This is a genomic window from Chryseobacterium sp. AG363 (assembly GCF_003610675.1).
Taxonomy (GTDB): Bacteria; Bacteroidota; Bacteroidia; order Flavobacteriales; family Weeksellaceae; genus Chryseobacterium; species Chryseobacterium cucumeris.
In genome coordinates this window covers 2,575,270-2,632,940 of record NZ_RAQF01000002.1, presented here as the reverse complement: position 1 = coordinate 2,632,940, position 57,671 = coordinate 2,575,270, and the positions used below count along the sequence as shown (strand labels likewise).

Annotated in this window: 53 protein-coding genes and 1 pseudogene (2 of these 54 only partly in view); 36 read left to right on the top strand and 18 right to left on the bottom strand. The window is 35.9% G+C overall.

The window, feature by feature from the left end:
- The 10 genes from DEU39_RS11910 to DEU39_RS11865 all read left to right on the top strand — a co-directional run.
- A protein-coding gene (locus DEU39_RS11910; RefSeq protein WP_120232056.1) for a glycosyltransferase family 4 protein crosses the window boundary here: on the top strand, positions 1–468 show its end. 738 nt of this gene lie to the left of the window's left edge; 468 of the gene's 1,206 nt are visible here — the last part of the coding sequence; the start codon falls outside the window, past its left edge; its stop codon occupies positions 466–468.
- Positions 469–487: 19 nt separating this feature from the next.
- Positions 488–1,090, top strand: a complete 603-nt coding sequence (locus DEU39_RS11905; protein WP_120232055.1) for a sugar transferase — start codon at positions 488–490, stop codon at positions 1,088–1,090.
- Between the two features lie 5 nt (positions 1,091–1,095).
- Positions 1,096–1,689 (top strand): acetyltransferase, encoded by a 594-nt coding sequence (locus DEU39_RS11900; protein WP_120232054.1) that lies wholly within the window; start codon positions 1,096–1,098, stop codon positions 1,687–1,689.
- 18 nt (positions 1,690–1,707) lie between these two features.
- Positions 1,708–2,844: a DegT/DnrJ/EryC1/StrS family aminotransferase gene (locus tag DEU39_RS11895; RefSeq protein WP_120232053.1), complete on the top strand. Its 1,137-nt coding sequence runs from the start codon at positions 1,708–1,710 to the stop codon at positions 2,842–2,844.
- A 15-nt stretch (positions 2,845–2,859) separates the two neighbouring features.
- Positions 2,860–3,429 carry a sugar transferase gene (locus tag DEU39_RS11890; protein ID WP_062674036.1) on the top strand — a complete coding sequence of 190 codons (570 nt, stop codon included), beginning with the start codon at positions 2,860–2,862 and terminating at the stop codon, positions 3,427–3,429.
- A 14-nt stretch (positions 3,430–3,443) separates the two neighbouring features.
- Positions 3,444–3,989: a dTDP-4-dehydrorhamnose 3,5-epimerase gene (gene rfbC, locus DEU39_RS11885; RefSeq protein WP_034699135.1), complete on the top strand. Its 546-nt coding sequence runs from the start codon at positions 3,444–3,446 to the stop codon at positions 3,987–3,989.
- Positions 3,990–4,084: 95 nt separating this feature from the next.
- Complete coding sequence (gene rimO / locus DEU39_RS11880) at positions 4,085–5,386, top strand: 30S ribosomal protein S12 methylthiotransferase RimO (RefSeq protein WP_062674038.1); 1,302 nt, start codon at positions 4,085–4,087, stop codon at positions 5,384–5,386.
- Between the two features lie 395 nt (positions 5,387–5,781).
- Entirely contained in the window at positions 5,782–6,369 is a 588-nt protein-coding gene (locus DEU39_RS11875; RefSeq protein WP_147367586.1) for a hypothetical protein, read from the top strand.
- A 17-nt stretch (positions 6,370–6,386) separates the two neighbouring features.
- The gene (locus tag DEU39_RS11870) at positions 6,387–7,094 is read left to right on the top strand and encodes a hypothetical protein (RefSeq protein WP_062674042.1); all 708 of its coding nucleotides are present in this window, start codon (positions 6,387–6,389) and stop codon (positions 7,092–7,094) included.
- 564 nt (positions 7,095–7,658) lie between these two features.
- On the top strand, positions 7,659–8,030 hold the full coding sequence (locus DEU39_RS11865; RefSeq protein ID WP_062674044.1) for a septal ring lytic transglycosylase RlpA family protein: 372 nt from the start codon (positions 7,659–7,661) through the stop codon (positions 8,028–8,030).
- A gap of 70 nt (positions 8,031–8,100) precedes the next feature.
- On the opposite strand, the gene DEU39_RS11860 is transcribed toward DEU39_RS11865, so the two are convergent.
- The 4 genes from DEU39_RS11860 to DEU39_RS11845 all read right to left on the bottom strand — a co-directional run bounded on the left by DEU39_RS11860 (position 8,101) and on the right by DEU39_RS11845 (position 12,771).
- Positions 8,101–8,865 carry an exodeoxyribonuclease III gene (locus DEU39_RS11860; protein ID WP_120232051.1) on the bottom strand — a complete coding sequence of 255 codons (765 nt, stop codon included), beginning with the start codon at positions 8,863–8,865 and terminating at the stop codon, positions 8,101–8,103.
- A gap of 87 nt (positions 8,866–8,952) precedes the next feature.
- Positions 8,953–9,330 (bottom strand): MliC family protein, encoded by a 378-nt coding sequence (locus DEU39_RS11855; protein ID WP_062674048.1) that lies wholly within the window; start codon positions 9,328–9,330, stop codon positions 8,953–8,955.
- A 123-nt stretch (positions 9,331–9,453) separates the two neighbouring features.
- Positions 9,454–10,998 (bottom strand): bifunctional response regulator/alkaline phosphatase family protein, encoded by a 1,545-nt coding sequence (locus tag DEU39_RS11850; protein ID WP_062674050.1) that lies wholly within the window; start codon positions 10,996–10,998, stop codon positions 9,454–9,456.
- Between the two features lie 132 nt (positions 10,999–11,130).
- Positions 11,131–12,771, bottom strand: coding sequence for a S41 family peptidase (locus DEU39_RS11845; RefSeq protein WP_120232050.1), 1,641 nt, complete (start codon positions 12,769–12,771; stop codon positions 11,131–11,133).
- 236 nt (positions 12,772–13,007) lie between these two features.
- Between DEU39_RS11845 and DEU39_RS11840 the strand changes: the two genes are divergently transcribed.
- The 8 genes from DEU39_RS11840 to DEU39_RS11805 all read left to right on the top strand — a co-directional run bounded on the left by DEU39_RS11840 (position 13,008) and on the right by DEU39_RS11805 (position 20,793).
- On the top strand, positions 13,008–14,234 hold the full coding sequence (locus DEU39_RS11840) for an HD domain-containing protein (RefSeq protein WP_062674054.1): 1,227 nt from the start codon (positions 13,008–13,010) through the stop codon (positions 14,232–14,234).
- Between the two features lie 71 nt (positions 14,235–14,305).
- Entirely contained in the window at positions 14,306–15,337 is a 1,032-nt protein-coding gene (lpxD, locus tag DEU39_RS11835) for a UDP-3-O-(3-hydroxymyristoyl)glucosamine N-acyltransferase (RefSeq protein ID WP_062674056.1), read from the top strand.
- On the top strand, positions 15,330–16,727 hold the full coding sequence (locus DEU39_RS11830) for a bifunctional UDP-3-O-[3-hydroxymyristoyl] N-acetylglucosamine deacetylase/3-hydroxyacyl-ACP dehydratase (protein ID WP_034699159.1): 1,398 nt from the start codon (positions 15,330–15,332) through the stop codon (positions 16,725–16,727). The genes lpxD and DEU39_RS11830 overlap by 8 nt, the downstream gene beginning before the upstream one ends.
- Positions 16,728–17,522, top strand: a complete 795-nt coding sequence (gene lpxA / locus DEU39_RS11825; RefSeq protein ID WP_062674059.1) for an acyl-ACP--UDP-N-acetylglucosamine O-acyltransferase — start codon at positions 16,728–16,730, stop codon at positions 17,520–17,522. It begins immediately after the preceding gene.
- An 84-nt stretch (positions 17,523–17,606) separates the two neighbouring features.
- Positions 17,607–18,173: an elongation factor P gene (gene efp, locus DEU39_RS11820; protein ID WP_002977139.1), complete on the top strand. Its 567-nt coding sequence runs from the start codon at positions 17,607–17,609 to the stop codon at positions 18,171–18,173.
- 67 nt (positions 18,174–18,240) lie between these two features.
- Complete coding sequence (locus tag DEU39_RS11815) at positions 18,241–19,143, top strand: LpxD N-terminal domain-containing protein (RefSeq protein WP_120232049.1); 903 nt, start codon at positions 18,241–18,243, stop codon at positions 19,141–19,143.
- Between the two features lie 90 nt (positions 19,144–19,233).
- Positions 19,234–20,106, top strand: coding sequence for a succinate--CoA ligase subunit alpha (sucD, locus tag DEU39_RS11810; protein WP_002977143.1), 873 nt, complete (start codon positions 19,234–19,236; stop codon positions 20,104–20,106).
- Positions 20,107–20,121: 15 nt separating this feature from the next.
- Positions 20,122–20,793 carry a porin family protein gene (locus tag DEU39_RS11805; protein WP_120232048.1) on the top strand — a complete coding sequence of 224 codons (672 nt, stop codon included), beginning with the start codon at positions 20,122–20,124 and terminating at the stop codon, positions 20,791–20,793.
- Between the two features lie 70 nt (positions 20,794–20,863).
- Here the strand turns inward: DEU39_RS11805 and DEU39_RS11800 are convergent, their stop codons facing one another.
- The 3 genes from DEU39_RS11800 to DEU39_RS11790 form a co-directional block, all read right to left on the bottom strand.
- Positions 20,864–22,174, bottom strand: coding sequence for an ABC transporter permease (locus DEU39_RS11800; protein ID WP_120232047.1), 1,311 nt, complete (start codon positions 22,172–22,174; stop codon positions 20,864–20,866).
- A gap of 4 nt (positions 22,175–22,178) precedes the next feature.
- On the bottom strand, positions 22,179–23,090 hold the full coding sequence (locus tag DEU39_RS11795; protein ID WP_120232046.1) for an ABC transporter ATP-binding protein: 912 nt from the start codon (positions 23,088–23,090) through the stop codon (positions 22,179–22,181).
- A 108-nt stretch (positions 23,091–23,198) separates the two neighbouring features.
- Positions 23,199–23,549 (bottom strand): T9SS type A sorting domain-containing protein, encoded by a 351-nt coding sequence (locus DEU39_RS11790; protein ID WP_034699180.1) that lies wholly within the window; start codon positions 23,547–23,549, stop codon positions 23,199–23,201.
- Between the two features lie 118 nt (positions 23,550–23,667).
- Here DEU39_RS11790 and hemB point away from each other — a divergent pair, with 118 nt between their 5' ends.
- A complete protein-coding gene (hemB, locus tag DEU39_RS11785) occupies positions 23,668–24,657 on the top strand; it encodes a porphobilinogen synthase (protein ID WP_062674069.1) in 990 nt (329 codons plus the stop codon).
- A 77-nt stretch (positions 24,658–24,734) separates the two neighbouring features.
- On the opposite strand, the gene DEU39_RS11780 is transcribed toward hemB, so the two are convergent.
- On the bottom strand, positions 24,735–25,028 hold the full coding sequence (locus tag DEU39_RS11780) for a TM2 domain-containing protein (protein ID WP_120232045.1): 294 nt from the start codon (positions 25,026–25,028) through the stop codon (positions 24,735–24,737).
- A gap of 152 nt (positions 25,029–25,180) precedes the next feature.
- Here DEU39_RS11780 and lptB point away from each other — a divergent pair.
- From lptB to DEU39_RS11765, 3 genes and pseudogenes are all read left to right on the top strand, one after another.
- Positions 25,181–25,906 (top strand): annotated as a pseudogene (lptB, locus tag DEU39_RS11775) (LPS export ABC transporter ATP-binding protein); the annotation flags it as partial.
- 503 nt (positions 25,907–26,409) lie between these two features.
- The gene (locus DEU39_RS11770) at positions 26,410–28,137 is read left to right on the top strand and encodes an ABC transporter ATP-binding protein (protein ID WP_120232240.1); all 1,728 of its coding nucleotides are present in this window, start codon (positions 26,410–26,412) and stop codon (positions 28,135–28,137) included.
- A gap of 62 nt (positions 28,138–28,199) precedes the next feature.
- A complete protein-coding gene (locus DEU39_RS11765; protein WP_062674073.1) occupies positions 28,200–29,153 on the top strand; it encodes a helix-turn-helix transcriptional regulator in 954 nt (317 codons plus the stop codon).
- Between the two features lie 159 nt (positions 29,154–29,312).
- Here the strand turns inward: DEU39_RS11765 and DEU39_RS11760 are convergent, their stop codons facing one another.
- Positions 29,313–29,804 carry a DinB family protein gene (locus tag DEU39_RS11760; protein ID WP_062674075.1) on the bottom strand — a complete coding sequence of 164 codons (492 nt, stop codon included), beginning with the start codon at positions 29,802–29,804 and terminating at the stop codon, positions 29,313–29,315.
- A 169-nt stretch (positions 29,805–29,973) separates the two neighbouring features.
- Between DEU39_RS11760 and DEU39_RS11755 the strand changes: the two genes are divergently transcribed.
- The 6 genes from DEU39_RS11755 (at position 29,974) to DEU39_RS11730 (ending at position 37,284) form a co-directional block, all read left to right on the top strand.
- Positions 29,974–30,558 carry a hypothetical protein gene (locus tag DEU39_RS11755; protein WP_120232044.1) on the top strand — a complete coding sequence of 195 codons (585 nt, stop codon included), beginning with the start codon at positions 29,974–29,976 and terminating at the stop codon, positions 30,556–30,558.
- 346 nt (positions 30,559–30,904) lie between these two features.
- Positions 30,905–33,325 (top strand): TonB-dependent receptor plug domain-containing protein, encoded by a 2,421-nt coding sequence (locus DEU39_RS11750; RefSeq protein WP_120232043.1) that lies wholly within the window; start codon positions 30,905–30,907, stop codon positions 33,323–33,325.
- 180 nt (positions 33,326–33,505) lie between these two features.
- Entirely contained in the window at positions 33,506–34,075 is a 570-nt protein-coding gene (locus DEU39_RS11745) for a cob(I)yrinic acid a,c-diamide adenosyltransferase (RefSeq protein WP_041461407.1), read from the top strand.
- Positions 34,065–34,712 carry a thiamine diphosphokinase gene (locus DEU39_RS11740; protein ID WP_120232239.1) on the top strand — a complete coding sequence of 216 codons (648 nt, stop codon included), beginning with the start codon at positions 34,065–34,067 and terminating at the stop codon, positions 34,710–34,712. Before DEU39_RS11745 ends, DEU39_RS11740 begins: the two co-directional genes overlap by 11 nt.
- A gap of 179 nt (positions 34,713–34,891) precedes the next feature.
- Positions 34,892–35,767 carry a tyrosine-protein phosphatase gene (locus DEU39_RS11735; RefSeq protein ID WP_120232042.1) on the top strand — a complete coding sequence of 292 codons (876 nt, stop codon included), beginning with the start codon at positions 34,892–34,894 and terminating at the stop codon, positions 35,765–35,767.
- A gap of 122 nt (positions 35,768–35,889) precedes the next feature.
- A complete protein-coding gene (locus DEU39_RS11730) occupies positions 35,890–37,284 on the top strand; it encodes an arginine decarboxylase (RefSeq protein WP_062674083.1) in 1,395 nt (464 codons plus the stop codon).
- 82 nt (positions 37,285–37,366) lie between these two features.
- On the opposite strand, the gene DEU39_RS11725 is transcribed toward DEU39_RS11730, so the two are convergent.
- Entirely contained in the window at positions 37,367–38,026 is a 660-nt protein-coding gene (locus DEU39_RS11725) for an HAD family hydrolase (protein WP_120232041.1), read from the bottom strand.
- Positions 38,027–38,238: 212 nt separating this feature from the next.
- Here DEU39_RS11725 and speB point away from each other — a divergent pair, with 212 nt between their 5' ends.
- The 3 genes from speB (at position 38,239) to DEU39_RS11710 (ending at position 40,926) form a co-directional block, all read left to right on the top strand.
- On the top strand, positions 38,239–39,096 hold the full coding sequence (speB, locus tag DEU39_RS11720) for an agmatinase (protein ID WP_062674087.1): 858 nt from the start codon (positions 38,239–38,241) through the stop codon (positions 39,094–39,096).
- Between the two features lie 70 nt (positions 39,097–39,166).
- Positions 39,167–40,009, top strand: coding sequence for a bifunctional helix-turn-helix domain-containing protein/methylated-DNA--[protein]-cysteine S-methyltransferase (locus tag DEU39_RS11715; protein WP_123279305.1), 843 nt, complete (start codon positions 39,167–39,169; stop codon positions 40,007–40,009).
- Between the two features lie 308 nt (positions 40,010–40,317).
- The gene (locus tag DEU39_RS11710) at positions 40,318–40,926 is read left to right on the top strand and encodes an alpha-ketoglutarate-dependent dioxygenase AlkB family protein (RefSeq protein ID WP_062674782.1); all 609 of its coding nucleotides are present in this window, start codon (positions 40,318–40,320) and stop codon (positions 40,924–40,926) included.
- Positions 40,927–41,099: 173 nt separating this feature from the next.
- Here the strand turns inward: DEU39_RS11710 and DEU39_RS11705 are convergent, their stop codons facing one another.
- The 4 genes from DEU39_RS11705 to DEU39_RS11690 form a co-directional block, all read right to left on the bottom strand.
- Positions 41,100–42,959, bottom strand: coding sequence for a CocE/NonD family hydrolase (locus tag DEU39_RS11705; RefSeq protein WP_120232039.1), 1,860 nt, complete (start codon positions 42,957–42,959; stop codon positions 41,100–41,102).
- 237 nt (positions 42,960–43,196) lie between these two features.
- A complete protein-coding gene (locus DEU39_RS11700) occupies positions 43,197–45,965 on the bottom strand; it encodes a TonB-dependent receptor (RefSeq protein ID WP_183037408.1) in 2,769 nt (922 codons plus the stop codon).
- 96 nt (positions 45,966–46,061) lie between these two features.
- On the bottom strand, positions 46,062–46,481 hold the full coding sequence (locus DEU39_RS11695) for an SH3 domain-containing protein (RefSeq protein WP_062674092.1): 420 nt from the start codon (positions 46,479–46,481) through the stop codon (positions 46,062–46,064).
- A gap of 6 nt (positions 46,482–46,487) precedes the next feature.
- Positions 46,488–46,976 carry a BON domain-containing protein gene (locus tag DEU39_RS11690; RefSeq protein WP_062674094.1) on the bottom strand — a complete coding sequence of 163 codons (489 nt, stop codon included), beginning with the start codon at positions 46,974–46,976 and terminating at the stop codon, positions 46,488–46,490.
- 220 nt (positions 46,977–47,196) lie between these two features.
- On the opposite strand from DEU39_RS11690, the gene DEU39_RS11685 reads away from it, so the two are divergent.
- Together DEU39_RS11685 and DEU39_RS11680 are read left to right on the top strand one after the other, a co-directional pair.
- Entirely contained in the window at positions 47,197–48,447 is a 1,251-nt protein-coding gene (locus DEU39_RS11685) for a dicarboxylate/amino acid:cation symporter (RefSeq protein WP_047434424.1), read from the top strand.
- 6 nt (positions 48,448–48,453) lie between these two features.
- Positions 48,454–49,176, top strand: a complete 723-nt coding sequence (locus DEU39_RS11680) for a phytanoyl-CoA dioxygenase family protein (RefSeq protein ID WP_120232037.1) — start codon at positions 48,454–48,456, stop codon at positions 49,174–49,176.
- Positions 49,177–49,222: 46 nt separating this feature from the next.
- Here DEU39_RS11680 and DEU39_RS11675 read toward each other — a convergent pair whose 3' ends face one another.
- Both DEU39_RS11675 and DEU39_RS11670 read right to left on the bottom strand, forming a co-directional pair.
- The gene (locus tag DEU39_RS11675) at positions 49,223–49,993 is read right to left on the bottom strand and encodes a hypothetical protein (protein WP_120232036.1); all 771 of its coding nucleotides are present in this window, start codon (positions 49,991–49,993) and stop codon (positions 49,223–49,225) included.
- 19 nt (positions 49,994–50,012) lie between these two features.
- Positions 50,013–52,814 carry a GH92 family glycosyl hydrolase gene (locus DEU39_RS11670; RefSeq protein ID WP_120232035.1) on the bottom strand — a complete coding sequence of 934 codons (2,802 nt, stop codon included), beginning with the start codon at positions 52,812–52,814 and terminating at the stop codon, positions 50,013–50,015.
- Positions 52,815–52,907: 93 nt separating this feature from the next.
- Here DEU39_RS11670 and DEU39_RS11665 point away from each other — a divergent pair, with 93 nt between their 5' ends.
- On the top strand, positions 52,908–55,250 hold the full coding sequence (locus DEU39_RS11665) for an outer membrane beta-barrel family protein (protein ID WP_120232034.1): 2,343 nt from the start codon (positions 52,908–52,910) through the stop codon (positions 55,248–55,250).
- A 137-nt stretch (positions 55,251–55,387) separates the two neighbouring features.
- Here DEU39_RS11665 and DEU39_RS11660 read toward each other — a convergent pair whose 3' ends face one another.
- Positions 55,388–55,843 (bottom strand): hypothetical protein, encoded by a 456-nt coding sequence (locus tag DEU39_RS11660; protein ID WP_062674104.1) that lies wholly within the window; start codon positions 55,841–55,843, stop codon positions 55,388–55,390.
- Positions 55,844–55,993: 150 nt separating this feature from the next.
- On the opposite strand from DEU39_RS11660, the gene DEU39_RS11655 reads away from it, so the two are divergent.
- Positions 55,994–57,100: an Mrp/NBP35 family ATP-binding protein gene (locus DEU39_RS11655; RefSeq protein WP_062674106.1), complete on the top strand. Its 1,107-nt coding sequence runs from the start codon at positions 55,994–55,996 to the stop codon at positions 57,098–57,100.
- Positions 57,101–57,147: 47 nt separating this feature from the next.
- A complete protein-coding gene (locus DEU39_RS11650) occupies positions 57,148–57,396 on the top strand; it encodes a NifU family protein (protein WP_002977212.1) in 249 nt (82 codons plus the stop codon).
- A 131-nt stretch (positions 57,397–57,527) separates the two neighbouring features.
- On the opposite strand, the gene DEU39_RS11645 is transcribed toward DEU39_RS11650, so the two are convergent.
- Positions 57,528–57,671: the 3' end of a DUF3060 domain-containing protein gene (locus DEU39_RS11645; protein ID WP_120232033.1), read on the bottom strand. Its footprint extends 249 nt past the window's final position; 144 of the gene's 393 nt are visible here — the last part of the coding sequence; the start codon falls outside the window, past its right edge; the stop codon is at positions 57,528–57,530.

The window sequence follows — 57,671 nt, the reverse complement described above, 5'->3', positions numbered from 1 at the left end:
GCTAAAGCTGAAGATGACAGATTGTTTTTTGTGATAGTGGGTTCAGGAACAGAATTTGGCAGAATGAGGAAATGGTTTGATACTTTCCGTCCCAAAAACGCATTACTTTTATCTGCCATTCCAAAAACTGATTATGACCTGCTGGTACAGTCCTGTGATGTTGGACTGATTTTCCTGCATAAAGATTTTACCATCCCGAATTATCCATCACGTTTACTCTCATATCTTGAGTTTAAATTGCCGGTCCTTACTGCTACAGACTCTTGTACAGACATCGGAACAGATGTAGTTAAGAATAATTGTGGAATAGCTGTGGATTCAGCAAATCTTCAGGAGATGATAAAAGCTATAGATAAATTTGTAGAAATGGATACGAAAGATTTTGAAGAAATGAGAGAAAATAGCAGAAGATTTCTGGAAAGAGAATTTCAGGTACAACAATCCTATCACAAAATTATTAACGCTTAAAAATAAAGAGAAAAAAAAGATGTATCGTGTTTTTGTAAAAAGAGTTTTTGATTTTATATTAGCTTTAACCGGTTTGCTTATAATTAGCCCTATATTTATTGTTTTTTTTGTTGCTTTGGCTATCGCAAATGAAGGGAAGCCCTTTTTCTTGCAGAGAAGACCGGGGAAAAACGGTAAAATTTTTACCATTATAAAATTCAAAACGATGAATGACAAAACAGACTCTGATGGTAATCTGCTATCAGATGCAGAAAGACTTACGACAGTAGGATCATTTGTCCGTAAAACATCCATAGATGAAATTCCTCAGCTGATTAATGTTTTGATAGGAGATATGGCATTAATAGGCCCAAGGCCATTATTGGTACAGTATCTGCCCCTATATGATGAACATCAGGCACGAAGACATGAAGTGAGACCCGGAATTACCGGCTGGGCACAGATTAACGGTAGAAATGCTATTTCCTGGGAAGAAAAGTTTAATTTAGATGTCTGGTATGTGGACCATGTATCCTTTATGCTGGATCTGAGAATAATATTTCTTACGATAAAGAAAGTATTTATAAGAGAAGGTATTTCAGCAGATGGACACGTTACCATAGAACCTTTTAAAGGAAAATAAAAATAATGTATTTATTCGGAGCAAGCGGACACGGTAAAGTAATAGCAGATATTGCTGCTGCTAATGATATAAAAATTAAGGCATTCATAGATCAGGATGTTACTAAAAAGGAATGCTACGGATTTCCAGTCTTGAATAATTTACCAGACGATAAGGAAAAACTTATTATTTCAATTGGAAATAATCTTATCCGTAAAAAGATTGCAGAACAGATGAAGAGTGAGATGGGTACTTTAATACATCCAAAATCAATAATTTCTGCTTCTGTGAATATAGAAGAGGGAACAGTAATCATGGGCGGAGTCGTAATCAATGCTGATACTGCCATTGGAAAACACTGTATCATCAATACCAATGCATCTGTAGATCATGATTGTGTGGTTGAAGACTTTGTTCATATTTCACCCAATTCAGCACTTGCCGGAGGAGTAGAAGTAGGAGAAGGTTCTCAGATTGGAATAGGAGCTTCGGTAATCCAGGGAATTAAAATAGGAAAATGGTGTGTAATAGGTGCCGGAGCGGTCATCATTAACGATGTTCCTGATTATTCAGTGGTTGTAGGAAATCCGGGTAGAATTATCAAGAAAAATATTATATAAAAGTTACGAATCAAAAATATGAATACTAAAATCTGGCTGTCCTCGCCACATATGGGAGGGAATGAACAAAAATATATCAACGAAGCGTTTGAAGAAAATTGGGTAGCTCCGTTAGGCCCTAATGTTAACGGATTTGAAAATGATCTGGAGCAGTTTTTAGGTGGAAACGCAAAAGTAGCTGCTCTTTCTGCGGGTACTGCAGCATTACACCTTGCTCTTATCGAGTGTGGAGTTGTACATGGTGATGAGGTAATCTGCCAATCCATGACTTTCTCTGCTTCAGCCAATCCCATCGCGTATTGTGGAGCAACACCTGTTTTTGTGGATAGTGAACCGGTTACATGGAATATGTGCCCGAAAGCACTAAGAGAAGCCATCGAAGACAGAATTCAGAAAGGAACAAAGCCTAAAGCAATCATTGTAGTACACCTGTATGGTATGCCGGCAAAAATGGACGAAATAACAGCCATTGCTCAGGAGTTCCAGATACCTGTGATTGAAGATGCTGCTGAAGCCCTTGGCTCAACTTACAAAGGGCAGGCTTGCGGAACATTCGGCCGTTTTGGAATCTTAAGTTTTAATGGAAATAAAATCATTACCACTTCAGGAGGTGGAGCTTTGGTTTGTCATACTCAGGAAGATAAAGATAAAGCGGTTTTCCTTTCTACACAAGCCAGAGACAATGCACCTCACTATCAGCATTCGCACATTGGTTTCAACTATAGAATGAGCAATATTGTGGCAGGAATAGGAAGAGGACAGATGGAAGTGCTTAAGGACAGAGTGGCTGCCCGCAGAGCAATGCACAATTTCTATGTTGACCTTTTCAGCAATATTGAAGGGGTAACTGTATTTTCAGAGTCGAATGATGATTTTTATTCCAACCACTGGTTATCCGCAGTGATCGTTGATCCGGAAATTACAGGAAAGGACAGAGAAGGTCTGAGACATGCATTTTTAGAAGACAATATAGAATCAAGACCACTTTGGAAACCAATGCATTTACAGCCGGTCTTTGAAACTTCTCCTTACTATGGTGGGAATGTTTCAGAAAAACTTTTTGATAACGGATTATGTCTCCCTTCAGGTTCTAATCTGTCTGATGATGACAGAGAAAGAATAGCAAAGGTTGTTCATTCTTACTTTGGACTTTAATATTATTTAAATTTAATGAATCAGTATAAATATTGGAAAAAAGTTTTTGATTTTGCCTTAGCGGCAATATTGATCCTTTTTCTTATGCCTGTACTGATTATTTTATTTGTGATTGCAAGTTTGGATACATCTTCTAATGGGATTTTTTTTCAGACCCGAATAGGGCAATATGGAAAACCATTTACCATTTTTAAGATTAAAACAATTCATGAACATAAGAGAACATGTTCAAAAGTTGGGCAGGCTCTCAGAAAATTTAAGCTCGATGAATTTCCGCAATTGTTTAATATTGTAAAAGGTGATATGAGTTTTGTAGGTCCCAGACCTGATATTGAAGGATATTATGATAAACTTGTCGGAGAAGACAGGAAAGTTTTGGAACTCAAACCTGGGCTTACCTGTGAAGCAAGTATTAAATATAGAGATGAAGAATATCTTCTGAAAAATCAGGAAGATCCTTTAGCTTATAATGATGAAGTAGTATTTCCAAACAAAGTAAAAATGAATCTGGAGTATTTTGAAAGTATGTCTTTCAAAAACGATATAAAGATCTTGTTTAAAACATTAATAACCACATTGAAATAGAGTTTTTAACTATTATGAAAATTAAAGAAACCCCGCTTAAAGACTGCTACATCATAGAGCCTACCATATTTGAAGATGAAAGAGGCTACTTCTTTGAAAAGTTCAACGAAAAAAAATTTGAGGAACTTACCGGAATGAACGGGCACTTTGTGCAGGATAATATTTCTAAATCTTCCTATGGAGTATTGAGAGGACTGCATCTTCAGAAAGGAGAACATGCCCAGGCAAAATTGGTATCCTGCCTTGAAGGAAGCGTTTGGGATGTGGCTGTAGACCTTAGAGAGGATTCTCCTACATTCGGAAAATGGTTCGGAATAGAGCTTACTGCTGAAAATAAATTACAACTTTATGTACCGAGAGGTTTCGGACACGGTTTTTCTGTATTGAGTACCCATGCTGTATTTTCTTACAAGTGTGATAATTTTTATAACAAAGAGTCAGAAGGAAGTGTGAAATTCAATGATCCTGATCTTGATATCGATTGGAAAGTAGATGAAAAAGATGCCATACTTTCAGATAAAGACCAGAATGCCCCTGGATTTAAAGAAAAAAACTTTTAAAGTATATCCCTGAAAACCACTTTTATAAAGTGGTTTTTATTTTTTAATCCTAACTCTCCAATATTTTGTATCTTTGCAGACTCAAAATCAAAACGATGCGTACAAAATCTGTAGGGAAGAAGAAAATCAATGTAGTCACTCTTGGATGCTCCAAGAATGTATATGATTCTGAAGTATTAATGAGCCAGCTGAAGGCCAATGGCAAAGAAGTGGTTCACGAAGACCGTGGGGACATTGTGGTCATCAATACCTGCGGATTTATTGATAATGCGAAAGAAGAGTCTATCAATACCATCCTTGATTATGTTGATGCTAAAAACAGAGGTGAGGTCGAGAAAGTATTCGTTACAGGATGTTTATCTGAAAGATATAAACCGGATTTGATAAAAGAGATTCCGGATGTAGACCAATATTTCGGAACAAGAGATCTTCCGATACTTTTAAAGCATCTTGGAGCAGATTATAAACACGAACTGGTAGGAGAAAGATTAACAACAACTCCAAAACATTACGCATACCTTAAAATTTCCGAAGGCTGTGACAGACCTTGTTCTTTCTGTGCAATCCCATTGATGAGAGGAGGGCATATTTCGACACCCATCGAAAAACTGGTTTCAGAAGCTCAGAAACTGGCCAAAAAAGGGACAAAAGAGTTAATTCTTATTGCTCAGGATCTTACTTACTATGGTCTTGATCTTTATAAAAAGAGAGCATTGGGTGATCTTTTAAAAGAATTGGTAAAAGTAGAAGGAATAGAATGGATTCGTCTTCATTATGCTTTCCCTAGCGGTTTCCCTGAAGATGTTCTTGATATTATCCGCGAAGAACCTAAAGTATGTAACTATATCGATATTCCTCTTCAGCATATCAATTCAGACTTACTGAAATCTATGAAGAGAGGAACTACCCATGAGAAAACAGATGCCCTTTTAGGAAAATTCAGAGAGAAAGTTCCTGATATGGCGATCAGAACAACGCTTATCGTTGGATATCCTGGAGAAACAGAAGAGATATTTCAGGAGCTTAAAGACTGGGTAAGAGAGCAGAAGTTTGACAGATTAGGATGCTTTACCTATTCTCACGAAGAAAACACTACTGCCCATGTTTTGGAAGATAATATTCCACAGGAAGTAAAAGAAGCAAGAGTAGAAGAAATAATGGAGCTTCAGTCTCAGATTTCATGGGAAAAGAATCAGGAAAAAATAGGTAAAGTATTCAGATGTATTTTTGACCGTAAAGAAGGAAATTATTTTATCGGAAGAACAGAGTATGATTCTCCGGATGTTGATAATACTGTTTTGGTTTCAGCAGAAGATACTTATATTTCTATTGGTGAATTTGCAGATGTTAAAATTACCTCCGCTGAAGAATTTGACTTATACGGAGAATTGGTTTAGCTAAACGCTTATTAATCAGTTAAAAATAGCATTTTTCAAGCTGACTCATTAACGAAAATTAACATAGAATTTTCTCGGTAGTAGGTTTTTATTTAATTGATAATCAATTTGTTAATATTTTGTGTAATTAAGATTTTTTAATTTTCCATTATAATGTATTTAAAATCGAAAATTATGTCTTAAATTTGCGCAAGAAGCAATATTTTTAAATCATGTGATTTCAGCAAGTTAATCATTGAAATAAACCCTAAAATTATTGAAATAGTTATTTGAATATTTTATTTTAATTCAGTGTTCACAAGTTGAGATGTATCTTCTTTTTTGGAAATATTGATGAAAAAAATGTAATTAAAAATCTTTAAAAACTTATGAAAAAATTTTTATTAACAGCAATTATGCTTGTTGGCCTTTCGGCCGTTTCTAAGGCTCAACAGGGGCGAGTGGGGATTAACACAACCACACCTGCCGCAACATTAGACGTAGTAGCAAATACTACAGACAATGCTAGACCTGATGCCTTACTAGTCCCTCGTATGACAGCAGCAGAATTATCCGCTAAGGATGATACTAGTGGAACATATGCTGCGCCTCAAAACGGAGCTATTGTTTACATTACTTCCGGAACAGGTACAGGTGCAAGAAAAGTTAAAATTACTGGCCCTGGATTCTATTATTTTGATAATTCAGTTCCTGAATGGAAGCCTATCATTGGTGCTGTTACAGCTACTGGATATACTAACGTTTCACAATCGACTTCTATTAACAAGAATGAATCAATGTTGGTAACTACGAATGTAACTATTGCAGCTCCTCCAGTAGCAACTTCAGTTGCCGGAGATAAATTCAGAATTGTTGATGCTACAGGTGGTGCTGGATTTAGTGTTACTGGTGTTCACTCTAGTACAACTACTTCGCCGGCAGTATCAGGCTCGGCATTAGAGTATACTTTCATCAGTGGTGCATGGTATTGCACAAGTTTATAATTTAAAATAATAGTGAAATGAACACAAATAAAAAAATTTCTGCTCTTGTATTGTTAGCTGTGGGTATCTTTTCTAATGCACAGATCAAAACAAATAATACAATTAATGCAACCATAGGTGGAGAGTCAGTTTACTTAGATGCTTCAAGTTTCCCTTCATCCAACAACTTAGGAAAAGGTTTATCTGTTCCTAGAACAAACTTAACTACTTTTACATTTGTTACACAGGTAACCAATGCATTAAAGTTTCCTACAGCATATGATGGTATGATCGTATATAACTCTGTTGCGGGTACTACTCCTGCTACAGGTTCTGGTATTGGTAATCAACCTGTCAGTGTAGGTTTTTACTATTTCAGTAATCCTACTCCAACACCTGCATTCTCTTCTGCTTCCGGGCAATGGTTGCCATTAGGTGGTAGTGGTAAAGAAAATATCCTTACTACTGAAACTGTTACAAACAGACAAGTAAATAATGCACAGATTTATGGTATAAAAGGAACTTTTGCTGCAAACGGTACAACTACTGCAGTAACAATTCCTGCTCCTTCCGGAATTACTGCTATGTACGGAATTACTATTTATAAAGCAGGAACTAACACAGTATACTCCAGAGAATTGTATTCATATGATACATCTACCGGAGCTGCTGTTACAGGATCTCCAAGTATGTCTGTAGTGTATCCTAGTGGAACGTATGATTATGTACTAGAATACTTAAAATAAAGAAATTTATTAATTACATAACAAAAAACCAATGAGAAATCATTGGTTTTTTACTTTTAAGAGATGAGAGGTTCTTTTATTTTTGATGATGATAAATGATATGGAGATAATTTTTTAAAATTTCCGGCTATTTTTTTTTAAGTAAGATCAAGCTTTGAAATTTTAACACTATCTATAGATGTTAAAATCTAATTCAGAAATTTGACAGGATAGGGCTTACCATCTTCTGATAGTCATTTTCTTCAAATCCTGGATTTAATAATTTTAAATTTAAAATTATTTTATTGGATTAAAATCTTAACAATAGGTATTTTTTAATAAATTGATTTTCAGAGTGTTTTGTATTTTCAAATTTTAAATTATGTGTAAATTAGTTAATTATGTTAACTTTTTAACCATTTTTTTAACACTTTTTAACACGGTGATCTAAATGCCCTATCCATAAGGAATTACAGTGATTTTTAACATTTTGTTGTATTTTTATTAACTATTTTTAACATATTGAATAGGGTTTTATAAAGATTCCTGATACATTTGCTCCGTCAAAACCAATAAAAGTTCAAAATGATGAAAAGATTCATTCTCGTAATCATAATGATGATTTCAACCCTAGGTGTTTACTCTTTTACAAGTAATGCCTTAGATGCGAAAAAAACAAGTTATGCATCGTACTACCACGATAAATTTAACGGTAGAAAAACTGCCAGCGGAGAAATCTTTGATAACTCAAAATTCACTGCGGCAAACAGAACGCTTCCATTTGGAACAAACGTTAAGGTAACCAACCTTAAAAATGGTAAAGAGGTAATAGTGAGAATTAATGACAGAGGGCCTTACCATTCATCAAGATCTTTAGACATGTCTAAAGCTGCGTTCGATGAGATCGGAGATATCAACCATGGTACTATTCCGGTCGAATATGAAATTGTCGATTAATTTTATGATTTAAATTAAAAAAAAGCCAGCTGAATAAGCTGGCTTTTTGTATGGATAAATATAGCATTGATTATACATCTAATTCCAATAGAGCAGGACAATGGTCAGAATGTACAGCTTCCTTTAAAATAACAGCCCTTGTAAGCTTATCTTTTAAACTGTAGGAAGTGAAGTTATAATCTAACCTCCAGCCTTTATTTCTTTCCCTTGAATTTTGTCGGTAGCTCCACCATGTATAATTATCCGGTTCATTATTAAAGAATCTGAAACTGTCAATCAGTTCACACTCATTGATAAAACTGGTCATCCACTCTCTTTCCATGGGAAGAAATCCTGAAACATTTTTTAAACCGACAGGGTTGTGAATATCGATAGCTTCATGGCAAATATTAAAATCACCGGATATAACAAGGTTAGGAATTTCTTTTTTTAAATTCTTGATATACTCAAGGAAGTCATGGCAGAACTGCATTTTAAAATCCAGTCTTTCAATATTAGATGCAGAAGGAACGTATACGGATATTACAGAAAATCCGTCAAAATCGGCACGGATGATTCTTCCTTCATTATCATAGCTTTCTATACCACAACCATACTCTACATGATTAGGCTTTATTTTTGAAGCAATTCCGACTCCACTGTAACCTTTTCTTACTGCAGAATGCCAATAACTGTGATATCCTAATTTTTCAAGACTTTCGATATCTATCTGATCGTTTCCTGCTTTACTCTCCTGAATACAGATGATATCCGGATCTGCAATTTTCAGCCAGCCCAGAAAATCTTTTGTGAAAGCAGCTCTGATTCCGTTGACATTGTAAGTGATTAATCTCATAAACAAAATAAATTTTTTCAAATGTAGGGAAATAAAAAAGCCGGTCTTTAATTTCAAAGCCGACTTTTTATATTGTTAGTAAGGTTTTTATTTTTTGAAAACAGTTTTACCGTCTTTTGTCAATTCTATTTCCTCACCTTTACCTCTTAGCTCATAATGATCATTCTTATACCATATTCCTGATGCAGGCTTTTGTCCCTGTAGTTCAATTGTTTCATTGTTGAAAACCACCGTAGCTGTATTTTTGGTATTATTGAAAGTCATATCCAACGTTTTTCCATTGCTGTCTTTCGAAGTACTTTTTACAATTTCATCCTGAGTTCCTGAAACAGCTGCTGAATCAGATGGCTTGGATGCAACACTGTCTACAGAAGCGGGAGTGGAATCTGTTGTTTTCTTTTCTTTGTTACATGAAGTTAAAAATAATGCTGAGAATGCTGCTGCAATAAAAATGTGTTTTTTCATAAGATTATATTTATTTAAGGTTGTCTTCTAGTATGCAAAATGAATGCCTTAAAAAAAGAGGCGGAAAAAATCATTCGATTTTTTCCGCCTTTAACCCAAAATTAAATAAACTATGAAAAAAAACTACTTGGGTTCTAATACGCTGATAGGGATAATACACTCTTCAAGTGAAATTCCTCCATGCTGGTAAGTTTCTTTATAGTAATTAACAAAATGATTGTAATTTTTAGGATACGCCAGGAATATATTGTTTTTAGCAAAAATATATTTCGAGCTTAGGTTTCCTTTTGGAAGGAAAAGCTTTTCCGGGTTGGTAATGGCCCATACATCACTGTCATCATACGTTAAGCTTTTACCTGTTTTATATCTGATATTCGTAGAAGTTTCTCTGTCTCCTACCACTTTACTTGGCTTTTTAACATATACAGTACCGTGATCTGTTGTGATCACCAGCTTATATCCGTTTTCTGCAGCTGCCTTAATGATCTTCAATAAAGAAGAGTTTTCAAACCAGTTGAAGGTAAGGGAACGGAAAGTCTTATCATCACGAATCAGCTGGTCTACAATATGATTATCTGTTTTCGCGTGTGACAGGATATCAATAAAGTTATAGACAATGACCAGAAGATCATTATTTTTATGCTGATTGAAATCATCATAAATCTTTCTTTCAAAATCAGCGTTCAGTACTTTAAGGTATTTCATAGATTTTGAACCGAGACCAATTCTCTTCATCTGATCTTCCAGAAAGTCACGTTCAAATTCATTTTTGTTTCCCTCTTCATTATCATTGAACCATTTATCAGGGAAGCGTTTCTCAATCTCAGACGGCATTAATCCTGCAAAGAAAGAGTTTCTCGCATACTGTGTTGCCGTAGGAAGAATACTGTAGTAATAATCTTCTGAAACTTTATTGTAGTATTTTGTAAATAAAGGTTCAATCACTTTCCACTGATCGTAACGAAGATTATCCACCATCAGTAAAAGAACTTTTTCTTTTTCCACTTCCGGTTTTACTTTTTCCTTAAAAAGTGTGTGGCTCATCATCGGTTTATCTGAATCTGTAAGCCAGTTTTCATAATTTTTCTCAATAAACTTGGCAAACTGAATGTTAGCTTCCTCTTTCTGAGACTGCAGCAGATCCGCGAATTCATTGTCTGCTACTTTATCAAATTTGATTTCCCAGCTAAGGATCTTTTTATAATATTCAGCCCATTCCTGATACGTTCTCAGGTAAGAAAGTTCCATGGAAAGATTTCTGAATTCCTGCTGGTATTGTAGAATCGTTTTTTGTTCAACAAGATTATCCTGCTGAAGGTTTTTCTTTAGGGAAAGTAATATCTGATTAGGGTTTACAGGCTTTAATATATAATCGGCAATCTGGGAACCGATAGCCTCTTCCATAATGTGTTCCTCTTCGCTTTTGGTTACCATGACGATTTTTAAGGCGTTATCTTTTTCCTTGATCATTGGAATGGCCTCCAGACCGGAAATACCTGGCATATTTTCATCAATGAGGGTTAAAGCGAATTTCTCTGAATCCATAAGTTCCAAAGCCTCATTCACATTGTTAACAGGAGTTACCTGGTAACCCTTCTTTTCTAAAAATACGATATGAGGTTTAAGTAAATCTATTTCATCATCTATCCATAATATCTTTTCTGACATAATTTATTTTTTACATGGTTATTGTATCAAAATGTTGACCAAATCCTTTTAAAATCTCACAAATTCGAAAGATTAAAAGTTAAATATAAGTTAAATGAAAATAGCGTAGAATAATTCACATTTTCACTTCACTTAATCAGTCGTTTTTATATATTCCAAAGCCTTTTCCAATACTTCGTCTTTTCCGTTTTTTATCCCTTCTACACTTGGTTTTATGAAGATGTCAGGAATAATTCCGATTCTTTGGGTTTCTCTGCCATCCGGGTAATAAGCACCCAAACCTGTAAACCGTGTATCAAGGTTGGCAATTTTAAACATAATCACATCTCCGTTGGCTCCCGAAGTATTACTTCCGATAATTTTCGCTTTCGGGTGCTGTTTGAACATCATGGTTGTAGTTTCTGCCTGGCTTTGCGTATTCTCATCTACTAAAACGATTACATTTCCTTTATAGTATTCAGGATTCTTTCTGCCGGTGACATTTTTTCTGCTGTAAAATTTCCCGGGATAGGTGGTGTCAGGAAAAGTAAATTGATAATAGATTGAGGGGCTGGGAAGAAGAAGGTAACTTAAGGGAATGATCGTTTGTTTTGGATAATTCCTGAGATCAAAGATAATGGATTTTGCGGATTTTAAACTACTGTACATTTCGTCAATATCTTCCTTTTCTATAATTCCCATATTCACATACCCGATTTTCTTTTCATCATCCATAAATTTCCATTTTTTTGAGACAGGTATTTTTTCGTGAATAATATCCTTAATGAGATACGTTCGGGTTTTTATTTCTATGTTTTGTCCATCCCTTTCAATCTTTATGGAAATAGAATCATTCTTGCTGAAGAGAAGTTTATCTTTTATTTTGCTAACCTTTCCCCATGAGTTGGAAGCGGGTGTGTATCTTGTTAAACTGTTGATCACTTGCGGGATGGTTTTTCCTTCAATATCATAAATGACATCTCCCGGATGCAGAGTACTTTTATGTCTGGATCGTGTGTCGTTAACTTTTGTAATCACTAGTTTTCCTTCAGCATAAGTATATTCTACCGGAACTTTTCTTTGACCATACAAACTAAGTTGAATTTCTTTTGACGAAATATAAGCGTGTGAGTCATCCGTTTTAGCCACCAGTTCTGCTAATGCCAGGTGAAAATTCTCGTCATTATCAATCATTAGGAATTTGGGAATCATTTCTGTAAGGACATCATTCCAGTTCTGATCAGTTTCATATTTATAAGGAAAGAAATATTCTACATAATTCCAATATCTGAATAGCTCCAGTAAACCATTTCTTTTGGAAGTAAATTGAGAACCATAGGATTTTTCATTCCTGAAATATATTTTTCTTCCTCCTTTTCCAAAATAATGATTGTCTCCAAGATTTCTGTTTTTTTCAATGTAACGAAGTTTTTGAGATACATCATCGGAGAAAATTTGCGAATTGTCAATCCAGCGTAGGTCAAAGTTTTTGAGAAAATAAACTTTCTGATCTTGTACTGCACATTCATTACATTGTGGAATTTCTCCGAGACTTTCAATCCATTGAGAATAAAGAATATTGAGAGATTCCTTATCATTAATATTTTCAAGCTCATTGATTTTTTGAAAAAGCTGCTTGTCCCAGTTCAGATTTCCTTTTGCAACGTTAGGATGGTAATATTTTAAGAATCCCCAAACCCTGCACAGAGATTCCAGCTTTTGGGTCTCGGTGATTATTTGTGCGGAAAAGTTTAAACTTAAAAATAAAAATAGGAAAAGTGAGAAGCGTCTCATTAAAGGTTGTCGTGTTTTCTCTCAAAGATAATCCTTTAATATAACAGACGCAAAAGGTTTTCAAAAAATCTTGAATTGATAAAAAATAGATGCCAAGGAATTTCTAAAGTTGATATGATGATGTTTTGATGAAAAATATTCGGTAGGTCATCGTCTTATTCCAATATCTTAATAGTAATTTAATAAGAGGCTAAATTTTAAAATGCCTAACTTTGTTTACTAATACTGAAGTTTCAATGCAGAATAAGCTAAAAATCATCAACGATCCTGTTCACGGGTTTATCAAAATTCCACACGAAATTTTATTTGATATCATTGAGCATCCTTATTTTCAGAGATTAAGAAGAATCGGGCAGACCGGACTTTTGAATCTGATATTCCCGGGTGCTACCCATACAAGGTTTCACCATGCTCTTGGAGCAATGCATTTGATGTTTACAGCGTTAGAAACATTGAAGCAGAAAGGAGTGAAAATTTCTGAGGAAGAAGAAAAAGGAGCAATGCTGGCCATTTTGATGCATGATATCGGTCATGGTCCGTTTTCACACGCATTGGAAAGTATGCTGATGGATGACTGGCATCATGAGAATCTTTCTTTGCTACTCATGAATAAGCTTAATGAGAAATTCCAGGGCCAACTATCCATGGCTATTGAAATGTTTCAGGGGAAGTATCACAGAAAGTTTTTTAACCAGCTGATCTCTTCCCAACTGGATGTTGACCGTTTGGACTACCTAAAAAGGGACAGTTTTTTTACAGGAGTTTCAGAAGGAAATATTAATACCCAGAGAATCATCTCTATGATGAATGTCTGTGAAGAAGGCGAACTGGTGATTGATGCAAAAGGGATTTATTCCATTGAAAATTTCCTGACAGCCAGAATGTTCATGTACTGGCAGGTGTACTATCATAAAACTTCAGCTTTGGCAGAGTTTCTTTTAGTTAAAATCCTTGAAAGGGCAAAGTATTTGATTTCCCAAGGTGTAAAACTTCCGGCAACAGACAATCTGAAATATTTTTTATACCGTGAAAAGAGCGGTGCCACAGATGAAGATATAGAAAGATTTACTCAGCTTGATGATAATGATGTAATTCAGGCCATGAAAGAATGGCAGAATTCAGAAGATTTTGTATTGTCATACTGGTGCAAATGTGTAATTCAGAGAAATTTGCCTAAAACAATTATTTCATCACATCCTTTTGGCCAGGAAATAATTGAGGAAAAAATAAAAAAGAGTAATGAACTTTTCGGAATCAATAATGGTAATGAATTGGTTCATGAAATTAAAAGAAAATTATTGCCATATCATGCAGAGAAACAACCGATTTATTTACTGCATAAAAATGGGAGAAGAACAAGGCTGCATGAGTCGGAAGATCAGCTTTTATCGGGATTAATTGTGAATAAGACGACCCGCTATATCCTTATGTTTCCAAGAGATATATCCAAACTGGACTCTTAAAGAATATTAAAATTTACGATCTGAAACTAAAACATGTTTGCAAATTATAGAATTTCTTATCTTTGCAGAATATGGAATTTACAGCTTCGCAAATTGCAAGTTTTATTGACGGAAAAATAATAGGTGACGAGAATGCACTTATTACAGGAGTTTCACCAATTGAAAATGGGGAATCAGGACATCTTTCTTTTATAGCACAAGATAGATTTTCTCATTTTTTGGATAGCTCAAAATGCTCTGTTATCATCGTTTCGGAAAAACTTCTGGAGAAAAATCATTATAACCCTACCTTAATCGTTGTAAAAGATGCCTATCTTTCTTTTCAGATTCTGATGAATTTATATCAGGAAATGCAGGGAAGAAAAGAAGGTATTGAAAACGGTTCGTCTATTCATGATACTGCTGTCATAGGAGATAAAGCGTATATCGGAGCATTTACCTATGTTTCCGAGAAAGCTAAGATCGGGGAAGGATCACAAATCTATCCACATGTATATATAGGAAAAGGTGTAAAAATTGGTAAAAACTGTAAAATAGACAGTGGTGCCAGAATTTATGACTACTGTATTATTGGAGATAACTGCGTGATTCATTCCAATACGGTAATCGGAGGTGACGGTTTTGGTTTCCAGCCAACAGCTGACGGCTTCAAAAAAATACCACAGCTTGGAAATGTGATTATTGAAGACGATGTAGAAATTGGTTCAAACTGTAGTATCGACAGAGCTACAATAGGCTCTACAATAATAGGAAAAGGAACTAAGATTGATAACCTGATTCAGATTGCCCACAACGTGAAAATTGGTCAGAACAACGTAATTGCTGCACAGGCAGGAATTGCAGGTTCCACTACTATCGGAGACTGGAATCAGATTGGTGGCCAGGTAGGTGTCGTAGGACATATCAAAATAGGAAACCAAGTGAAAATTCAGGCTCAGAGTGGCGTGAATTCCAGTGTTAATGACAGAGAAACTTTGTACGGTTCACCAGCAATCAGTTACAATGACTATTTAAGGAGTTATGTTCATTTCAGGAACTTGCCTGGAATAGTAAATAGAATAAATAATCTTGAGAATAACTCAAAAGATAATACTAATGAGTGATATGCAAAAAACACTTCAGCAAGAGGTAACTCTTTCTGGAATTGGCCTTCATACTGGTAAAGAAGTAAAACTTACCATTAAACCTGCTAAAGAAAATACAGGTTTTGTATTTGTAAGAACAGACTTGGAGGGACATCCTCAGGTAGAAGCTGATGTAAATTATGTTGTAGCAACTGAAAGAGGAACTACATTAGAAAAGTTAGGGGTAAAGATTACCACTTGCGAACATCTTTTAGCAGCCCTTGTTGGTTGTGATATTGATAACGCAATTTTAGAAATGGACGCTTCAGAACCTCCTATTTTGGATGGGTCTTCAAAATATTTTGTGGAAGCCATCGAAAGTGTAGGAGTCGCAGAACAAACGGTTGCAAGAGAATATCTTGTTGTAAAAGAAGTTCTTACTTACAGTGATCCGGCTACAGGTTCGGAAATCACGATCATTCCATCAGATACTTATGAAGTAACTACTATGGTTGATTTTGGGACTAAAGTATTAGGTACTCAGAATGCTACTCTTAAAAATATTTCAGAATTTAAAGACGAAATCTCATCAGCAAGAACATTCAGCTTCCTGCATGAATTGGAAATGCTTTTAGATCACGGTTTGATCAAAGGTGGAGATATTTCCAATGCTATTGTATATGTAGATAAAGATCTTACTCCTGATACCACAGAAAAATTAAAGAAAGCCTTTGGAAAAGATAATGTATCTATCAGACCAAACGGTATTCTGGACAATCTTAATTTAAACTATCCTAACGAAGCAGCGAGACACAAATTACTGGATGTAATCGGTGACCTTGCTTTGGCAGGTGTAAAAATAAAAGGTAAAGTTATTGCTAACAAACCGGGACACTTTGTGAATACTCAGTTTGCGAAAAAACTAAACCGCCAGTGGAAATTGCAGAAAAAGAAAAACGTTCCGGATTTTGACCTGACAAAAGAACCGGTATTCGATATCAACGGAATTATGAAGCTTATGCCTCACAGACCTCCGTTCTTATTAATTGACAAAGTTCTTGAACTTTCGGACTCTCATGTAGTAGGGTTGAAAAATGTAACAATGAACGAACCTTTCTTCGTTGGACACTTCCCTAAAGAGCCTGTAATGCCTGGAGTTCTTCAGGTAGAAGCATTGGCACAGACAGGAGGAATTCTTGTATTAGCCAGCGTTCCGGATCCTGAAAACTATTCTACATATTTCATTAAAATTGATAAGGTGAAATTCAAAAGAAAAGTAATTCCGGGAGATACGCTTATATTCAAAATTGAATTGATAGAGCCTATCAGAAGAGGAATTGTTCATATGCAGGGATATGGATATGTGGGAGATACTGTAGCAGTAGAAGCAGAGCTTATGGCTCAAGTTGCAAAAAATAAAGTTGATTAAATGATTCATCAATTAGCAGCCGTAGATAAACGTGCGAAAATCAGCAAAAATGTAATCGTAGAACCTTTCACTACCATTGCAGGGGACGTAGAAATCGGAGAAGGAACATGGATTGGTCCTAATGTAACCATCATGGATGGAGCAAGAATAGGGAAGAATTGTAGGATTTTCCCTGGGACTGTAATCTCTGCAATTCCCCAGGATCTGAAATTTGATGGTGAAGATACCCAGGTAATTATCGGTGACGAAACGACAATCAGAGAGTGTGTTACCGTAAACAGAGGGACAAAGGCTTTAGGATATACTAAAATAGGTGCTCACTGTCTTATTATGGCGACTTCACACATTGCACATGATTGTGTTATCGGAGATCACGTTATCATCGTAAACGGTTGTGGTATTGCAGGACACGTCGAGATTGGTGATTATACAGTAATGGGAGGTTTATCAGCGGTTCACCAATTCGGTAAAATCGGAAAACATGTAATGATTTCCGGAGGTACTTTGGTAAGAAAAGATATTCCACCTTACGTAAAAGTAGCAAGAGAACCTATGTCTTATGCTGGTATTAATTCTGTTGGTTTAAGAAGAAGAGGATTTACGAATGAAAAGATCTTTGAAATTCAGAAGATCTACAGAGCCATCTTCCAAATGAAGATGAACGTTTCCCAGGCTATTTCCCATATTGAAAAAGAAATGCTTCCAACGGCTGAAAGAGATGAAATCTTACAATTTATTCAAAATTCACCAAGAGGTATCGTAAAAGGATACGGAACCGGTAAAGAGAGTAATTAAGAGAAATGCTAAAAAGCAAATTCGCAAATCTGCCTGTTTGCTTGCCGGCCAATACAATTTAAGTAAAAAAGATAATATATATTAATGGCAACAAGTAACGATATCAGAAAAGGGCTATGCATCGAATATAGCAATGATATTTATAAAGTAATCGAGTTCCTTCACGTAAAACCGGGAAAAGGACCTGCTTTCGTAAGAACAAAATTAAAGTCAGTGACGAACGGTAAAGTAATTGATAATACTTTCTCTGCAGGACACAAAATTGATGAAGTAAAAGTAATCACAAGAAAATTCCAGTATCTGTATGATGATGAGAACGGATTCCATTTCATGAACAATGATGATTTCTCTCAGTTATACATCAACAAAGAAATGATTGAGAACTCTCAGTTTATGAAAGCGGGTGAAGAAGTGACTATCATTTTAAAAGAAGCTGATGAAACTCCACTTTCTGCTGAACTTCCGCAATCAGTATACCTTGATGTTATCGAAGCTGATCCGGGAGTAAAAGGAAACACTGCAACCAATGCTCTTAAAAACGCAATCGTTGAAACAGGAGCAAGAGTAATGGTTCCTTTGTTCATTGAACCGGGAGACAGAATTAAAGTAAGCACTGAAGACGGAAGCTACTTAGAAAGAGTAAAAGAATAAATAAAATTTACATAAATTCGGTTTGCATCAGCATTCCGAATTTTGTTTTATAAGAAAATCTATTGTTATGAGATTCCATTCTCCGCAAAAGCTTAAAACGATTGCAGATTTAATAGGCTCAGCATTTGTAGGGCCGGAAGATTTTGAAGTATTGGGAACTAACGAAATTCACATGGTAAAACCAGGTGACATCGTTTTTGTGAATCACCCTAAATATTATGACAAAGCATTAAACTCTGCAGCCACTATTATTTTAATTGATAAAGAAGTAGATTGCCCGGAAGGTAAAGCACTTTTGGTTTCTGATGATCCTTTCAGAGACTTTAATAATATCAATACCCATTTTACCAGAATCTATAATTTCACAGAAGAACTTCACGATGTTGAAATAGGAGAGGGAACAAAAATCCATTCTTCGGCAGTAATCGGGAACAACGTGAAAATCGGGAAAAATACCTTAATCTTTCCTAATGTTGTCATTGGTGACCGTACGGAAATCGGAGATAACGTCATCATCCAGTCTAACACCGTTTTAGGGGGTGATGCATTTTATTACAGAAAATTAAATGGAAACTTTGACCGTTTGATCTCTGTTGGAAATGTTGTTATTGAAAACAATGTGGAGATCGGAAACGGATGTACCATTGACAGAGGAGTTACAGACTCTACCATTATTGGAGAAGGTTCCGTTTTGGATAACCAGATTCAGATCGGACATGATACCGTTATCGGAAAAAAATGTCTGATCGCCTCTCAGGTAGGAATTGCCGGATGCTGTATCATCGGAGATGAGGTGACATTATGGGGACAGGTTGGAATTGCTTCCGGTAACAAAATTGAGTCGGGATCGGTGCTTCTGGGAAAAACCGGTGTCAACAGAGATCTTGAAAAAGGAACCTATATCGGGATGTTTGCAGAAGATTTTAAAACTTATCTTAAAAAAGAAGTAAAACTGAGAAATCTCAAATAAACAATTCCAAAGGTTTTATCCAAAATCAAAGAAATTTGAGTAAATTTGTGAGCATTAATAAAATAATAAATAAATTAAAACAACAATAAAATGTCAATTTTAGTAAACAAAGATTCTAAAGTAATTGTACAAGGATTTACAGGGAACGAAGGAACTTTCCACGCTGGTCAGATGATTGAATACGGAACAAACGTAGTAGGTGGTGTTACTCCAGGAAAAGGAGGTAGCGAGCATTTAGGAAAGCCGGTATTTAACACTGTAGCTGATGCTGTTGAAAAAGCAGGAGCAAACGTAAGTATCATTTTCGTACCACCGGCATTCGCAGCAGACGCTATCATGGAAGCTGCTGAAGCAGGAATCAAAGTAATTGTATGTATTACTGAAGGTATTCCTGTAGCTGATATGGTAAAAGTAAAATCTTACATCGCTGACAGAGACTGCAGATTAATCGGACCAAACTGCCCTGGAATCATTACTTCTGAAGAAGCTAAAATTGGTATTATGCCAGGTTTCGTTTTCAAAAAAGGAAAAGTAGGTATCGTTTCAAAATCAGGAACTCTTACTTACGAAGCTGCTGACCAGGTAGTAAGAGCAGGTTACGGTATCTCTACTGCAATCGGTATCGGTGGTGATCCAATCATCGGAACAACTACAAGAGAAGCTTTAGAACTTTTCATCAACGATCCTGAAACTGAAGCTGTTGTAATGATCGGTGAAATTGGTGGAGGTCTTGAAGCTGAAGCTGCAAGATGGTACAAAGCTAGCGGATCTACTAAACCGGTTGTAGGTTTCATCGCTGGACAGACTGCTCCAAAAGGAAGAACAATGGGACACGCAGGTGCTATCGTAGGTGGTGCTGAAGATACAGCTCAGGCTAAAATGGAAATCATGAGAGAAAACGGTATCAACGTTGTTGATTCTCCTGCTGATATTGGTGCTACTGTAGCTAAGATTCTAGGATAATATAAAACCCAACATATGAAAAAACTTTTATTAGCCTCAGCTTTAACTCTTTCGGCTTTATCCTTTGCACAGGTGCAATGGAAAAATACAAGATTTGGAGTAACAGGAGGTTTAAACTACTCCAGAGTATCTAACGCCCACAACCCTTCAGGCCCAAGATATACTTTCCAAGCTGGAGCTTTGGCATTGATTCCCGTAGGAAAGGCAAACCAATTCTTTATTCAACCTGAAGTACTGTACTATGGTGCAGGAGAAACAGGAAAAGATAAAGATGCTAAAGGAGTAAGCGGTTATGACGCTTTATATGCTAATAACTACCTGAGTGTGCCTCTTTATTTCAAAGGATATTTTTCTGAAGCAGAATCAGAATTCTTTGGATTAATAGGCCCTAGATTTAATTTCTTGCTGAACCAGAACGTAAAAGACGCTCCTGTAAGCAGACCTTATTATGACCCGGATGTTACCGATCCTAACCAGCCGGCAGGTGTAAATGGTAAGGCGAAGAGCTTTAACTGGGGACTTGGACTGGGAGTAGGATATAGCTACAAAAGACAACTTGAAGTAGCATTAAAATACGACTTAGGTCTAAGTGATACCTATCCTGGTCTCGCTAAAGAAACTAAGGGTACTGATAAGAAAAAATCAGAACAGGTAATTGCTCTTACTTTAAGCTATATATTCAAATAGAATATTTCAGAATATAAAAAATCCCGGAAACTCAGTTTCCGGGATTTTTTTATTGATAGGCTTTTACTTCTTACCCTCTTATCCATTTCCAAAGCTCTTTTAATGTAGCTTTATTTCCGTACATCAAAATACCTACACGGTAGATTTTTCCGGCTAGGAAAATCATAAAAATAGTAGTTACCAGCAATAATGTAATAGACAATGCAATCTGCCATGCAGGAACTCCAAAAGGAATTCTGGCAATCATTGCAACTGGTGAAGTAAACGGGATGATGGATAGCCAGAAACCTAAAGGACCTTCCGGATTATTCATCAATGTGAAACTCCCATACATTCCTAATGTTAATGGTAAAATAGCAAATAAAGTAAATTGCTGTGTTTCTGTTTCGTTATCCACTGCTGAACCAATGGCTGCATAAATAGAACTATAGAAGATATATCCTAAAAGGAAAAATACGATGAATACAAAGATGATTAACGGAAAATTCAGCTCCAGTAGACTATGTGAAATCTGAGTAGCAAGCTGCCCCATATCCAGTTTGCTTGTAATCTCTTCATTACCTCCCGGAATATTTTTCTGAAGAGGAGAAAAGCCTGTATTGAGTACCAGTGCACCAATAACAGACATGGTAATCCAGATCAGAAACTGGGTCAGTGCAACCATGGTTACTCCCAGAATTTTACCCATCATCAGTTCAAAAGGTTTTACAGAAGAAATAATGATCTCTACAACACGATTATTTTTCTCTTCAAGAACACTTCTCATTACTCTTACCCCATAAATAATAATGAACATAAAAGTAACATACATCAGTACCATACTTAATCCGGATTTCACCCCAAAAGCAAGATCAGAATCCTCTTTATTATTATCCGTAACGTTGATGGTCTTTAAGGTAAAATTTTTATCAAGATTATTTAATTGTATTTCCTGAATACCCAGTTGCTTTATTTTTTCTTTTCGAACAACATTGCTGATATCAGATACAATTTGTTGTTTGGTATCAAACCCTATTTTACTGTTGATAATGAGTCTGGTTTCTTTTTCAAGCTCATCAAAATTCTCATTTTTCAACGGTGGAAGAATCAGGATGCCGTCCAGAGATTCATTTCCTTTTAAATTGTTAATCTTGGACTTCTCATCAGCCGCAGAAACAAAAACGTAATTTAATTTATCATTAGATCGAAGCTGATTGGTAAACAATCCACTCTTATCAACAACTTCTATAATACTATGTGACTCATTCGCTTTAAACATTAATCCTACAATTGCTCCGAAAGCAATAATCATAACAGGGGCAAGCAGCGTCAATATGATGAAAGACTTTTTCTTAACCTGGGTAAGAAACTCTCTCTTGGTAATTAAAAAAATATTATTCATAAAATTAAGAATGGTTACTTACAGCATTAATAAACACTTCATTCATACTTGGTATTCTTTCGTCAAATGATCTCACTTTACCTACCTGTACAAGATCCAGAAGAACATTATTCTGGCTCTCTTCGTTTTTTAGGTCAAAAGAAACAAGATTATTTTCATTGGATAGGTTGAAGATCTCATATTTATTTCTGAAATTTTCAAAGTGATCATTGCTTACTTCAGAAAGCGTAATTCCAAAAATATTTTTCTTAAATTTTTCTCTTACATCAAAAACTCTTCCGTCAATAATCTTCTTTGAATTGTTGATCAATGCAACATAATCACACATTTCCTCTACACTCTCCATTCTGTGGGTAGAAAGAATGATGGTTGTTCCGTTATTTTTAAGATCAATAATCTGATCTTTGATTAAATTGGCATTCACCGGATCAAAACCTGAAAACGGCTCATCAAGAATTAAAAGATGAGGTCTGTGAAGAACGGTTACCACAAACTGTATTTTTTGTGCCATTCCCTTAGAAAGTTCAGAAAGTTTTTTCTTCCACCATTGATCGATGTTCAGTTTTTCAAACCACTTTTTGGCTTCATTCAACGCATCACTTTTCTTCATTCCCTTCAGTTCCCCAAAATAGAGAATCTGGTCACCCACAGTCATATTTTTGTACAGTCCTCTTTCTTCAGGCATATAGCCAATATCTTTAATATGACCTGGATTAAGCTTTTGGCCATTGATATGGATTTCTCCAGAATCTGCCTTAGTAATTTGGTTAATGATACGGATAAAAGAAGTTTTTCCGGCTCCGTTAGGACCTAAAAGGCCATAAATACTGCCTTTTGGAACATGGATGCTGAAATCATCCAGGGCGACCTTTTTTCCTGCATTATAGGTCTTTTTAATATGTTCAGCTTTTAGCATTAAGTTGTTCTTTTTACTATTAGTATGAAAAAGTCCCGAAAGTTACGGAAATATTAAAACAGAATTAATGTAAAAAGAAAAAATCCTGATGATTATCAGGATTTTAATTTATTGTTTCACGATTTGAGTAACTTTCTGTGTGTTGTCACTTAAAATATACCGGATCATATATTTTCCGGGCTTTAATTTTTCAATATTAATCTCTCCGGAATTCATATTTACGGTATAACTAGCAACCTGCATACCCAAAATAGAATAAAAAGTCACACTTTTGATTCTTAAAGAAGAATCTTTTGCCTTAATGATAAGGAAATCCTTTGCAGGATTTGGATAGGCAAGCAATACACCATCATCTGCTTTTTGAGTGATGGAACCCGGCTCTCTAAGCTGAGCTTTAAAATTGTTGGAAAATCCAACAAAAGTGCCTACAAATAGAAATAAAAGTAAAAGTTTTTTCATCAAATTTATAATTTCTCGAATATATATAACAAATGTAATACATTCTGCAATCTCGTACAATAGTTTTTTACAGAACTTATATTAAATTTGTAGAAACTTATTCAAAAAGTATTCCAAAATGATACATTCAAGAAATAGAAGACTTAGAGTTAATGAATCTATCAGAAGTCTGGTAAGAGAAAATGTGCTTACAACTGATGATTTTGTAATGCCGATCTTCGTAATGGAGGGCGAAAACAAGCAGGAGGCAATCCCGTCTATGCCGGGAATTTTCAGGCGCAGTATAGATTTAACGGTGAAGGAATGTAAGGAATTATTTTCTTTGGGGGTAAAAGCTGTCAATTTGTATATGAAAGTGTCAGAACATCTGAAAGACAATACAGGAAAAGAAGCCTGGAACAAAGACGGATTGATGCAGAATACGATCAAAGCCATTAAAGATGCCGTTCCTGGAATGATTGTAATGCCGGATGTAGCCTTAGATCCTTATTCAATCTACGGACACGACGGGATCATTGAAAACGGAAAAGTTGTAAATGACGCTACCAATGATGCACTCGCAAGAATGTCAGTATCTCACGCAGAAGCAGGAGCCGATCTTGTGGCGCCAAGTGATATGATGGATGGCAGAGTAATGGTCATTCGTGAAGCTTTGGAAGAAAGCGGATTTACAGATGTAGGAATTGTAAGCTATGCTGCGAAATATGCAAGTTCTTTCTATGGCCCTTTCAGAAGTGCTTTAGACAGTGCTCCGAAAGATGATATGGAAATTCCGAAAGATAAAAAAACATATCAGATGGATTTCCACAACTCACGCGAAGCCTTGAATGAAGTATTTAAAGATATAGATGAAGGAGCAGATGTAATTATGATTAAACCGGGACTTCCTTACCTGGATATTGTTTCCAAAGTACGTGAAGCCATTGATCTTCCGATTGCAGTATACAATGTAAGTGGAGAATATGCCATGGTAAAAGCAGCTGCTCAAAACGGCTGGCTGGATAACGACAAAACGATCATTGAAAGTTTGACTTGTTTTAAAAGAGCAGGAGCAGATATGATCTTTACTTATTTTGCAAAAGAAGCAGCTATTCTTTTAAATAAATAATGATTAAATTCATTCAGATAAAAAAGAGACTACTCAATCGGTAGTCTCTTTTTATTTCTAACGAAGTAATAATAATTTTACAACCATCCTTTTTTCCCATACACATACGTATCATCGAATTGTTTATCGCTCATAAAAAGATATAAAATACCTTCGATAAAAGGAATAACAGAGGCAGCACCAAAAGTAACGACATTCAGAACCAACTGAATAATTCCCTCCTTTGTATATCCAAGATAAAATTTATTTAAAGCCAGCCATCCCACAAGAATTCCCAATATAGCTGCAGGGATTTTCTTTTCTGAACGGTAGGGAACATTGCTTTGCTGGTTTTGTACATTTTCTGTTTTTGTATAACCGTAATTTTCCATTTCTTACTATTTATAATTGATTGATGTTTTACGATAAGTAGATTAAAGTAGTGAAAAGTTACAATGGGTTGTAAATGAACAAGTTTGCATTTAACGTAAACAAGTTGATATTAACCTATAAGTGAAGTTTATATTTTTGATATATTTGCCCTATGATTTTACGAGGAGAAAACTTAATCAAGGAATACGGTCCTAAAAAAGTTGTAAAAGGCGTTTCTGTACAGGTTCAACAGGGAGAAATTGTTGGTTTGCTGGGTCCGAATGGAGCAGGGAAAACCACATCGTTTTATATGATTGTAGGGTTGGTTAAGCCCACTTCAGGAAAAATTTTTCTGGATAAGCAGGAGATTACCACCGATGCTATGTACCGAAGAGCCCAGAAGGGAATCGGGTATCTTGCTCAGGAAGCCTCGGTTTTCAGAAAACTATCTGTAGAGGAAAATATCATGGGCGTATTACAGCTGACGAAGCTTTCAAAACGTGAACAGCAGATCAAATGTGATGAACTGATTGAAGAGTTTTCTTTACAGCACGTTCGTAAAAACAGAGGAGACCTTCTTTCCGGGGGAGAAAGACGTAGAACCGAGATTGCACGCTGTCTTGCCACAAGCCCGAATTTCATTCTTCTGGATGAGCCTTTCGCAGGGGTAGACCCGATTGCCGTAGAAGATATTCAGAAAATCGTAAGAAGTCTTGTGGATAAAAATATCGGAATTCTGATTACCGACCACAACGTGCAGCAAACCCTGGCGATTACAAACAAAACCTATATTATGTTTGAAGGAAAGATCCTGAAAGAAGGACTTCCGGAAGATCTTGCCAATGATCCGCAGGTAAGAGAAGCCTATCTGGGTGAAAACTTCGTTTATCAGAGTATTTTAGATAAACCTAAAAAGAAGAAATATGCTTACAATATCTGGGCAGGTAACTTTGATTCCAAAGCACAGCTGCAGGGATTTGTCAATGAAAATTTCAGTCAGTTTGATGATCTTAGATTGTTACATGGCTTTGAAGAAGTCAGCTTTGCTACCTTAGCAAATTCTGAAATTGAACATATTTTTAATGATGTAGTGGATAAAAATGCCAACAACTCATTTGTTTTGCAGAAAAAGGAAATCAATTCCCAATATTCTCTGGAACAGGCAGAAGCAGAGTCTAAAGAAGCCAGCAGAAAAGAGCTGCACTACCTTACAACTTATGTATTTGAAGGATAAAATATAAGCATTCATTTGCTGAACATGATAATAAAACGTACCTTTTTCTTTTGAAAGCGGTACGTTTTTCATTTAAAATGATTTCTATGGCTAAACCTTTTAACAGAACCGTTACCTTATTCGGAATCTATAAACAACTTGTTCCATTCATCAGACCTTATCGTCCCATGATTTACGGAACACTGTTTCTTACTTTTCTGGGAGCTCTTGCAGCACAGGTGAACCCGATTGTTTTGAAATATACCGTAGATGAGGTGACTAAACTTACACATCTTCCACATCCGATGTCGGAGGGGATTCATATTCTCATTATTATTTCCATTATTTTACTGGGAAAAGAACTGTTAAACATCTTTATCAACTTCGGCCAGAAATTTTATGGCGAAAAAATCAGGATTAATGTGAGCTCCGTGCTGGCACAATCAGCCATTGATAAGATTTTAACCTACAGAGTCGCTTATTTTAATGATGAAAACCATGAATCCGGAAAATTACAGATCAGAATAGACCGCGGAATAGAAAGTCTTACCAGATTGGTTCAGAACTTTTTTATTGATATCCTTCCTCTTTTTTCCAATGCCATTATTGCCCTCATCATTATGTATATGCAGAATGTGTATGTGGGACTGGTTTCTACGATTATTGTTCCGATCTATTTCTACATCAGCTCCCTGCAGGCCAAAAAACTGGGCGGAGTGAGACGCCAGCTTAGGAATCAGAGAGAAAAAAAGACCTCCGGACTTTTGAACCTGATCAATTCTATTATGGTTATTAAAAGCTTTGTCCGTGAAAAATTTGAAGGGAAAAAACAATATGACCTTCAGATGGAGCTGATGGAAAGCCAGATGATCACAAGGAGAACCAATTTTATTTATGATGGTTTAAAAACGTTCATTGAACAATTTGGAGTTGTTTTGATTATCCTTTTAACCGTTTATCTTGTACTTGACCAGCAAATGACCATTGGAGCAATTATGCTTCATATTATGCTTTTCAACAATGTTTCGGCACCGATCCGGCAGCTTCACAGGATTTATGATGATATGAACGATGCCATGATCTATGCTGAAGGGTATTTCGATATTTTAAATGCAGGTCATGAAACAGAATCCAACGGAAGCTTTGTAGAAAAAGAAATCAAAGGAACTTTTGAATTGAAAAATGTTGATTTCACCTATCCCAATGGTACGAAAGCTTTACATAATGTTTCCATGAAAATTGAAAACGGAAAGACGACAGCTTTGGTAGGGTTGAGCGGTGCAGGAAAATCAACGGTGATCAATCTTTTGTGTAAATTCTATCTTCCGGATTCCGGGGAGATTCTTTTGGATGGAGTCAACCTTAATGAATATGAAAATACTTTCCTGAGAAGTGATCTGGGGCTGGTACTTCAGAAAAATCATATCTTTCAGGGAAGCATAGAAGATAATATCCGTTACGGCGATATGAATGCCGGTTTTGAAAAAATTCAGGAGGCTGCAAAAAAAGCTTATCTGCACGATCAGATCATGGATCTTCCTGAAAAATACCAGCATGATGCCACCCAGCTTTCAGGAGGACAGCAGCAGAGAATTGCCATTGCCAGACTGTTCCTTAAAAATCCACCGATTATTTTTCTGGATGAACCAACAGCTAGTCTGGATGCCATTGCTACAGAACAGATCAAAAATTCTCTGGATGCTATTAAAGAAGGAAGAACGGTGATCATTATTTCCCATTCTCTTTCACAGATTCTGGATTCCGATACCATTTATGTGATGAAAAAAGGCAGAGTGGTTGAAAATGGAACTCATGATGAATTGTACAATAAAGAAGGAACATACCGTGAGATTTTTGATGCCTCTGCCCGTAGTCTTAATCTCGATAAACTGGTGAATACTTTTAAAGAAAATTAAAATCAAAAAGTCATCCCATTTATAAGTAATACCTCAAAAAAGAATTTTAGCTTTGTTCCATCATGAACGATCACTATCTTAAAAAACTCGATAGGGTAACAGCTATCCTTACCCAGTTACAGTCGAAACCTGTTGTACGCGCTCAGGATCTGGCTGAAAAGTTTGATGTAAGTATCAGAACTATTTACCGTGATGTAAAAACCCTGGAAAATGCCGGTATTCCTATTGTGGGAGAAGCTGGAAACGGCTATTCTTTAATGGAAGGCTATAAGCTTCCTCCGATCATGTTTACCAAAGAAGAAGTGTTAAGTTTCATTACCGCTGAAAAGCTGATGCAGAAATTTTCCCACCAAAGTCTGGGGAATCATTATCAGGCTGCGATGGAAAAAGTACGTTCTGTACTGAAATATTCTGATAAAAATCTGATTAAGAATATTGAAAAGCAAATAGATGTTTTCAGTTTTCATACAGATTCGGGAGATTCACTGAAAAACGTAATTCCTATTATCCTGGAAAGTATTGCGGAGAAAACCCAGCTCAATATCAGATATAAGACGGTAGATGGAAGAGTGAATAACAGAACGATTGAAACAGTCGGGATGTTTTTTGAATTTAATATCTGGTACATCATGGCATACTGTACCCTGAGGAAAGATTTCAGACAGTTTCGTATCGACAGAATTCTGGAAATCTCAAAAACACAGAATCCTTTCCTGCAGGAATACGGACAGGTAAATGATTACCGTAAAAAGTCAAATGGAAATAAAGTTAAAGCCAAACTTCTGGTTGACAAAAAGATCATGAATCATTTGGTAAATTCTAAAAAATACTATGGATTGATAGAAGAAGTAGAAACCGAACGGGGGATGGAACTCACTTTTGAAACAGAATGGATCAGTGATGGATTTCCCCGCTGGCTCATTACTTTTGCAGATTATGCTACCGTTCTGGAGCCGGAAAGTCTTCGCATCCGTTTGAATGAACTGCTTGTAAAAATGGTTGAAAGACATCAATAATAAAACCCCAACAAGACTGTTGAGGTTTAAAGACTTAATTGAGGCAATAAATGAAATGGTTTAAGGAAAAGGCAGAATTGCAAAAAAGTCAATTTGTTGTGTCGCAAAAAAAGATATAAGTTTTGGTTACCCTTTCTGCAATTTTACCTTCTCAGTGCATTAAAATCTCTCCCAGAAGAAAGGGGGTTCAATTCCTAAAGCTCTCAGATAAACGTATCCTTGTCCACGGTGATGAACTTCATTATCTACAAAATAAAGAATGTTCTGATATACCGGAAATTCATATTGTCCGAATAAATTGAAAGTCTCCTGAAAACGTTCTTCAGAAATCTGATTGAAATAATGGTTGATCACTTCCGTTTCTTCATCCCATTTTTTCAAAATTTCTTCCTTGGTTTTCGGATTAAAAGCTTCTTCACTGTAAGCTTCCATATTTCCTTCCACAATTCCTTTTAAAGCAGGCCCGCCAATGCTGATCAGTTCTACTGCCAGTTTTGCAAATGGTCTCATTCCGCCTACAGAAAATTCAAATAGCTCTTTTTCAGGAAAAGATTCAATCACTCTTCTTGTAAGATTTCTGTGTCCTTGCCAATCTTCTAATAGCTGTTCAGATGTCATGAATTGTTTCGTAGCTGTTGCTGTAGTTGTCATAATGTATTTGGTTTGTTTGTTGTTGATACAAAGGTAAGAGAGAGTTATGACAACAGTTTGTCAGTAGGATTTCGTATAATAAAAAAATATTTTTTTTTCTTAAAATATTGATCCCTACTTTTGCGTTAGAAGAAAAGTATATTAATAAAAAACCGCCATTATTAGAATTATGAAGAAGTATATTTTGCCTGTTATTACTGCTTTTTTATTAGTATCATGCAATAAGATAGAGGAAAAAATAGATCAGACCGTTCATAAAACAACTGAAACTGTACAGCAAAAAACACAACAGGTGGTGGAAGAAACCGTAAAGAAGACGGTCAATGAATCTATCAATTCTTTAACCAACTCTGAGGATGTTAAGTTTAATACTGTTTTCCCAAGTACTGGAGCATCTATTGTTTCTGAAGAAAAAGGAAAGAAAATCAAAATTCCCGGAAGGCCTGAAGGATATATTTTTAAATATAAAGCTGATATTGCAGTTTTACTTCCGTTTTTAGAAAGCCAGCCTACTTCTGATGAAAATAAATCTGATAAAACTGCCCGTAAGATCGATGGCCAGAATATCATTGATAAAATAAGTTTTATATCGAAATTTCTTCCTGACAATACTTTTGATACCCGTATTCTGGAAGATATTAAATCTGATAAAAACATTCAGTATTATAAACTGAAAAGATTTCCGAACAGTAGTACTATTATCTACAACCCAAAAAATCAGACCATCATACAATACGTAGAGGTAAATAAATAATTTGGATATGGCCGGTTTCTCCCGGCCATTTTTTATTCCTGGTCATTTCATTCATTGCGGTCATAGTCAAAGCAATCTCAATCCGTCTGAAAACTACATGTCAGAACGAATTAAATCATGTTTATTTTTCTGATATTAAGGGATTGATTTTTTTATGCAAATGTGACATTAATGATTTATTTTTTTTCATGTTATTAATAAATCAATTTACGTTTCGTGTATTAATTTGTTATTTGATGAAATGGCATAGTTTTCGCAAATATTAAATAAGATTATTATTGTATTTTTTATTTTTGTATTTAATGTTAATTTTTTCATTAGTTTTATTGAATAATTAACAATTAACATGAAGGAAAATTTATTTAATAGAAAAATCTATGTCTTAGTATTAAGCGGAGCTGGTGTTATGGGATATGCTCAGGACAGCATAAAACAAAATAAAATAGATGAAGTGGTGGTTACCACGGGTAGAACAAAGCCCAGAACCATCATTACCTCAGCAATTCCTATTGATAATATTTCCGCCGTACAATTAAAATCCACAGGTCAGGTTACTTTTGACAAAGCTTTAACCTATGCTGTTCCCTCTTTTAATTCATCACAACAAACTGTTTCTGATGCGACAGCTCACTTTGATCCGGCAGATTTAAGAGGATTAGGACCTTCCAGAACCTTGGTTTTGGTGAATGGTAAAAGAAAAAATCAAAGTGCTTTAATTTATGTAAACGATACGCCGGGAAAAGGTGAAGTAGGTACAGATCTGAAAAGTATTCCTTCAGCAGCCTTACAAAACGTAGAGGTCCTGAGGGATGGAGCGTCTGCACAATACGGATCTGATGCTATTGCAGGAGTCATTAATATTATTCTTAAGAACAGTGTAGGGAAAAGCACTGTCAATGTTTTTTCAGGTATTACTTCAAAAGGAGACGGTTTTAATATTGGAGCAGATTTTAATACGGGAATCAAAGTAGCAAAAACCGGAAGTCTGAATCTTACATTCGGATTTTCCTCTCAAAATAAAACAAACCGCGCAGGTTCTGTTACAAAAGATGAACTTTTTGGCGTGGATAATGCCTGGACTCAGGCCAATCCCGGTTTAGGAATGATTATAGGGCAGCCGGAGACCAAAGTGGGCAATATGTTTGTGAATTTTGAATTGCCAACAGGTGAAACAGGCAAATTTTATGCTTTTGGGGGTACGACTTACAGAAATGGGACCAGTTTTGCTTTGTATAGAACACCTTATTGGGTAACTTCAGATTTTGGTTTATTAACTCCAAAAGGACAACCTTACAACGGATTTCAACCGGAATTTAAAACAGATGTTTATGATTATAATTTAACTTCCGGATGGAAAGGTATGTTTGGAAAATGGAGTTTTGATGGAAGTGCAACCTTTGGTTCTAATGCCGTAGATTATGCTGTAGCAAATACCATTAATACTTCTTTAGGAGCAAGTTCACCAACTTATTTTAAAGCAGGTGGGCACCAGTTCAGTAACATTATAGGAAACGTAGATATCAGCCGGGATTTTGGTGCGCTTGTTTTAGGAGCCGGAGCTGAAGTACGTAATGAAAATTATCAGGCAAAAGCAGGAGAAGAAGCATCTTATATAGGAAGTGGTGCAGAATCTTTTCCAGGACTGCAGCCTCAAAATGAAGTCAATAAAAACCGTCAGAATATCGGAGCTTATTTGAATGCGGAATGGGATGTTACGAAAAACTTATTAGTTGGAGGAACGGTGAGGTATGAAAATTTCAGTGATTTCGGAAATAATGTTTCATGGAAAGGAAATGCAAGGTATAAATTACTAGATGATAAATTGGTTTTCCGTGGATCTGTTTCTACTGGATTCCGTGCTCCTTCATTACACCAGATTTATTATTCTAATGTTCAAACCAAAATTACAGGGAATACGGTTGCTAATCAGGGCACTTTTAATAACGACTCTCAAATTATAAGATCTGACCTTGGGGTACCTAAATTAAATGCTGAAAAAGCCTTTAACATTACAGGAGGATTGGCCGTAAAACCTTTTAAAAACCTTACTATTACAGCAGATTATTATAGAATAAAAATTAAAGACAGGGTACTTTTCTCTGGAGATATTGGATACAAAACCGGTGCTCCGGGAAGTCCGGACCTAACAAACCCTGTAGAAGTAATATTAAACAATAACAAAATAACCTCTCTGAAGTTTTTCACCAATGCTGTGAATACGGTAACTGAAGGGGTAGATTTTGTAGCTAATTATTATACTTCTGCTATTGGCAAGGGAAAACTGGGAATTATTGCTGCTTTCAATTATAACGAAACTAAAATAGTAGATAATATTGCCGTTCCACCGATTTTGGCTCAAAATGGTTACTCAGAAAACTTTTTTGATAGAAAAGAACAATCCAGAATCATCTCTGCAAGACCAAAAACAAAAACGATTCTGAGTCTTTCGTATGACATTACCAAGTTTAATTTTAACCTTAATAATACATATTTTGGTTCGGTTACATGGCAGCATGCCACGGATCCTGCCAAAGATCAGACATTCTCTGGTAAAGTAGTTACAGACATAGTTTTAACCTATAAAATCACGAATGATCTTAAAGTTTCCGGAGTGGTAAATAATTTATTTAATATTTATCCGGATGTGATAGACAGCAAGGGAGATGTAGTGACAGATCTTGGAGGAAGATTCAAATATCCGTGGGAGGTCAACCAGTTTGGATTTAACGGAACCACTTTTCAGCTTAATGTTAATTACACTTTTTAATGTATAAATAAATAATTAGTGCTTCAATATAGGGAAAGTAACCCCAAAAGATATAAAAGCCATCTACGCAAATACTAACTGACATTAATTTCTAATGTCAGTTTTATTTTTTAAGATAGAACAGGAAGTTATTACTACATTTTACTTTTTACATTGTATAAAAAAAGGTATTTTAGTACTATGAAAATTTATACAAAGACAGGAGATAAAGGTCAGACTGCATTGTATGGCGGAACAAGAGTTTCCAAAGCCAGTGCAAGAGTAGACAGTTATGGAAATATAGATGAGCTGAATTCGTTCATCGGAATTGCAAAAAGCCATATCGAAGATGAAGAAGTGTTGAGACAGCTGAAGAAAATCCAGTTTGATTTATTCACTGTAGGTTCAGAGGCTGCAACCCCTGTGGATAAGCTGATGCTTGCCAACGGGAAATCACGTCTTCCGATTATTATTTCAGAAACAGAAATTGAAGAGTTGGAACAATGGATGGATGCTTTTGATGAAAAGCTGGAACCGCTTCAGTATTTTATCCTGCCAGGTGGAGGAAAACCGGCAACTTTTTTACACGCAGCAAGAACCATCTGCAGAAGAGCAGAACGTTCACTGGTATTTCTGAATGAATCAGAAGAAGTTCGTCCCGAATTGATTAAATATTTAAACAGGCTTTCAGATTATCTTTTTGTATTGGCCAGATATATTTCAAAACTGAACAATGAACCGGAAGAATACTGGAATCCGAATGAGAGATAAGGCATTACTTTTCATCAACGGTGATGCTCCAAAATCATTACCCGATCCGGAAAATTATGATTTGATTGCCTGTACAGACGGGGCTTTCCATTATTTAAAAAGAATGAGCTTTCCTTTGAATAAGCTGGATTTTATTTCCGGTGATTTTGATTCTCATTCCGGATCAGATGAAGATATGTATGAAGGGAAATTTATCCTTACGTTAGATCAGGAAAAAACAGATTTTCATAAAGCGTTGGAAATCATTCAGGAAAGAGGTTTTTCAGAAGTTGATGTTTTTGGAGGAAGTGGAGGCGAACAGGATCATTTTCTGGGAAATCTTACTGTTGCCTATGGATTCAAAGAGCAGATAAAAATAAAATTTTACGATGAATTTTCAGAGTATTATTTTATTCCCCATTATTTCACACTGAAAGGAGTTAAAAACAGAATGATCTCTCTATATCCTTTTCCATCAGTAAATAATATCACAACAAAAGGTCTCAATTGGCCTTTGACCAATGAAAGTCTAAGCATCACTTCAAGAATAGGAACCCGGAATTTCGCTGTTGAAGATGAGGTTTCTATAGAGTATGAATCAGGGGATGTCTTATTTTTTGTAGGGATTAAGGAGATTGAATATCCGACAATTTATTAGAGTGATTATAATCAATAGAAATGGGCCTTACCCATTGTAAAAAAAGACTGTCATTAAACACAAATAACACCAATGTTTTTCACAAATGGCACGAATTTTATATCAATCGGAACGGGCTTCAGTCCGTATAATAAAAATACAAGAATCCATTGGCTTCAGCCAAAACTTATTAAAAACCATTGAATAAACTAATCAAAATATCAGTTTTTACCATTTCATTATGCTGTATTTTCTCATGCAAAACACAGCATTTTGAAACACCCGAATATGGAAAAAATGAAACTGAAAAAGTAATTCATATCAAGAAAGTAATTAATTTCCGTACGGTAGGAAATATCAAAAATGCAGATGGAAGAACTTTAAAAGAAGGAAAATTTTACCGGAGTGCCCATCTTCATAAGCTTAAAAAGAAATCTTTTGACGATTTTGAAAAACTCGGGATCAAAGAAATTATTGATCTTAGAAACTCAAAGGAAATTGCTGAAAAACCGGATCAGCTACCTTCAGAAACGGATTACAAAAAATATTCAGCGTTTGAAGATAAAGGAGATCAACTGGCTCAGGCCAAGAAGCTCGTTCTTAAAGGCAAAGTAAACGCTTCCGACGCAGATAAAAGAATGATTGATTTCTATCGTGAGTATGTGACAGAAAACCCGGAAACGATAAAAAAGATTATTACAGAAATTCTGGAGTCCAAAGATCCGATTCTTTACCACTGTACCGCAGGAAAAGACAGAACCGGAATTACCACCGCATTAATTCTTACCATTCTGAAATTTGATAAAGAGACTATTTACAACGAATATCTTTTATCCAATAATTACAGAAAAAATCTTGTTCAAAAAAGATTACGCCTTGCCAATACCTTACATTTCCTCTATCCTAAAATGGATTTACAGGTGCTGGAAAAATTGAGTTGGGTAGAAAAAAGATATCTTGATGCAGCTTTTGAGGAGATCAATAAAAAGTATGGTTCTACAGATGGCTATATTCAGCAGGTATTAGGGATTTCAGATGCCAAAAGGAATGAATATATTCAAAAGTTTACGTATTGATTATCAGAGATAAATTTCTACAAGATTCAATATTGGGTGTTTATTTAAAATTATAATAATTTTAACACCTAAAAATGAAAGTTTTTTAGCAATTTTGCATTTCTTAATTCACTTGTTTAGAAATGAAAATAAAGTACTCGGAACTTATTGATCAGACATTATATTTTCCTACGGAGGAATTTAATGTTTCTGAGAACAATTTGTTGTTTCACGACGTTCCACTCATGGACGTAGTTGAACAATTTGGCACTCCGCTAAAGATTAGCTATCTGCCGAGAATTTCCCAAAATATTCAGAAAGCAAAAAGCTGGTTTAAAGAAGCTTTTGAAAAAACCGAATATAGAAAGAATTATACCTACTGCTACTGCACAAAATCCAGTCATTTTAATTTTGTATTGGAAGAAGCATTGAAAAATGATATTTCAATAGAAACTTCTTCTGCTTATGATATGGATATTGTAAAGTCTCTTTATGAAAAAGAGAAAGTAGATAAAAATATTGAAGTTATCTGTAATGGTTTCAAAACTGATGATTATCTGGCAAAGATTTCAGATATGATCAACAGCGGTTTTGAAAATATTACTCCGATTCTTGATAATTACAGAGAATTGGATAAACTTACGGAAAGCATCGATTCTACCTTTAATATCGGAATCAGAATTGCATCAGAGGAAGAACCGAAGTTCGAATTCTATACCTCAAGACTAGGAATCGGATATAAAGATATCATTCCTTACTATAGTCAGAAGATCGCAGAACATCCGAATGCAAGATTGAAAATGCTTCACTTCTTCATCAATACCGGGATTAAAGATACTTCTTACTACTGGAATGAATTGTACAAATGTCTTCGTGTATATGCACGTTTGAAGAAAATCGCTCCTGAAGTAGATTCATTGAACATCGGAGGTGGTTTTCCAATCAAAACTTCTTTGAACTTTGATTATGACTATCAGTATATGGTAGAAGAAATCGTTTCACAGATCAAAAAATTCTGTGAAGAAGAAGGGGTGGAAGAACCTAATATCTATACTGAGTTCGGAAGCTTTACCGTAGGGGAAAGTGGAGCAAATCTTTATAAAATTATTTCTCAGAAACGTCAGAACGACAGAGAAAAATGGAATATGATTGACTCTTCTTTCATGACCACTCTTCCTGATACATGGGCAATTTCAAGACACTTTATCATGCTTCCGCTTAACCGTTGGGAAGATACGTATGAAAGAGTATTCCTTGGAGGACTGACTTGTGACTCGGATGATTATTATAACTCAGAACAGCATACTAACGCAATTTATTTACCGGTCTTCAGTGATACAAAACCTCTGTATATCGGATTTTTCCACACTGGAGCGTATCAGGAAACCATCGGAGGATATGGTGGAGTACACCACTGTCTGATGCCTCAGCCAAGACACGTCCTGATTCAGAAAGATGAAAACGGTGAATTGCAATACGAAATTTTCCGTGAAAAACAGGAACCTGAAGATGTATTGAAACTTCTTGGTTATAAATAATTTTACAATCATAGAAAAGTCAATTGGCTTTAGCCAAAACTTATAGAAAACAAAAGCTCTCAGATTCTGAGAGCTTTTTTATCTAAAAATATTTTGAAATTTTGTCCAGTTCCAGATCTTCATAATCAGAAACTACTGTATCTGCTAACGTGTAATCCTGATTTTTAGAATGTGGACTTCTGTATGCGGCACAGAAAATTTTTGCTCTGTGAGCTGCCAGAATTCCGTTGGTAGAATCCTCAATAACCATACAGTTTTCAACAGGTTCTCCGGCCATTTCTGCCGCCAGTAAGAAAACTTCAGGATGAGGTTTTGATTCTTTTAAATCGGCGCCGCTAATCTTTCCACTGAAATATTGCTCCAGTCCGAATTTTTCAAAAACCATATTGATGGTTACCATCGTTGCAGAAGAAGCCAGAATCAGCTTGACTCCATTTTCGTGATAATGCTCGATCAGTTTTCTTACTCCAGGAATTAAGTCAAACTCATCATCATTATCAAAATAATCTTTGAAATGAGATCTTTTGATTCCTGCAATGGCTTCATAAGTCTGATCTAAATTAAATTCATTAATCAATGTCTCAGAGACTCTTTTGGTGGAAGCACCAGTAAAAGAGGTGTAAAGCTCCTCGGAAACTACAATTTCCAGTTCGTCAAAAGTTTTGAAATAAGCTTTTCTATGTAATGGTTCCGTATCTACAATGACTCCATCCATATCGAAAAGTACAGCTTTTAAAGGCATATAATGAGTTTTATACAAAAATAGCTATTTGAGTCGAGAGTGGAAAGGGAAGAGGTAACAGATGATAGGTTTTAGGTAGAAGATAATATACTATGAGTGGTAAATTCTGATCCTCATAAACTCTCCTACACTCTTACTCTCCAACTCATAAACTCTTTGTATCTTTGTGGTCAATATTTCAATTTTAAAACATTAAAATTTTTAAATAAAGCATGAGAACATACGCAGGAATTCCCGAGGAAAACGCAACGTTAGAGAATTCGAAAGTAATGTTGGTAACTGTTCCTTATGATGGAACTTCAACATGGGGGAAAGGAGCTGATAAAGGTCCGGAATTATTCTTAAACGCTTCCGAAAACATGGAGCTTTACGATATTGAAACTCAAACAGAACCTTACTTACAGGGAGTTTACTTAGCAGGAGAAGTTTCTGAAAATTCTTCACCGGAAGCAATGACGGAAGCGGTTTATCAGAAAACAAAAGAACTTTTGAACAATGATGGTAAATTATTTACTCTTTTTGGAGGAGAGCACTCTGTTTCTATCGGTTCTATCCGTGCGGTAGGAGAGAAGTTTGAAAACCTTACTGTTCTTCAGTTGGATGCTCACACAGATTTACGTCCTGAGTTCCACGGTTCTACTTCCAACCATGCTTGTGCAGTTTTTGAAGCAAATCAGAAGCATAACTTAGTGCAGGTGGGAATCCGTTCTATGGATATTGAAGAAGCGCAATATTTACCTGAAGGAAGAGTATTCTTTGCTCACGAAATTGCCAACAACGAAAACTGGATCAATGATGTATTGGAGAAAGTATCAGGAAATGTGTATATCACAATAGATTTAGATGCTTTTGATCCTTCTATTGCTCCATCTACAGGAACTCCTGAGCCAGGTGGATTACAATGGTATCCAACTCTGGAATTATTAAGAAAAGTATTTGAAAAATGTAACGTAGTAGCATTTGACATTGTAGAATTGATGGATTCTCCAATGGCTAAGCCAACGGCTTTCCTTTCTGCGAAGTTATATTACAAAATGCTTGCTTACTACGATATTTATAACAACAACTAATATTCCGCAAGAATCGGATTTTTTCTGCCGTATATTCTTTGGAAATTTGTGAGGTAAAAACAATAATATGATATCCACACAAAGTCAGATAGATTATAACAGAATTGCCAAGGCGATAGAATATATCCAGAGCAATTTCAGGCTTCAGCCAAGTTTGGAGGAAGTGGCAGAGAATATTCACTTGAGCCCGGCTCATTTTCAGAAGATCTTTACAGATTGGGCAGGAACAAGTCCGAAAAAATTTTTACAGTTCATCAGTCTTGAACATGCTAAAAATTTATTGAAGGAAGAAAAAGCAAGTTTATTTGATACCGCTTATGAGACAGGCCTTTCCAGTACCAGCAGGCTTCATGACCTGTTTGTAAAGATTGAAGGAATGTCTCCGGCAGAATATAAAAACGGAGGAAAAAGCCTCAGTATTCATTACAGTTTTTCCGAAAGTCCTTTCGGGAATTTATTAGTAGCTTCTACAGAAAAAGGAATCTGCTATATGGCTTTTGAAGACGATAAAGAAAAAGCATTCGGGGAACTGAAGCAAAAGTTTCCCAATGCTTCTTTTATTGAAAAACAGGATACTCTTCAAAAGAATGCACTGTCCATATTCGATAAAGACTGGACAAAACTCAACACAATAAAACTACACTTAAAAGGTACCGATTTTCAGTTGAAAGTATGGGAAAGTCTATTGACCATTCCGATGGGAAAGCTTTCTACGTATGGCAGCCTGGCAGAAAAAATTGGGAATCCTAAAGCTTCCAGAGCTGTTGGAACGGCTATCGGAAGTAATCCGGTTGCATTTCTTATTCCATGTCACCGCGTGATTCAGTCTACAGGGCATCTGGGAGGTTACAGATGGGGAAGTGATAGGAAGCAGCTTATTGTAGGTTGGGAAGGATCCCATATTTACTCTTAAAATATTTTATCACAAAAGGCACAAAAGGAATCTACATTATTAAGTTTTGGCTAAAGCCAATGGATTAGATTATTTTTTTTAATGGGCTTAAGTTCTTTCCGATTGATATAAAATTCGTGTCATTTGTGAATAACATTGGTGCCATTTGTGTTTAATGAAAGAATCTTTTGTGACTTTTGCGGTTGAAAAATATTAAATTTAAATTTCGACTAAAGTCTGTTTCTATTGATATAAAATTCGTGTCATTTGTGAAAAAACATTGGTGTAATTTGTGTTTAATAATAAAAACATTTAATTAGAAAACTATGATGAGTCTCTTCGAAGAAATATCAGATTATCCACTGAATATCCTTCCCCATGATGGAACTGTTCATTATTACGGTAAGGTTTTCTCCAAAGAACAATCAGATTTTTACTATGATTATCTGCTCAGCCAGATTCCGTGGGAAAATGATGAAGCACTGATTTTTGGAAAATTAATTTTAACTAAAAGGAAAGTAGCCTGGTTTGGAGAAAAAGCTTTTGAATATACCTATTCGAAACGAACAAAATATGCCCAATTCTGGACTCCCGAATTACTGGAACTGAAGAAAAAATGTGAAGAAGTTTCGGGCGAAACCTACAATTCATGTCTGCTCAATTTATATCACGACGGAAGCGAAGGTATGGCTTACCACAGCGATGGGGAAACAGATCTGAAGAAACATGGAGCTATTGCTTCTTTAACCTTTGGAGCGGAAAGAAAATTTTTATTCAAACATAAAACAACCAAAGAAAAGGCAGAAATATTCCTCGAAAACGGAAGCTTATTAATTATGAAAGGAACCACTCAGGACCACTGGCTTCATAGACTTCCTCCCACTACAAAAGTGAAAACACCCAGAGTAAACCTGACCTTCAGAACCATTGAAGAATAGTTTTTAAAAGAATATTTATCCACAATTTTTGTTTATTACCTTTATCAATAGAAGTGGGCTTTAGCCCACTTAAACAAAAAGAACAAAATCATCGGGCTTTAGCCAAAACCTAAAAACAAAAACTTCAATTCCTCAAAAATAAAAGAGCTGTTCAAACGAACAGCTCTTTCAATTTATTTTAAAACATCAGCTTCAATAGAGCTGTCGTTATATACTTTGATAAATGCCTTGGTGTAATCTTCTTTATTGGCAAAATTCGGGTTATCCATAAACTTTTGTGGATTGATGGCGAAAAGTGGGAACCACGTACTGCTGATCTGAATCTGGATTTTGTGTCCCTTTTTGAACGTATGAACTACATCCTGAAGTCTGAAGTTAACAGCCGTCTTCTGGTTAGGAACCAAAGCTTCTCCCTTTTCTTTGGTATTTCTGAATCTTGCAGGCATGATCTCACTTCTTACCATCTGGTGGTAGTTGCCATAGATAACGCCTTCTTTCTTTTCTGCAGGCTTAAAATCTTCAGGATAAACATCAATCAGTTTTACTGCAAAATCGGCATCTGTGGACGTGGATGCAATATTCAGTTTAGCCATAATCTCTCCGGCAAATGTAATATCATCAGTCAATACATCGGTAGTGAATGTTAATACATCTGGTCTTCCTACAGCAAATCTCTGGTCTTCCGACATATAATTTTTGGGAGTGAAACCGTTGAAGTCTTTTAAATGATCTGAGCTTAGAACAGGATTGTTAGGATCACTATAATATTCAGAATATCCTTGTCCGGATGATTTCTTCAGGGTTTTATCAGAAAGATAGAAATTCACTTTCTGAGCATTTTTCGGTGGGTAAGAAGCAAATTCTTTCCATTCTTTAACACCGGTATCATACATCAGCGCTTCAGGAAGTCCTGCATCTTCTTTGGTATTGCCTTTCAGGTAATGATTGAAAAATTTTGTTTCAATATTTTTTTGGTAGTAAGTAGCAATACTATCTCCAAAATACGTTTCACTGTGGAAGTGTTTTCCCTGCTCCTGAGACCAACCGCCATGGGAAAAAGGTCCCATTACTATGGTGTTTTTAGCTTTAGGGCTTGTCTTTTCAATAGTTTTATAAATATTCAGAGGACCAGAAAGATCTTCTGCATCAAACCATCCTCCGACAGTCATTACAGCGTGGTTAATATTCTTCAGGTGAGGAAGAAGACCTCTTTTCTGCCAGAATTCATCGTAGTTGGTATGATTCATAATTTCTGTCATGAAGAAATTATTCTTGTAATATTTTTCATATCCATCTTTCAGCGTACCCATATCTCTGTAGAATTTCAAACCGTCTTCAGAAGTCTGTTTGATGAAAGAATCCATATACCATGCCTGCTTTTCCGGTTGTGTTTTCTGAACGCCAAAAACAGGAAATGTTCTGAAATAACCTAGCATAAATCTTCCGTTGTGAAGGAAGTCGTCATTCCAGAAATCGGAAATCGGTGCCTGTGGTGAAGAAGCTACCAAAGCAGGATGCTGTGACAACGTTCCTACAGCAGTATAGAATCCCGGGTATGATGTTCCGAATTGGCCTACTTTACCATTGTTATCTTTCACATTTTTCAAAAGCCATTCGATGGTGTCATATGTATCCGTACTTTCATCAACATCTTTTTTGGTTTTGCGCTCCACCTGCGGAGTCATATTGGTAAAAGTGCCTTCACTCATATATCTTCCGCGTACGTCCTGATACACGAAAATATACTTGTCTTTCATAAGATACGTGTTGGGACCTACCTTTGCTTTATATTCACTTTCTCCGTACGGTGCAATGCTGTAACAGGTTCTCTGCATCAGGAACGGATATTTGTTTTTGTTCGATATATCTTTCGGAATATATACCGCAGTAAAAAGTTTCACGCCATCACGCATTGGAATATAAAATTCTTTCTTGGTGAAATTGTCTTTAACGAAGGTATCTTTCTGTTCCGTTTTCTGAGCTTTTCCAAGAATGAAAAAAAGAATACATAATACTGAAATATGGATTTTCATAAAAAAAATTTACCGCTAATTTAAAAATAAAAACATGTTTATTAATAATCTTGTTTAAAAGGTTGTTGTAAAAACCACCCCGTCAAAAATTCTTTGAATTTTCGCCACCCCTCCGGAGGAGGGGAATATTATATCTTCAGTTGTAACGGAGCTCAGGATTATATTTCAGGTTGCCCCATAGAAATAGCCGGAAAGATCCGGCCATTATCAAAATATATACAGAAGTATGATGTTGCTTTACTGCGTCTTTTTACCTGCAAATTTATTCAGTTTCATGCTGATGGAGAACATGATGTATCTTTTCAGGATGAGATCTTCACGGTCTTCAAAATAAGAATCGGTAATGGTTCTTCTCACGCTTTGATTTTGATTTAAAACGTCATACACCTTTACTTTTGCTGTAAACTGTTTTTTATAGAATGAATATCCAAGGCTGGTATTCCAGAAGTAGAAATCTTTTTTAAAGCCCGGAGCAATATTGGAATTGGTATTGTATTCAAAATCGTTTCCAAATACGAAATTGCCTTTCAGCATATAATTGGTCAGTTCAAGTTTTAATGACTGATTCGCTGTATTTACATTGGTTACATTATAATTGGTATAATTGGAGAAACTATATCCAAGTCTGTAAGAGGGCTTGATCGTCATTTTATCTTTAATTTCATAAGTAAGATTAAGACCTGGGTTTAGATTATAAGAATTGCTGGTGAAAGATTGTCCATCAATAAAACCGTTATTGTAAGCATAATTCATGGTGAATCTTGGATTGATAATAAGTTTATTATTCTTCCATTTCAATACTTTACTGAAACCTCCGCCGGCATTGATGCTTTTATTTCCGCTTACGTTGTCATAAGTGATCACCTGTTTTCCTGCATTATCATAGGTGGAAAAATTGATGATATCATTATTTCTGTACGTAAAACCAATATTGAAATAGTAGCTGAACTCTTTCACTTTATTATAATTATTGAAATATAAATAAAGATTGTTAGTCCAGGTATTTTTTAAGTCAGGGTTTCCCTGATAGGTAATCAAAGGATTGGATTCATCTTTATAAGGAGTCAGTTGTTCTGCTGTCGGAATGGTGAAGTTGGAATAGTTGTAAAAGCTTAAGGTTTTTCCTTCAGTCAGCTGATAGTAAAGGTTCACATTATATTGGGGCAGTACAAAATTTTTCTGAAGGTCATATTGCTGGCCGTTATAGTTTGAATTTACTTTCATATCTGAAATATCAAGATTCATGGAAGCCCAGAAATTCAGTTTCTTTTTGCTAATCTGGTAAGTCAACTCAGGAGATATCTGATTGATTCTTTGCTTCATATTGTTGGATAAAAGCTGATTGTATTTAGTATAATCTCCTGTTGTATTATCAAAATCATTTACATTTCTCAAATCTCTGGAAGATCGGGTTTCATATTTCAATTCAAAACTTACACTTGAAGAATCGGAAACAGGTTCTGTATATCCGGCAGTAAAATTGAAACTGCTGTTCTGATTTTTATTTTTGGCTAACTGATCCCTGTTGTCTTTTGTGGTTCCATTAGTTTGATAGAACGTATTTTGAGATTGGTTCAGGTTATCTCTTTTAGATTCAGAAATGGAACTGTTCATATTAGCGGAAACCGAACGTCCTTTTTTCCTGAACTTTCTTGAAAAATAGAGGTATGGATTGAATGAATTGCTTTCCGAATCATTACTTGAATAAGCATTACTTTCATTTACAAGTTTGCCATTATTTAAAGTAGATGAACGTGAATTATTAAAATTGAAACTGCTGTTTTTCGTAAATCTTGGAGAAAGATAGATACTCGTCATAGAATCCAGCTTGATTTTAGCCGAAGTATCAAAGCTGTATTGTTTGGACTCATTTTCACCATTGCTTTCAGAATTGGTTTGAAGCGTGTAAGTAGGGAGAAGGGTAGATCTTGAAACTTTAGATCTTGTTTCCGTATTGGAATCGGAATGCATCAGGCTGAAGGAATCCAGATCGGCATCTTTTCCCAGCTTGTCACTGTAGTTTAACCCAATTGTTGTAGACCTTTGAATTCCTTTCGTACCGCCTCCCTGGTTATAGTAAGTCATATTTCCTACCGTTGAGACAGATCCTCCCTGCATCATCCAGGCATTCCGGCCATTTCCCATACTGTCAAAAACCTCATCTCTGGAGAATCCCTGAGAGTTGATATTATTGGAAGAAGCCAATAGGCTTATTTTGGTATCCCCTTTAAAATAACTCGCCAGTCCACTTGCTTCATACCGTTTATCTGATCCATAGCCAACCGTAAGTCTTGTCAGTAAACCTTTATTTTTCTTTTCATCAATATTAAAATTGATGGTGGTATTCTGAGATTTGGCTGCTTTTCCGCTGAGTTCTTCCTCCTTGGTTTTAGTGGTGGTGAACTGAATATTCTTAATAATATCTGCGGGTAAATTCTGAAGAGCAATTTTACCGTCTTTATCAAAGAAAGGCTTTCCATTGATCATGATCTGGTCTACTTCTTTGCCATTCACGGTAATCTTTCCTTCATTGCTGATTTCTACACCGGGGATTTGCTTCAGAAGCTCTTCAATTTTACTGTCTGGGCGTACTTTGATAGCAGCTGCATTAAATTCAATAGTGTCTTTTTTAATTTTTACGGGTGAAACGGTGATTTTTACTTCATCAATTTTATTTACAATACCTTGCTTCTCCAGCTGAATATCTCCCAGAGATAGCGACTGATCTATTTTTTCGAATTTTTTTGAATAGGAAGATAATTTATCAGCATCAATTTTGAGAATGGAAGGTTCTTTCATATCATCAATCTTCAGCGAGAATTTCCCTTCCCTATTGGTTGCCGTATAATTGATAATGGATGAATCTTTTTGTTTCAAAAGATAGACGGTGGCATTTTCTATCGCTTTCTTTTCGGAATCGGATATTTTTCCGTCAATGTGTAACTTTTGGGCGTGCAGAATAATGACAGTGAACATCAAAGTCAATAGCAACAGAGTTTTCTTCATTAGTTTTTTTTTCAGAGCCGTAAAAATATAAAAACATCCCAAAGTTGGGATGTTTCTATGCTTTTTTTGTGAAAATTTATTATTTTTTAATAAAAATTATGCTCTTAAATATCTTGAGTAAGCATATCCTTCCTGGCCGTCAGCATTTTTTACTTTCCACCAGTCATCAGAAGTTTGCTCAATAAGAGTTACAGAAGAACCTTTTGCAGCTTTACCTACAACGGCAGCTTCAGTAGAAGGTTCCTGTCTGATGTTAAGATTAGATTCTTCAGTAGCCACTGTTAAAGAAGCACCTGAAGCCAAACCTGCAACCTGTACATCAATATTGATATCTGAAGCAGAATAAGTAGAATCAATAGCTCCCAGAGCATTCCATACAGCATCTTTAGCTGCAGTATTGGAAGCATTTCCGGAAACATAAAGAATTCCGTCCTGCTCCTGAACCTGAAGATTGGAGATCCCTGCAGACTGTGCCGCTGAAACTACACTTGAATATTTATCTTGTAATTGGCTCATCTTAAATTATTTTACGATTAGGTTGTTGTTATACTTTCCGATTTTCAAAGCATCTACAGATTCCTTGATTTTTCTGGCCTGTAAAGCAGAAACATTTCCTGTAAGAGTAAGCTGTCCGTTAACAACTTCCACTTTTACAGAAGGGAAATCCTTCACTGCATCCTGAACTTTTTTCTGAACAGCAGGATCTACAGCAGATGCCGTTTCAACTGGTGCTGCAGGTGCAGGAGCTGCTACGGTAGACATATCCATTACGTCTTTTACTCCGCTGATGGCTTTTAATTTAGCAATCATTGCGTCTTTAGACTGTTGATCTGCGAAAGTACCGCTTAAGTGAGCTACACCTTCTTTTACTTCAACAGAAGCATTGGGATTAGAAGTTACTATAGTTGTAGCCTGAGTCTGAAGGTCGGCATCAGAAACTTTCTTTTTACAAGAAATAGCACCGAAAGATACAGCTACAGCTAATGCAGCCATTGCAATAGTTTTTTTCATATTGTATATTTATTAATGTTGTTATACACTCAAATGTAATAATAAAATTTGTACCAAAAGAATAAAAAGTCAATAAATGTTTCTTAATTTTTTTACAATATTTTCTAAACCAGGGTTTTAATTTTTGGGGATTAAAAACTTAATGTAAAATTCAACTCTATAGAAGAAAATCGTCTGCCAATTGAAAAACCATTATATTTGCGCAAATTGAACTATATATATGAAAGGACAGAATAAACTTTTTATAGCAATTATCATTGCCCTTCTTCTGGGAGTAGGAATCGGAGGTATTGTACACGTGAGCTATCCGGATAGTGCAGAACCCTTTTCTAAAAACATAAAACTGTTGGGAACGGTTTTTATCAGATTGGTACAGATGATTATTGCTCCATTGGTTTTTACGACATTAGTAGTAGGGATTGCCAAAATGAGTGATATCAAAATGATTGGAAGAGTAGGTACAAAAGCCATGCTTTGGTTTATTTCAGCTTCTCTGATTTCCCTTTTTATCGGGTTGATCCTTGTTAACTGGCTGGAGCCGGGACATGTTACCAAATTACCAATTCAGGATGTCGCTTCTGCTGACGAACTTCTTAAAAGCAGCAAAAGTTTTTCCATGGAAGATTTCGTAAAACACATGATTCCTAAAAGTTTATTTGAAGCCTTCGCTACCAACGAAGTACTGCAGATTGTTGTATTTGCGGTAATGTTTGGAGTTGCTTTGGCTAATCTGGGAGAAGAATATGCTAAACCAGTTGTGAAACTATTTGATATTATTGCTCACGCCATTCTTAAAATGGTAGGGTATATCATGTGGTTTGCTCCGCTTGGAGTATTGGGAGCTATTGCAGCGGTAGTGGCCACCAATGGTTTTGAAATTTTTAAAGTATATGCTATTTATTTAAGAGACTTCTTCTTTGCTATAGGAGTTCTTTGGCTGGTCCTTTTACTGGTAGGATATTTCATCCTAGGAAACCGTCTTTTTGACCTTTTAAAAAGAATTAAAGAGCCTTTGCTAATTGCTTTCTCTACAACAAGTTCAGAAGCAGTATTCCCGAAATTGGTGGAAGAACTGGAGAAATTCGGGTGTAACAGCAGAGTAGTTTCTTTTATTTTACCATTAGGATATTCATTCAACCTGGATGGAAGTATGATGTACATGACATTTGCTTCAATCTTTATTGCTCAGATCTACGGAATCGAAATGACCCTTGGACAGCAGATCACTATGCTTTTGGTACTAATGCTTACGTCAAAAGGGATTGCAGGAGTTCCAAGAGCTTCTCTGGTAATTATTGTGGCAACATGTTCAATGTTTGGTATCCCGCCGGAAGGTATTGCTTTGATTTTACCAATTGACCATTTCTGTGATATGGGTAGAAGTATGACCAACGTACTTGGAAATACGCTGGCAACCACAGCAGTTTCAAAATGGGAAGGGCAGTTAACTGAACCATTAGACAAAATTTAAATATCAATGAGTTTAAACAACTTAGAAAATCATAAAAGCCATATTGAAAAATATGGCTTTGCTGTTATCAATGATGTGTTTTCGCAGAAAGAACTGGAAGACATCAATGTTGTGCTGCAAAATATAGACACTTCAAAAGAAAATTTTAGAAAGTCTGAAGACCTTTTTGCCATCAGACAGTTTTTAAAGGAAGTTCCGGAAATCAAAGATCTTGTGTTTAATGAAAACATCAGGAAAGTGATAAAGGAAATTTTTGGAGAAAAATATTTTGTAGTTAAAAGCATCTATTTTGATAAGCCTGAAACTTCCAACTGGTACGTGGCCTATCATCAGGATCTTACTATTTCTGTGGATAAAAAGCTGGAATTGGAAAATTTCGGACCGTGGACCACCAAACAAAATCAGTTTGCGGTGCAGCCTCCACTTAATGTTTTGGAAAATATCTACACCATCAGAATCCATCTGGATGATACCGATGAAAACAACGGAGCGCTGAAAGTGGTTCCAAAGTCTCATGCAAAAGGCATTTACAGACCGGAAACCATCGACTGGACAGTTGAAACCGAAGAAATCTGCAACGTAGAAAAAGGGGGAATTATGCTGATGAAACCTTTAACGCTTCATGGTTCCAACCGAACCACCAACGGAAAGAAAAGAAGAGTCATCCACATCGAATTTTCTGATATGGAACTTCCGGAAGTCCTGCAATGGTCGGAAAGAATGAATTGAAAAATAAACCCTTCTTCAAAATTCTGAAGAAGGGTTTATTTTAGTATTAATCACAGGAGATGATTTCACCATACGGCTTGTCTATATTTTCTTTATGATAGGAGAGAAATAGCAGGCCTTCTTTAGGGTTGGGATCCCAGAAAGATGTTGGTGTGGAGACTTTCATCTTTGTTTTCAGTATATTTTCAATCATACTATCCTTACTTCCAAAAGTTGTAACAGGAGTAATTTCCTGAATTTTTGATGTATCATCTATTTTTACTTTATAGATAGCAAAAGACTGCTTAGGCTTGAATCCACTGATCTTTGATAAATCAGATCTATATTCGGTTCGGGTTTCATCATAGCAACGGGTAAACTGTAAGCCTATAAACCTGAATGTATTATTATTTAAATAAGTAAAGGCTTTTTCCAGATTTCTAAGCCACGAATTTTCAACTTTTGTTGGTTTATTTTCCAGTTTTGATTTTGGAGTACAGGATGAAATGGAATAGGTGTTATTGTATTGGTTTAAAAAGATAAGATATCTTTCATTGGGCAGGACATCAATTTCACAAGCTCCGGAATAGGAATTTCCAATGAGTCCTCTCACATTCATTGTTTTGAATGTTTTAGCTCCCTTATATACTTTTTCAATTTCAATATCTGCTTTATAGGATCTTTGCTCAGTATTTTCGTCATATACTTTCAAAATTTTGATAATACCTACAAATTCAGAATTTTGATAATTGTGTGCTAAGGTTTCATATACACATTTACAAGCTGAAACTTTTATAATACTTAAAAGTAAAAAGAGTAGTAATGATAATTTTTTCATAGGTGTTGTTTTTTGTTTTTTACTTCACAGCAATTTCATCAATAAAGATATAAGCATCACCGCCTGCTCCCTGATGCCATTCCGGAAGTTTTCCGAAGTAGTAAGCTTTTACTTTAATATATCGGGCTTCGGTAGGAAGAATTTCTGTTGAAAAGTCTTTGATCTGTACTTTTTCATCCTTAGGATCAATAGTATTGTCAACCGTCTTAAGAAGGACAAAATCTTTTCCGTTCATGGAGGCATAATATTCTACTTTTTTAGGCATCATAATCCATGCTTTGCTGTCCTGAAGGTAAGTGGAAGATAATGATTTTATGTTCTTAGGGGACTTAAAATCAATGACTGCCTCAAAATTTTGTCCCTGATATCCGTGCCATTCCCCTTTTCTCCAGTTAACATCTCCTCTGATTCCATCAATAAGAGCCAAGCTTCCGGTAGCACTGTACTGTGGAGTCACTTTTGATAAAATATTAATATCCCAGTAATTAGGTCTTCTGTTGAAGTGAGATGTGGTTACAGAACTTTTTTCTCCGTTTCTTTCAGCATAAGCCATTACCTGAGTGGTTTTGGTGATGGAGAATGGTCCTTTATAAGTAGAGAACGTCTTTCTTTTATTGCTGTCACTTTCATCTATCGTCATGTAGTACACTTTGTCATTGGCATTAAGTGGAGTGATTTCTACCTTGGTAGAAAAATCAAAAATTCTGTCTGCAGCAATTACTGGTGAAGCGGTTTGTTCAGCATATTTAAAATCTTTAGCCGATTTCACATTTTCGAATCCCAGTTTTTTAAGTTCAGCTCTGCCGGTAGTTTTGGTAATTGTTCTGGTAGTACCGTCTTCAAGATGAATTTTAATTTCGTCAAAATAAGGCGTTGTGGTTTCCCATTCCGGTAATCCCGGAGTGACAGAATAAATTCCCATTGAGCTTAAAACATACCATGCACTCATCTGGCCACAGTCTTCATTTCCGATAAGGCCGTCAGGTGTATTTTTATAAAAATTATCAAGGATGTATTTGATTTTTGCATCTGTTTTTTCTGGTTTATCAACGAAATTATATAAATAAGCAATGTGATGGCTTGGTTCATTTCCCTGGGCGTATTGTCCTATCAATCCTGTGATATCCACTTGTTCTCTTCCCGTTGTTTTATCAGGTGCTGTAAAAATAGCATCAATGAACTGTTCAAATTTTTCTTTTCCGCCATGCGCTGCAATAAGCCCCGGAATATCCTGCTGTACAGAATATGAATAATGCCACGAGTTTCCTTCCGTATAATTGTTGTTAACTTCTCTCGGATCAAAAGGCTCATACCAGTTCCCGTTTTTTCTTGGCTGCATAAAACCTGTTTTTGGATTGTAAAGGTTTTTCCAGTTCTGAGAACGTTTCATGAAATACTGATAGTCTTCTTTCTTGCCTAAAATTTTCGCCATTTGAGCAATACACCAATCGTCATAGGCATATTCTACAGTTTTGGAAACACTTTCATGCTCATCATCTATGCTGATATAATGATTCTGTTTGTAAGCATTCAAACCAAAAATATCCTGCATGGCAGAACCTTTTGCAGCCTGAAATGCCTTTTCATAATCAAACCCCTGAATTCCCTTAGCCATAGCATCTGCAATGACGGAAACAGAGTGATAGCCAATCATACATTCTGTTTCGTTGGAAGCCAGTTCCCATACCGGAAGTTTTCCTCCCTGTTCGTATTGTTTAATGAAGGTATTGATAAAATCAGCAGTTCTTTTTCTGTCAATTAAAGTCATCAGCGGATGAGCGCCTCTGAAGGTGTCCCAAAGTGAAAATACAGTGTAATAATCAAAACCATTGGCGGTATAAAGCTTGTTATCTCTGCCTCGGTATTTTCCGTCAACATCCATATTGATGTTCGGTTGTGTGAAAACATGGTAGAGTGCAGTATAAAAAACAGCTAATTTGTTTTTATCATCAGATTTCACCTCAATTTTGGAAAGTTCTTTATCCCAATTCGTTTCTGCCTGTTTTTTTACTGCTTCAAAATCATTAGATGTTCCTTCTGCCAGCATATTTTTTACTGCTCCTTCATAGCCTGTAGGCGAAACAGAGACTTTTACATTGATCTTTTCTCCTTTTTTAACATTAGCTGAAAATGCCAGAGCAAGTTTTGTCCCCGTAAAAAGATTGTCTTCTTCTTTTCCATTGGTGTCTTTTTTTGAAATTTTCATAGGTTTTGAAAACTCAATTCTGGCATAGATGTACTGATTGGTAGCCCATGCTTCACTTCTTCTGAAAACTTCAATGGTTGTATCATCAATAATCTTTACTTCACCTTCCAGAAGCTTATCTCTGTGGTTGAGGTCTAAAATGATATTGGCATTTCCGGCATTGTTGAAAGTGTATTCATGATACCCGACTCTTTTTGTCGTTGTAAGGCGAACATCAATATTATTTTTATCTAATTTTACAGCATAGAATCCTGCTGTTGCTTTTTCATTTTTATGCGAAAATTTTGAAGAATAGTCTTTGCTGTTCAGGCTTGGATTTCCCATAGTAGGCATCAGCATAATGTCTCCATAATCAGAAACTCCTGTACCATTTAAATGCGTATGAGAAAAACCATAGATGACAGAATCCGAATAATGGTATCCGCTGCATCCGTCCCAGCTTCCGTCAATTCTGGTATCGGGAGAAAGCTGTACCATTCCAAAAGGAACAATTGCCCCTGGAAAAGTGTGGCCATGGCCTCCGGTTCCTATCATGGGATTGACATATTGGGAATAATTTTGTGCGGAAATAATTTGAGTAATACATATGGAAAATGCAATAAGCCCTTTTTTCATGTTTTGATTTTAAAGAACGAAGATATTGAAAAACAGTAAAAGAGATGTAATAAAAGGCATTTACGATTTGTCTTATTAAAAACAATATAATTCATGAAGAAGATAGTACTAGCTGTAATCATGCTGTTGCCTGCTATTGCTTTAGCTCAAAGTATAAAAGGAAAGATCTCTCAGGCTGGAAATGCTGTTCCCTACATTGAGGTGATTGCCGTAAAAGATCAGAAAAAACACACCTCCATTTCAGACGAAAAAGGAAATTACTCTTTGAAACTTTCAGAAAATGGAAACTATACCATTAAGCTTCTACAGGATGGTATAGAAATTTCCAACAGAGATATTGTCATCAACGGAGAAGTAAAACAGGACTTTTTTATTGAAAAAAAGAATGAAAAACAAATCGAAGGGGTTACGCTTACTGCCAGAAAAAAACTGATTGAGAGAAAAGCAGACAGATTGGTTTTCAATGTATCCAATTCTGTTGCCTCACAGGGGATGGATGCTGTGGATGCTCTTGCGACAACTCCTCTGGTTAAAGTAGATGATAACACCGGAGTTTCCATCGTTGGGAAAAGTGGGGTGGCAGTAATGATTAACGACAGAATTCTGAATTTGTCAGATGCTGAACTGGTTACCTATCTCAAAAGTCTCAGATCTGAAAATATAGAAAAAATTGAAGTCATCACAGCACCTCCTGCCAAATATGAAGCACAGGGAAACAGCGGATTGATCAATATTGTTTTAAAGAAAAATCAAAATCTGGGATGGAGTGGAAGTTTGACCTCCAGTCTTCAACAGCAGACTTATACCGGGAATTCAAACAGTGTAACCGTAAATTATCAGAACGAAAAACTGCGTTCTTCCTTAAAGCTAAGACAGAATAAAAATGAAAAACATTCCTATGAAAACTATTGGATAGAAGGTGAAGATGGTCTTAAAAGTAACGATAACAGAAGAGATTTCGGGGATGGACTGGGGGCCAATTTAAGTTTGGATTATCAGTTAAGTAAAAAGTCCAATGTCGGATTTATTTATGATTTCGGATTCGGACATTCCAATATGGATATCAGAAATACTTCAAACTATTTCCAGAATGGGATTTATACCAATACACTACTGACTGATGCACAGCACAGAGCTACAGGAAGACAACATACGGCCAGCGCGTATTATGATCTGAAATTCGGGAAACAGGATAATAAACTGAGTATCACAGGGAATTATTTTTCCAATACTCCGGAAACAATTATTGATTTTACTACAACAGAGAGTTCGGCAGACAGATTTGTGGTAAAATCGCCTTCTATGGTGGATTATAAAATTTATTCCGGGCAGGCGGATCTTACATTGCCTTATCAGTTTGCAAAGACAGAAGCTGGAGTTAAATTTACCAATTTTGATAATAACTCCAGTATATTTTATCAGAACTTAACGAACGGACAATATATTACAGATCCTTTGAAAAGCAATGAATTTGAATATAACGAGAAAAATTATGCAGCTTATATAAGTTTTGAAAAGTCATTCAACGAAAAATGGTCGGCAAAAGCAGGTTTACGTTACGAATATTCGGTGGTCAACGGAAATTCTTTAACTTCCGGACAGCAGACTGAAAATTCGTATGGGAAATTTTTTCCAACGGCCTATATCAGCTATAAAAGTAATGAAAACCATACTTTCAACCTGAATTATTCCAAAAGAATCAATAGACCGGGATTCCGAGCGATCAATCCCTACCGCTGGTACATCAATATCAATTCTTATTTTACCGGAAATCCTTTCCTGAAGCCCTCTATCAATCATAATTTTGAACTTTCCTACGTATACAAAGGAAAATTATCGGCATCAGCTTATTTTCAGAGAACCGTGGAAGCATTTAGTCAGCTTGCCACCCTGAAAGGAGAAAACAGGGTGAGTACTTTTGAAAATTATTACAACCAGAACAGCATGGGAGTTTCCCTTAACTATTCAGATACTTTTTTCAAAAAATGGGAAGCGAATTACTCGGCCAATTATTCTTATATGAATACGGATGTTTTTGCAACCGATGCTCTTGCCAGAAAAGGGAATAGTTATGATTTCGATTTTCAGAATAATATATCACTCAATCAAAGTAAAACAATACAGCTGATTATGAATTACTGGTTCCGTCTGCCTTCCAATTCCGGAAATTCCTATATGAAGTTTGCTGGAAATCTTACTTCAGGGGTGAAACTGAATCTTATGGAAAAGAGCCTTCAGCTGAATATATTTGTTTCAGATATATTAAAGCAAGGCAAAAGTCTGGGAGAAATTTATTATACAACAGGAACACATTCTTACAATAATTACTACGACGCCAGAAGACTTACTTTATCAGCAACCTATACTTTTGGAAATAAAAAAGTAAAAGGAATGGATCGTAATGTAAGGTTTGATGAAAAGAACAGAGCCAATTAATACTCTGACTTTAAATTGTTTTTGATGCATGCCATTCTGAATGAAACGGAGTGGAATGAAGAATCTTTTATTTTATGAGGTTCTTCATTCGTCAGAAATCTAAGATTCGATATAGTCAATGACAAAACAGAAAATTTCTACACTTCTCCCTCAAAGAAATCATTGAGATAGTCCTCTTTGTCTTTTTCTTCCCGTCCGGAACCCAGATATTTTTTCCAGGACTGAGATTCATAATATACAATGCCCATTTCCCAGACACAGTAAGTTGGAAGATGGGTTTTGTTTCTTTCCCATACTTCAAATTTTCCGGAACCATCATAATATACGCTTTCCCACAATTCATTTTCACTGCGCCATGTGCAGACTAACAGGAGATAATTTTCTCCACAGCGATGCATGATGACGAATCCCAGATCATCGATGTTTTTAAAATTTTCTTCAGCATTTTCAATACACAATTGTGCATTATCAATGTCCTGCCGGGAAACTTCCGAAGGATCACTTGCGAGGTCATACCATTTGAATTTCGTCTTTCCAATGGTAAATATTCCTTTTGGCTGTGCGTATTTGGAAGGATAGGTATTGGTTCTCATATCAATTGCTTTCTGAGGTTGGGTGTAATGTCAGGATAAAAATCACAAATAAGAAATTTTTAACGATCTGATTTATCACCTGATATTATAGATTTTATTGATTCTAAATTACCGAAAAAATCCGTAAATTTGTAAACAATTTATATTTATATGTTGACGAAAGAAAAGGTTCAGGAATTCCTTAAAGAAATAGAAGTAGACGATTTGGTGAATAATCTTCAGATTATGGGTAACGATGTTTATATTGACATGACTGCTCATTCACCTGCAATGCACGAAAAGAAAAAACTGGAGGCTGCCATGAAACAGGCTTTTGCCAGTGAGTTTGGAGAAGACATTCATTTAAAACTTAAAATCGTTTCTCCGGAGCCTAGTGAAATTCAGCAAAGTCAGATCAAAGGAAAACAAATTCCGGGAATTCAAAATATTATCGCTATTGCTTCCGGTAAAGGAGGAGTAGGGAAGTCTACCGTTTCTGCAAATATGGCAGTAACGTTAGCTAAAATGGGCTTTAAAGTAGGATTATTGGATGCAGATATCTACGGTCCTTCAGTTCCTACCATGTTCGATACAGAGGGACAGAAACCAATTTCTGTAGAAGTGAATGGTAAAAATCTGATGAAGCCTATCGAAAATTATGGAGTTAAAATGCTTTCAATAGGATATTTCTCCGGCGCTAATCAGGCTGTAGTGTGGAGAGGTCCTATGGCTTCAAAAGCTTTGAACCAGATGATCAGAGATGCTGCATGGGGAGAGCTGGATTTCTTATTAATTGACCTTCCTCCGGGAACAGGGGATATTCACTTGTCAATTATCCAGGAAGTGCCTGTAACAGGAGCGGTCATCGTAAGTACACCTCAGCATGTTGCATTAGCAGATGTAAGAAAAGGAATTGCGATGTTCCAGATGGAAAGTATTAACATTCCGGTTCTTGGATTGATCGAAAATATGGCATATTTTACACCGGAAGAACTTCCTGACAATAAATATTATATCTTTGGAAACCAGGGAGCACAATATTTAGCGGAAGATCTTGGAATTCCGGTGTTAGGAGAGATTCCATTGATCCAAAGCATCAGAGAAGCAGGAGACGTTGGAAGACCAGCTGCGCTTCAGGAAGGATCTAAAATTGCAGATATCTACACAGAAACTGCCAGAAAAATGGTAGAAAGTTTAGTGGAAAGAAATAAAAATCTTCCTCCTACTGAAGCTGTGAAGATTTCTACGATGGCAGGATGCTCGCCAAAAGCAAAATAATAATAATTTCAATAAAATTTGAAAAAACCGAATTGAACTGAAAAAATATGGAAACAAACATAACGCACGAAGATACCGTAACAAGAGTAATGGAAGCTCTGGAAAGCATCAGACCATTTTTGAATAAAGACGGAGGTGATATTGAGCTTATTGATGTGAAAGATAATCAGGTGTTTGTGAAACTTTTAGGTAACTGTTCCGGGTGTTCATTGAATTTTTCAACCTTAAAACTGGGTGTTGAAAATACAATCAAACAACATGCTCCGGAAATCGAAAAGGTAATCAACGTAGAGTAAAATATATCTGAGATATTTTTAAAAAGACAGGCTTTTTTAAGGCCTGTCTTTTTATTTGCATATTGAGTCCACTAAGCCTACCAAACCCGTCAGGTTTATGATGAAATTTTTCAGACTCAAAAAAAATGTTTTTATTGTTTTACAACTTTGTTTCCTACCCCTTCTATAGAAACATCCGGCTTTCCTGATTTTGTTCCGGAAGTCCGGTAGTAGACCATATTACCGCCACCTTCCATGGAAATTTTATCCACTTTATCGATGTATACTTTATTACC

Bases quoted from the DNA above. Each gene is read 5' to 3' on its own strand.
- DEU39_RS11850 (WP_062674050.1), bottom strand. From the start codon at position 10,998: ATGTCAGAAAAGATATTATGGATAGATGATGAAATAGATTTACTTAAA.
- DEU39_RS11830 (WP_034699159.1), top strand. From the start codon at position 15,330: ATGAGTGATATGCAAAAAACACTTCAGCAAGAGGTAACTCTTTCTGGA.
- DEU39_RS11815 (WP_120232049.1), top strand. From the start codon at position 18,241: ATGAGATTCCATTCTCCGCAAAAGCTTAAAACGATTGCAGATTTAATA.
- rimO (WP_062674038.1), top strand. From the start codon at position 4,085: ATGCGTACAAAATCTGTAGGGAAGAAGAAAATCAATGTAGTCACTCTT.
- DEU39_RS11760 (WP_062674075.1), bottom strand. From the start codon at position 29,804: ATGACAACTACAGCAACAGCTACGAAACAATTCATGACATCTGAACAG.
- DEU39_RS11855 (WP_062674048.1), bottom strand. From the start codon at position 9,330: ATGAAAAAACACATTTTTATTGCAGCAGCATTCTCAGCATTATTTTTA.
- DEU39_RS11675 (WP_120232036.1), bottom strand. From the start codon at position 49,993: ATGAAAAAATTATCATTACTACTCTTTTTACTTTTAAGTATTATAAAA.
- DEU39_RS11770 (WP_120232240.1), top strand. From the start codon at position 26,410: ATGATTTACGGAACACTGTTTCTTACTTTTCTGGGAGCTCTTGCAGCA.
- DEU39_RS11905 (WP_120232055.1), top strand. From the start codon at position 488: ATGTATCGTGTTTTTGTAAAAAGAGTTTTTGATTTTATATTAGCTTTA.
- lpxA (WP_062674059.1), top strand. From the start codon at position 16,728: ATGATTCATCAATTAGCAGCCGTAGATAAACGTGCGAAAATCAGCAAA.
- DEU39_RS11805 (WP_120232048.1), top strand. From the start codon at position 20,122: ATGAAAAAACTTTTATTAGCCTCAGCTTTAACTCTTTCGGCTTTATCC.
- DEU39_RS11695 (WP_062674092.1), bottom strand. From the start codon at position 46,481: ATGAGCCAATTACAAGATAAATATTCAAGTGTAGTTTCAGCGGCACAG.
- hemB (WP_062674069.1), top strand. From the start codon at position 23,668: ATGATACATTCAAGAAATAGAAGACTTAGAGTTAATGAATCTATCAGA.
- DEU39_RS11765 (WP_062674073.1), top strand. From the start codon at position 28,200: ATGAACGATCACTATCTTAAAAAACTCGATAGGGTAACAGCTATCCTT.
- DEU39_RS11865 (WP_062674044.1), top strand. From the start codon at position 7,659: ATGATGAAAAGATTCATTCTCGTAATCATAATGATGATTTCAACCCTA.
- DEU39_RS11690 (WP_062674094.1), bottom strand. From the start codon at position 46,976: ATGAAAAAAACTATTGCAATGGCTGCATTAGCTGTAGCTGTATCTTTC.
- DEU39_RS11680 (WP_120232037.1), top strand. From the start codon at position 48,454: ATGAGTTTAAACAACTTAGAAAATCATAAAAGCCATATTGAAAAATAT.
- DEU39_RS11870 (WP_062674042.1), top strand. From the start codon at position 6,387: ATGAACACAAATAAAAAAATTTCTGCTCTTGTATTGTTAGCTGTGGGT.
- DEU39_RS11790 (WP_034699180.1), bottom strand. From the start codon at position 23,549: ATGAAAAAACTTTTACTTTTATTTCTATTTGTAGGCACTTTTGTTGGA.
- DEU39_RS11700 (WP_183037408.1), bottom strand. From the start codon at position 45,965: ATGAAGAAAACTCTGTTGCTATTGACTTTGATGTTCACTGTCATTATT.
- DEU39_RS11890 (WP_062674036.1), top strand. From the start codon at position 2,860: ATGAATCAGTATAAATATTGGAAAAAAGTTTTTGATTTTGCCTTAGCG.
- DEU39_RS11650 (WP_002977212.1), top strand. From the start codon at position 57,148: ATGGAAACAAACATAACGCACGAAGATACCGTAACAAGAGTAATGGAA.
- DEU39_RS11840 (WP_062674054.1), top strand. From the start codon at position 13,008: ATGCAGAATAAGCTAAAAATCATCAACGATCCTGTTCACGGGTTTATC.
- DEU39_RS11750 (WP_120232043.1), top strand. From the start codon at position 30,905: ATGAAGGAAAATTTATTTAATAGAAAAATCTATGTCTTAGTATTAAGC.
- DEU39_RS11705 (WP_120232039.1), bottom strand. From the start codon at position 42,959: ATGAAAATCCATATTTCAGTATTATGTATTCTTTTTTTCATTCTTGGA.
- DEU39_RS11725 (WP_120232041.1), bottom strand. From the start codon at position 38,026: ATGCCTTTAAAAGCTGTACTTTTCGATATGGATGGAGTCATTGTAGAT.
- DEU39_RS11800 (WP_120232047.1), bottom strand. From the start codon at position 22,174: ATGAATAATATTTTTTTAATTACCAAGAGAGAGTTTCTTACCCAGGTT.
- DEU39_RS11895 (WP_120232053.1), top strand. From the start codon at position 1,708: ATGAATACTAAAATCTGGCTGTCCTCGCCACATATGGGAGGGAATGAA.
- DEU39_RS11685 (WP_047434424.1), top strand. From the start codon at position 47,197: ATGAAAGGACAGAATAAACTTTTTATAGCAATTATCATTGCCCTTCTT.
- DEU39_RS11660 (WP_062674104.1), bottom strand. From the start codon at position 55,843: ATGAGAACCAATACCTATCCTTCCAAATACGCACAGCCAAAAGGAATA.
- DEU39_RS11740 (WP_120232239.1), top strand. From the start codon at position 34,065: ATGAGAGATAAGGCATTACTTTTCATCAACGGTGATGCTCCAAAATCA.
- lpxD (WP_062674056.1), top strand. From the start codon at position 14,306: ATGGAATTTACAGCTTCGCAAATTGCAAGTTTTATTGACGGAAAAATA.
- DEU39_RS11875 (WP_147367586.1), top strand. From the start codon at position 5,782: ATGCTTGTTGGCCTTTCGGCCGTTTCTAAGGCTCAACAGGGGCGAGTG.
- DEU39_RS11670 (WP_120232035.1), bottom strand. From the start codon at position 52,814: ATGAAAAAAGGGCTTATTGCATTTTCCATATGTATTACTCAAATTATT.
- DEU39_RS11780 (WP_120232045.1), bottom strand. From the start codon at position 25,028: ATGGAAAATTACGGTTATACAAAAACAGAAAATGTACAAAACCAGCAA.
- DEU39_RS11845 (WP_120232050.1), bottom strand. From the start codon at position 12,771: ATGAGACGCTTCTCACTTTTCCTATTTTTATTTTTAAGTTTAAACTTT.
- DEU39_RS11755 (WP_120232044.1), top strand. From the start codon at position 29,974: ATGAAGAAGTATATTTTGCCTGTTATTACTGCTTTTTTATTAGTATCA.
- DEU39_RS11665 (WP_120232034.1), top strand. From the start codon at position 52,908: ATGAAGAAGATAGTACTAGCTGTAATCATGCTGTTGCCTGCTATTGCT.
- DEU39_RS11745 (WP_041461407.1), top strand. From the start codon at position 33,506: ATGAAAATTTATACAAAGACAGGAGATAAAGGTCAGACTGCATTGTAT.
- DEU39_RS11900 (WP_120232054.1), top strand. From the start codon at position 1,096: ATGTATTTATTCGGAGCAAGCGGACACGGTAAAGTAATAGCAGATATT.
- speB (WP_062674087.1), top strand. From the start codon at position 38,239: ATGAGAACATACGCAGGAATTCCCGAGGAAAACGCAACGTTAGAGAAT.
- rfbC (WP_034699135.1), top strand. From the start codon at position 3,444: ATGAAAATTAAAGAAACCCCGCTTAAAGACTGCTACATCATAGAGCCT.
- efp (WP_002977139.1), top strand. From the start codon at position 17,607: ATGGCAACAAGTAACGATATCAGAAAAGGGCTATGCATCGAATATAGC.
- DEU39_RS11730 (WP_062674083.1), top strand. From the start codon at position 35,890: ATGAAAATAAAGTACTCGGAACTTATTGATCAGACATTATATTTTCCT.
- DEU39_RS11860 (WP_120232051.1), bottom strand. From the start codon at position 8,865: ATGAGATTAATCACTTACAATGTCAACGGAATCAGAGCTGCTTTCACA.
- DEU39_RS11795 (WP_120232046.1), bottom strand. From the start codon at position 23,090: ATGCTAAAAGCTGAACATATTAAAAAGACCTATAATGCAGGAAAAAAG.
- sucD (WP_002977143.1), top strand. From the start codon at position 19,234: ATGTCAATTTTAGTAAACAAAGATTCTAAAGTAATTGTACAAGGATTT.
- DEU39_RS11710 (WP_062674782.1), top strand. From the start codon at position 40,318: ATGAGTCTCTTCGAAGAAATATCAGATTATCCACTGAATATCCTTCCC.
- DEU39_RS11655 (WP_062674106.1), top strand. From the start codon at position 55,994: ATGTTGACGAAAGAAAAGGTTCAGGAATTCCTTAAAGAAATAGAAGTA.